Genomic DNA, 41,965 nt, shown 5'->3' on the forward strand with positions numbered 1-41,965 from the left:
GCAGCCCGGGAGCAGCTACGCGATACGCTGGTTACATTGGTGGGCGATGTGGCCTCCTATTATGTTCAAGCACGCGCATATCAGGAACTTATAGATTTAAGCGAGCGATCGGCTCGTTCGCAACGACAAACCGCAGCTTTGACACGGCAACAACGCCAGGCGGGCGAAGCTTCCGTCGTTGACGTCGTCAAGGCGGAGGCGCAAACGGCAGCGATTGAGGCGGACATCCCATCCTATCGTATCGAATATGCCAAGGCTGTGCATCGCCTTGGCGTTCTGCTTGGCCGCGCGCCCGATGTGCTCGAAGCCGTCTTGATCCGAAGCAAAAAAATACCCCTGCCACCTCAGGTCAAGTCGTTAGGCATCCCGGCCGACTTGCTTGTTAACAGGCCGGACATCAGAGTGGCGGAGCGCCAACTCGCGCAGTCCACTGCGGAAATCGGCCGAGCTGAGGCAAACCGGTACCCATCAATATCGCTCACGGGTTCCATCGATTCGTCAGCGACAAATTTTAGCGACCTGGGCAAGAATTCAACAATAAGCTGGTCATTCGGACCTAGCATCAATATTCCGATTTTCCAAGGTGGTCAGTTGCGAGCTGCGGTAGATGCGGCCAAAGCCCAACGTGATCAATCGTTGTTTGAGTATCAGAAGACAGTCCTTTCAGCGATGGAAGATGTCCGAAATGCAATCGTCTCTATGAATCAATCGCGGATAAGGCGCTCAAAGCTGGCGTTGTCTGTGTCGAAATACCGGGATTCGGTGAAATTCTCGCGCGAAATTCAGGACATAGGCGACGGCACCCCTTTCAATGTGTTAGATGCAGAAAAGAACCTTTACTCAGTCGAGGAAGACCTGATTGAGACCAAACTGGATGTTGCACTATATTACATCGCATTGAACAAGGCGTTGGGAGGCGGTTGGGACGGTGTCTTGAACGTGTCAGAACCTGCGGTGGTTGATGATCTCTCCGGACCACGTGTGGCAGTGCCAAAGCGCCGAAGCGGCTGACTTTCGTTTAAATACGGCACTGTTGACGCCAACGGATGATGTTCGTAGCGCACTATTCGTTGGACCGCGAAGTGAACGGTGAAAACTAGGCGTTGCAATGTACCCTGCACCTTCCTTTAGTGTGGCAGCAATGCGGGAAGCGAGGTGTAATGGTCGAATACAATCCGAGCGCATCTTCGATATTGTTTCAGGTTTGTATAGTTGGGGCAGGGCCGGTCGGGCTCGCCCTGGCCTTTGCCCTGGAAGGGCAGGGCGTAAACGTTCTGCTGGTGGAGGCGGGCCGTCACGGCCTTGATGGACGGTTTGCCAGCGTCACAAACCATCATCATGCACCTCTGGACTCTTCGACGGCGGGAGGGCTTGGAGGAACATCGTCGCTTTGGGGTGGGCGTTGCGTACCGTTCGATGACATTGATTTTCTGGAGCGTGCGCATGTTCCCAATTCGGGATGGCCGATCAGGCACGAGAGTGTCAGCCGTTATTATGCCGATGCCCTGCGCTTCCTGAACGTCACGCCTTCCACTCTGCCGCCGGGCGACGCTGCTTCGCCGGCCGGAGACGTGCACTTGGAGGCAATCGAGTGGTGGAGCAGCCAGCCGGACCTTGGCGTGACATGCCGGGAACGAATTGAAAAATCGCGGTTCATACATTTTCTTTCAGACACATCCGCAAAGGCAATCGAGGTCGACGCAACGGGGGCGATTACAGATGTTTGGCTCAGCAACGGGCATGGAGACATGCGTGTTCCGGTAAGGACCCTTGTGCTCGCCTGCGGCGGCGTGGGCAATGTCCGTTTGCTTCACGAGTTGCGAAGGAAACAGCCCGACCGTATTTCTCCGATGCTCGGGCACTATTATCAGGGGCATCTTACCGGTTATATTGCCGTGGTGGAGCTTGAAAAGGACGCCACCGTGGAAGAGCTTTCTTTTCAAAGAGCGCCTTCCGGGGGGATTTATCGTCGGAGGTTCCAGCTTTCCGATGATGTTCAGCAACGTCTGGGTCTGCTCAATTCGGTCTTCTGGCTCGATACGATCTCCATATCGAACGCACTCCACCATTCTGCCGGTCTTTCCGCCCTGTTTCTCGCGCTGCAGTTGACGGGGCTTTATGGTCTGCTGGCCAAAGGCAAGGCCGCAGGATCCTGCCTGCGCACGGGGTTTCGTTATCGCGAGCATTTCCGTAATCTCGTTCTCACATTGTCGGCCTTTCGCGATTTTCAACGCACCATCAGCCAACTCCTCCGCCACCGCGACCGTAGAACACCTCTTGTCAATCCTGCGCGGCGTTATCTTCTGCGTTATCACGCCGAGCAGATCCCTGATTACGCCAGCACCGTGCTGCCACGCCCCTCCGGAGCGGAGGATCGGTTCGCCGCTGTTGCGATAGACTATCGGGTCAGCGAGAAAGATCTGGAGTCAATCGAAAAATCCCACGTTTTTCTCGACCAGTGGCTGCGGGAGAATAGACTGGGAAAGCTCGACTTTCTGCACCCCCCTTCGGAGCGGCGGCAGGCTCTTCGTGATCAGGCCTATGACGGTTTCCATCAAATCGGCCTGACCCGGATGGCCGCGACAGCCGATCAGGGAGTGATCGACAGCAACTGCAAGGTCCATGGCATCTCCAATCTTTATGTCGCCGGGAGTTGCGTATTCCCGACGGGCGGGCACGCCAATCCCACCTTGCCCGCCGTGGCGCTGGCCATGCGCCTTGCCGGCCACATTGGCGAAAAGCTTAAGGGTCACGAGCCCGCGCTGCCCGCAGATATGTGAATTAACTTCACGTAAAATCAAATCAAAACTACAGGACTGTCGGTCTCCACGCGGCACCGGGCCGGTTTCGGCGTGAGCCCCTCGGGCTGGCACACGGCATACGGAAAAACTGATACACTCTGCAGGCCTTAATGGGGCAGAACAAGAGCGGTTCAAAATCGTACGCTAAGATCGAACGGACGGTGAACATTGAGGATTCACCGAACTGAGCCGCCCTCGGACGGCTTTCGCTCGACCATTGGGTTGGCTCGCGTGCACGCTGAATCATTCGTCATGTCAGCATCTTTTTATAATCCAGGCACTGTGTTTGGCGGCAGGTTTATCGGTTCGGCGGCGCGCTATTTCTCCACCGATCCGCGGATGCCCAGGTTCGCAACATCATCAGGCCCAAATGTGCTTACGGATAGCGGAGGTCTGGCGACAGACTTGCCGTATTCCAGCTTCTGCCAATATCCCGGAGGTGGGCGCGCGATCTCGTAGTCATCGCAGGCTTTGGCCAGTCGAATGGCGTTGAAACCATAGTCTTTGGCAATCTGTTTCAGTGGCCTCGACCAGACAAGCTCATAGAGTTTTCTCCGGGTTAAGTTTGACAAAGCGCACACCGCCTTTCCGCTGTCCCCTCAACAGGAATGAAGACCGGGGTTGATACCCCGCCGTCGCCAAACCGTCATAAAGGCAGGTCCACGGATCGACGTCAACCGCCAGAAATCACCGTCTGTGATGGCCGGCGGAATATTAGAAAAAGTTAAATCATACTATGTTTTAATGATATTCCGGAAATACTCGCCGACATTTGTCAGGTTTGAATAGGGAGGCGTAAATTGGGGGCCGCCATAAAACTATTTCTTTATTTTATCATCTGTATCCTCGTGAATTATCTTTCCCTTCGCTTGTCGAATTCTGCTGGCGTCGTCTTTTTCTGGCCCGGAAACGTACTTGCTGCCGTTCTTGCCATACGCTGGCGCAGCCGGTCGCGCTACGGTCGCCATATCCGACATGGTGGCTTTGTTCTCCTGCTCATTCTGGGGCAATTTCTGGTATCGGTGATCGAAAACAAGCCGCAAGATTTCTCAACACTATCTATTTCAGCATCGCAGACGCGGCATACATAGTGTTTTATGCGGGTTTCATGAGTCTGACGGTCAGACATCGCAACTGGTTCTCACCCTACAAGCGAAGTCTGTTACTGGTTGCGCCGGTGGTGCTGTCCGTCGCGACGCACGGTGTTCTTGTCGGCGCATGTATGGATGCCCCCGTTCATGCAATCTGTTTTAGGATTTCGGCATCATCACATTCATTTTTCCTGCCCTTGCAGACACTCTCGGGCCGCAAAAGTCGCCCACTTGTGGCGAACTTTTGTGACCGATATCTGCGACACGACCCTTGGCGCGAATACAGTTCGCGGTATTGCTAACGGACAGTCAGGCTTTCTGCGAAATCCTGATCTCTTCCAAGCTTCTTTTAGCAGCCCCATCCGGACCGAAATTCTCATCGGCAAGCCATGCTGAAAGCGGCCTTCCAGCCTGAATCCCAAGCGTAGAGCTGCACGTTCCGACTTGATATTCCGGCTATCACAGCGCCATTCGCAGCGGCGAAGTTTCATGGTTTCAAACACATGACGCATCAGCAGAAATAAGGCTTCTTTTCCTTCTCGCGTCCGCTGCAGTGAGGGGAGAAAGAGGACGTAGCCAATTTCAACTGAGCGATGTTCAGCGCTGAACTTGATTAAAGCAGCCTGCCCGAGCACGATGGATGCGCTCCGATCAACGATCGCATACGCTGAAAACTGACGGTCTTTACAAGGCCATCAGTCATCCATCGGCGCGGACCATGGCGCAACTTCGAAGCCGTGGAGTTCGCCACACTCGAATGGGTCGATTGGTTCAACAACCGGCGTTTTCTGGGACCCATCGGAAACATTCCGCCAGCAGAGGCCGAGGAACGATACTACGCCATGCTGGACGCGCCAGCCATGGCCGCATAACTTAAACGAAATGGCCTCCGGAAAATTCGGCGCGATTCAGTCCTTGGTAATTTTGCCATCGAAAGTATCACTAACGACGCTTCGATCCGAGCGCTTTTCTTCTTCTCGCCCCTCCGTAGATGGCGGCTTCAGCGAAGCAGCGGCGGAACAAGAGGAAGCTTCATCTGTCTTATAGGGATAGGAACAGATTCTGTACATAACATAAATGCAGACAGCGAATATCAATAAAACTACGATATTAGTTGTGGTCATGATATCACTTTCCCTTGATCCTACCCTATTGAGTATGAAAGAGGTATTCTTTAGGGGCAATGAGAATTTTGTAACCAAATGTTCATGCCTCGAGAACCGGATTATCGTCACGAGAATGTTGATCGAACGGCAAACTACGGCTATCCGACCTGAAGGCAACGATCGATCACAGTCCGCCTGCTTCCGGCTTTCCTCGCGCCAGTTGCTGCTTGAACACACCCAACGCCTAGATCGGCGTTGAGCTTCCCGTTGCCGAATTCGGCGGGTGTTTGTCTGAACGCCGTTACTCGGATGACAGCTTCGAGCTTCCGATCTGCCAGGATGCGGGCCATCAACTCACGCGGATTGAACGCCGACAGACCGAATTTCATCGGAAACAGCAGCAGCTGATAGAACAACGAGGGATCGGGATCGGTGTTTCCAATGGCGGCAGCGGCACGCTCGAATAACCGCGCTACGTCATATTTGAGATGGCTAGATTTTGGTCTCGGCGAACGTTGGACAGATTGGACGGCCTGACTGCTAACATTAGTTCTTTCCTTTTTGAGGCCCCGGCCGATTGGGAAGCGGTGGACAGGGACGGGTAGCCAATTCAATCGCGTCGTCGTTACCAACTCCAGTCGTGCGTAAGAGCCGTACGACTGCGTCATTGATCGTCGTTGGGTCAAGCACCTGCTTGGTGATGGCAAGCGCAAGGTCCACGATTGCATGGGATGTCATGCGTATAGCGCGGCAATCAGGATGATCTCATCGAGATCGCCGCTACGCAGTCTTGCGCCAGACCAGTGGGAAGCGGAAACTTGGAAACGCCCCGCATCCGTCGCGTTCTTCATGTCGCAGATTGGATGGAGGCCATGCATCTATAAGGAGCATCAACAATAACGTCCGAACGATATAGCAGCTGTTTCCGACGTTCGTCGACGGAGGCCGTTTCCAGGACCTGATGAAAGCCATATGGACTTGATCTCAGGCTTCTGGCAGACCGCGACGATAACCGGGTAGGGCTTGTCACGATAATCAAGCAAACGACTTTCTGAGACATCGTTGCACGCCAGCACAGTCTCCCATCGATGGTCGACGGTGGCGATATAGCGGCAGTTTATCCCGCCGTCGGCACATCCAAGAATTGTCATCACCACAACAGCGAGGTTCATGCCGGGGCCACTCCAGCGCGTCAATTCATCCTGCGCAGTTTAATGCGGACCAATGCATCAGGGAACAAGGGTCTCAGGTCACTTTCATTCCATCGAGACCTTACTCTCTGAATAGCCCCGAGATTTGTAGACGCCTTCTTTCCTAATTTTGAGGCAAGAAGAGCATCATGGGCAAATCGAATTTCAGCGAAGAGTTTAAGCGTGACGCGGTGCGGCAGATCACGGAGCGGGGCTATCCGGTGGCTGAGGTTTCGCAGCGTCTCGGCGTCAGCCAGCATTCGCTGTATGAATGGAAGAAGAAGTTTGCTGGGTCGGACTCCAAGGGCAACGACGAGGCCGAGGAGATCAGGCGGCTGAAGAAGGAACTGGCTCGCGTCACTGAGGAACGCGATATCCTAAAAAAAGCGGCCGCGTATTTCGCCAGGGATGCAAAGTGAAGTACGCGTTCATTGCTTTGCATCGCTTGCAGTTTTCGGTGCGGACGATGTGCCGCCTTCTGCGGGTTCACCCGAGTGGATTTTACACCTGGCTGAAGAACCCGCTGAGCAGGCGAGCCAATGAGGACAAGCGACAGACCGATCTGCTCCTGAAGGCATGGGAAGAGAGCGGCAAGGTCTACGGTTATCGCAAGCTGCACGACGACCTTCTCGATCAGGGAGAGATGTGCTGCCCGAACCGGGTCGCGCGCCTGACGCGTCTCGCCGGGATAAAGGCGCAGATCGGCTACAAACGCCGTCCCGGCATCTATGGCGGCAGACCGTCTGTCGTCGTCGATAATAAGCTCGACCGGCAATTCGACGTAGCAGCTCCGGACAAGGCCTGGGTCACGGACATCACTTACATTCGAACCTGCGAAGGTTTCGCTTACCTTGCGGTTGTCATCGACCTCTATTCTCGCCGGGTCATCGGCTGGGCGGTGCAGAGCCGACAGACCACGGACGTCGTATTGCGGGCTCTGCTCATGGCGGTGTGGCGACACAAACCGAAAGACAAGGTGCTGATCCACTCGGATCAGGGCTCGCAGTTTACCAGCATGGACTGGGCCTCGTTCCTCAGGCACCACAATCTGGTTCACTCGATGAGCCGACGCGGCAACTGCCATGACAATGCGGTGGCCGAGAGCTTCTTCAATCTTCTGAAACGAGAGAGGATACGTCGCAGGGTTTACCGTTCACGCGATGAAGCACGCCAGGACGTGTTCGACTACATCGAAATGTTCTACAACCCGAAACGCAAACACGTCAGGAACGGGATGCTGTCGCCCGTCGAGTTCGAGAAGCAGCAGAAAATCTAACCCGAGGGTGTCTACGAAACTCGGGGCTATTCACTGTCGTGCCGACCATTGCCGCCGAAAGATTTTCGCCGAGAGGTTCGGTGATGACGTGGTCCGTCCGATGGCTCGCCGGACAGCGCGTCTGGACTGCCTGGTTCGCCATCTTGCTCTCGCGTTGGGTGGTCGTCCGGCGGCGCGTTTTGCAGATCGTCTCGGGTTTCCGGTTAGCAATGACACGCTGCTGCGAACCGTTCGCCGATATGATCGGCCACCACCAACGCCACCGAAAGTCATCGGCATAGATGACTGGGCGTGGCGTCGAAATCATCGATACGGCACGATCATTTGCGATCTTGAACGCAGAAAGACGATCGCATTGTTGGCCGATCGGGAACCGGCGACTGCGAAGGCCTGGCTGGTCCAGCAGCCCCAGATTGAGATCGTCGCACAAGCCTTGCCGCACGCCGATCAAGTCGCGGACCGCTGGCATTTGATGGAGAATGCAAGCCACGCCTTCCTCGATGCAGTGCGCAAGTCGATGCGGCAGGTCCGTCTGGCGATTGGCACCGCAACCATCAATCCAAAGCTCCTAACTGCCGCCGAGCGTTTGCAATACGAGGGATACCTACGGCGTGAAGAGGCAAATGCTGTTATCCGCGGGTTCGTCAGCGAAGGCATCTCCATCAAGGAAATCGTGCGAAGAACCGGACACAGCAGAAAGCTTGTCCGGAGTGTTGTTCGTGGTCAGCGGACCGATATCTTCCGGGTCCGGCAAACTTCGCTCGAGCCGCATCTGCCCTGGCTTGAAGCGCAATGGGATGCCGGTCTACGAAATGGCGCTGAACTATGGCGGCAGCTACGGCTTGCCGGGTTTGGTGGCGGTCTCCGTGTTGTCACGGAATGGGCAACACGGCGAAGGCGTGCTGAAAAGGCCGAGAACGGGCTTGGCCACGCGCCCGCCGCACGTACCATCGTTCGTCTGATGACCCTGGAGCGCAACAATTTGACCAAGGCTCAAACGGTCACTGTGGCTGCAATCGAGGAGCGGCTACCCGACCTCGTCGAGGCCAGGGATGTTGTCGAAAATTTCCACGCTATGTTGCGCCATAAATCCTCGGATGACCTAGAGACCTGGATCAACCGCGCGACGCAGAGCTTGGTCGCGTCGTTTGCCAGCGGGGTGATCCGCGACAGAGCCGCGGTTCAGAACGCAATCACTTCGATTTGGTCGAACGGGCAGACCGAGGGACAGATCACCAAGCTTAAACTTATCAAACGGCAAATGTACGAGCGTGGGAAACTCGACCTGCTTGAAGCGCGTATCGTCGGAGCGCCCTAACATCATCGAAATTGATGGTGTGGAACGGCCCTTCGCACCGGCATCAAGGATGCTTATCGTGGTGACGCCAATCGCCACAAGAGAGAAGGAACCGCTCCGTGAAGAAGATTATCACAATCGGACTGGATTTGGCCAAGTCGGTCTTCCAGGTCCACGCCATCGTCGAAGACGGACATGTCGTCGTTCGACGTGCCTTGCGACGCTCACAGGTGTTGGAGTTCTTTCGTCAGATCGAACCGTGCCTCGTCGGTATCGAGGCTTGCGGAAGTGCCCACTACTGGGCCAACGCGATCGGCGAATTCGGCCATACGGTGCGGTTAATGCCGCCAGCCTATGTGAAGCCCTACGTCAAGCGGAACAAGACCGACGCGGCTGATGCGGAGGTAATCTGCGAGGCGGTCACGCGCCCTACAATGCGCTTTGTGCCTATCAAAACACCTGAGAAGCAGGCCGCAAGCATGGTCTTGAAGACCAGAGAGTTATTCGTGCGTCAGCGAAGCCAGACTGCAAACGCCATGCGTGCCCACATGGCTGAGCTTGGGATTATTGCTGCTACTGGAATGACGAGCATAGCCAAGCTCATTGCCGTTTTGCGCGATGATCGAGACGAACGTCTACCGAACTCGGCCAGGGCTGCCCTTCTGGAAATGGCCGAACAAATAGAAAAGCTGACGGCCAGGGTTGAGGCGCTCGATACCAAGATTGCCGCAGCTGTGAAAGCCGATGAGGCGGCTCGTCGACTGACGACCATTCCTGGCGTCGGGCCAATCATTGCTGCAACCGTCCGGACCGCCGTCCAAGATCCCGCGGCCTTTCGAACAGGACGAGATTTGGCGGCTTGGATAGGCATCACACCAAGGGCGAATTCCAGCGGAGGAAAGGAGAGGCTCGGCAAGATATCAAAGCAGGGCAATAAGCAGTTGCGAACTCTATTGATTGTCGGGGCGACTTCAATTCTTAAACAGGTGCGCCGAGGTGTGAAGTTGCCTGCCTGGGTGATCTCCCTGATTGCGCGTCGTCCCTACAAGGTCGCTGCAGTAGCGCTTGCGAACAAGATGGCGCGCACCATTTGGGCGCTGCTCGTCAAGGGCGGAACCTATCAACCACCGACGTCATTGGTGACCGCTTAGAGACGAAATTCCCAGCGCCATAGCGTTGGGATAAAATGGCAAGGTGCCAAAGCAGGATGAACTTGAGGGACGATACCTCGACGCCGATCAGACCGTCTGACGCAGTGCGCTTTTGAGCGCGAGAAATTGATTAGGCGATCGGCATCGCGGAAATCATCGTGGCCAGCGGTCGATGACCGCGCTAACAGGCCGGACATATGACCGCACCGTCCAATGGAGATTCATGCAACAAAAACCTTGCTAACCGGGCCGTTCCACATATGCGTCAGACCCCCGTTACGATGCCGATTGACACACGGACATTACCGAATTCCAGATCCCAGCCGGCAAAGTGTATCTCTCGCCCATCATAGATTGCTTCGACGGGATGGTGATCAGCTGGTCGATTGGAACGCAACCTGATGCGGGCCTGGTTAACACGATGCTGGACGCCGCCATTGAAACTGTCACCGACGGCGAAGGCGGGACAATTGTCCATTCCGATCGCGGAGCGCATTATCGTTGGCCCGGCTGGCTCTCTCGGATTAACGATGCGAAATTGGTTCGCTCGATGTCCCGCAAGGGCTGTTCCCAAGATAACGCCGCGTGCGAAGGCTTCTTTGGACGGTTGAAAACGGAACTCTTCTATCCACGAGACTGGAAGACCATCACAATCGAGCAATTTGTCCGCGAGGTTGATGGCTACATCCGATGGTACAATGAGAAGCGCATCAAAATATCATTGGGGTCGCTCAGCCCCATCGAGTATCGCAGAAGTCTCGGCCATAACGTCTAAATCAGTCCAAGTTTTTATCCGCATCCCCACCGGCTCAGTTCTGCGCGGAAACCAACATCGAGGACTTGAGCGACTTGAAAAAGGACTTCGAAAGAGGTCTCGCATCGATACGGGCCGCCTAGAAATAATAGTTGGCATTCAATTAGCGAAAAGCCAAGTTCCATAAGATAGATTATGCGATCTACATCGTCCATAAAACCGACGTAGGAGCTGCCTGCAATTTTTCACCAAATGGCGTCACGCGATCATGATCGTGCAACACCAGCCCCCTGACGAAGCGGTCACCAACAGCCTCCTGCAGTTGGCGCAATCCGCGGAAATCTTGCGCCCTCACCGTCGCCGATGCCTTAACCTCGATTCCGATAATACGACCACGCCGATCTTCGATAACGACATCGACTTCATCCTGATCCTTCGTCCTGTAGTGAGAGAATGAAACGCGCCGCTCGCTCCACGACGCCAATTTCATCAACTCCGACACAACAAAACTCTCCAACAGAGCGCCAAAGCGTAAGCGATCCTGCCGTAGCCGCTCGGCTTCGTCTTCTCGCATGCTGGCCAGCAATCCCGTGTCAATGAAGTGTAGCTTCGGCGTCTTGATTAAACGGCTAAGTCGATTGTTAGACCACGGAGGTAATGTCTTTATCAGGAACAAGCGTTCAAGGATCGCAACGTATTTCTGTGTTGTGACACTCGATAGCCCGAGAGCCGAACCAAAGCTGGAATGATTGACCAGTTGTCCGGCGTGCTCGGCCAATATGTTCAGAAGACGTGGCATCCGATCGAGTTGATCAATATTGGCGATGTCTCGCACGTCACGGTCCAGAATGAGCGCAACATAGTCCTCAAGCCAGGCAGTCCGTCGACCCGGTATCGATCTGCGTATTGCCTCAGGGTATCCGCCTCTTAAAACGATGTCGATCAGATCCATTCCAATGGTGGCGGCCGTCTCTACAACCGGCGCCTCTCCCGCAAACAGCCGATCCAGAAGGCGGCCCGGTGCAGATTGAATCTCCGCCTGCGCTAAAGGTAGCAGCGGAATGACTGCCATCCTACCCGCCAGGGAGTCGGCTATCGATGGGATGGCCGTTAGATTTGCAGAACCCGTCAGTAAGAAACGTCCTGGTGTTTCGTCACGATCAACACTTTCCTTGATCGCCAACATCAGTTCCGGAGCCCGCTGCACCTCGTCAATCACAACGCGGTCGACACCTCTTATGAAACCTACGGGATCGGCCCTTGCAGCCTGCAGCGTACCCGCGTCGTCCAAAGTGAGATAGGCCCGGTCAGGGCCTTCAAATTGCCGCGCAAGTGTCGTTTTCCCCGCCTGTCTCGGGCCGGCGACAAGAACGACGCGCGTATCCGATAGCGATGTTTCAACTAGGGAATACGCTTTGCGCTCGATAAGTGTTCGATTGGTTCGTAGTCGATCTATCATCCGTCTATCATTAAACTATCTTCCGTCCAATTTAAAGTAAAAATACGTCCAATATGCATTTGAAACGCATCCCGACGGGTGGGATCGTCTCCTCGCTTCAATAATCGATCACAGGTGCACCAGTTGACGAAAATTGGCTTCACCCTACCGGCAGATTGATCTATTCTTGCAACCGACATGACAGTCGATGTGCATCCGGACGGCGAAGGTCGCCAAGGCATTGTCCGGCCACAAACGACTTCCAAACTCGGCCGGACTCTCAATGGAGAGTCGTCATGTCGGAACAATCTGCTGCATTGCCATCCCTGCCCTTTGCACCCGTCGATGTTTGCGACGGAATACATGCTGCTGTCGCCTTTGAGGTGCTGCGCGATCTTTATGGCCTGCAGGCCGCGACAATTGCGGCATGGTGCGCCATAGAAGCACGTACTCAAGGTGATGAGGTCCGGTACCGTTTTTGGTTCGGCGTGTTTTGCGATCTTCGCAAGGCCTCGCCTGTCTTTTCTCTCCTGTTGCCCACAGTCTCAAAATCCGGGCCGTCTCTCCCTGGGGACACCGATCTTCCGTCCGCAGACGGCAGGCGCGGCGATGTTGATCGCCTGCTCCACTCCAATGATATCGGGAGTTTTATTATTCGTGAAATCCGATCAATAATTGAAAACTAATATTGGAGTTTGAACGCATTTCTTTCGCAAAGTCTTTCCGGAGCGTCAATCAATCAGACAAACGTGAGGGTGAACGATGAAATGGAAAATCCTGCTTGTTACATTAAGTGTAACAATGACTATGGCCGCCAAGGCGACCGCCGAGCAGTTGATCGTCAACAGCTACGGCGGACCGTACGAAGATATTATCCGCAGTCGGATCATTGAGCCCTTTGAAAAAGAGTTCAATGTGAAGGTTATTTATGACGCGGTCGGATCCGCATCGCAGGACTACGCGAAAATCAAGGCGACACGCGGCAGGCCAGGCTTTGACGTCGTCGTCATGACTGCGTCACAATCGCTCGATGGATGCCGGGATAACCTTCTCGAAAAATTTTCGCCGGAAACCGTACCGAACATCGCGGAACTAAACCCGGACATCAGCGGCATCGCCGGCGCCTGCGGAGCCGTCCACGAAGTCCAGTATCTTTCTCTTCTTTGGCGCAAGGACAAACTCGCAACGGCGCCGGTTTCCTGGTCCGCGTTGTTTGACGAGGAACTGAAGGGCAGGGTGATCCTTCCCACATTTCAGAATATCATGGCGGCATATCTCATGCAGATCATGTCCGTCACGAATGGTGGCGATCTCATGGACAACGTTGACCCAGGTTTCGAAGCCATGGGCAGACTCGCCAGGCAATCGATGGGCTTCGAGCAGTCCTCTTCGATCATGGAAAACTATTTGAAGGAGGGCGAGGTCTGGGCCATGCCGTTCTGGAACGGACGTGCACAACTCCTCGTCGATAGCGGTCTGCCGGTTGACTACGTGAGACCGAAGGAAGGCACCATCCCGCTCGTTGCGACCTTGAATGTGCCGATTGGCGCTCGCAACAAGGACATGGCGTACAGGTTCGTCAATTTCTTTCTCGAAAAATCCAGTCAGGAAGCATGGGTGACCGGCTATAACGTCGGCAGCGCCCGCACCGATATTGAAGTCCCCGATGCCGTCCGCGCACGTCAAATCACCACCGAAGCCGATCTGAAGACACTTCTTCTTCCCGATCTTTCAGGTCTCGCAGCCAAGTTGCCCGAATGGGGTGCGCGGTGGGAGCGTGAAGTGATCGCGGCAGCGCGATAAAGGGGGCGACCATGACAACAATCGAACTCCAGTCACCATTTGAACCCAAACGCCATCGGAGATTTACACTCAGGCCCTATGCCTCGCTGGTGCCGCCTTCAACGGTCCTTTTGCTCTTCTTCGCTCTGCCAATGGGCATGATGATTGGAATGAGTTTCCACGGAAGCGACGACCAGGCGTGGACCATCGCCAACTATCAGCGGTTCTTTACTGATGATCTGATGATGGCGGGTCTGGGGCGCACGATGCTGATGTCGGGCCTCGTCGCCATTTGCGTGACCGTCATGGCGTATCCGCTTGCTTATTATCTGGCTCGTTCGACGTCACGATGGCGCATGGTTGTGTTCGCACTTGCAATCGCACCGGAACTCGCCGGTGTGGTCCTGCGCACCTATGGCTGGCTCGTGATCCTCGAGGACCGGGGTTTTGTAAACTCGATGCTGCTGTGGGCGGGATTGATCTCCGAACCGCTGCCATTGTCGAGAAGCATGTTCGGCGTCGTCGCTGGCCTGACGCATGTTGTTCTGCCTTTCGGGGTTCTTTCCCTGATGACGAGCCTGCAAGGCATCAATCCCAATCTTGAAAAGGCTGCACAAGTCCTGGGGGCTTCCCGTCCAGCCGTGCTGCGCCACATTGTTCTACCACTTTCCGTTCCCGGGATCGTCAGCTCCCTGCTCATCGCTTTCACAATGGCGGCCAGCGCCTATGCGACACCAGCGCTGCTTGGCGGTGCGGGCTTCAAGGTGCTGGCAACAATGGTCTACGAGCAGGTGCTTTTTTACATCGACTGGCCGTTTGCCGCCGTGATGGCGAATGTGTTGCTCGTGGCAATGCTCGTTGCCGTCTTCATCGGCTCGCGCATTGAGGCGCGCCTCCACAACAAACTGCATCTGTAGGAGACCGTCGTGAACAGTTTTTTATCGGTGACGTTCAGGACCTCGCTTGGACTTATCCTCGCATTCATCACGCTCCCGCTGTTGGTCGTGCTTGTGGCCTCCGTCAGTCCGACGGCGAGGATTGTTTTTACGCCATCGCTCTGGACGACAAAATGGTACGGCGCCCTCATGTCCAGTCGCTGGATTGACCCGTTTTTGCTGAGCGTCGAACTGGCGTTGATTGTCACGGTTCTCAGCGGGCTGTTCGGGCTTCTGGCAGCTTTTGCCGTCGCCTACGAGAAGTGCCCGGGCCATGCCGCAATCATGTCCTTCCTGTTATCCCCCCTCTCCGTGCCGCAAATCGTCAAGGGGGTGGCGATCGTTTTGTTCCTGTCGTCGACCGGGTTTTACACTCTCCTTGGCACGCCGGGCCTGATCATGGCCCACGTCATCCTCACCCTGCCATTCGTCGTGAGGATGATCGCAGGAGCAATGTTCAATGTCGACAAAAGGCTTGATCTTGCCGCCCGTGTTCTTGGCGCAAACAGGTTGCAAAGGATCCGCTACATCCTCCTGCCCCTGATCAAACCCGGCCTGTTTTCAGGAATGACCTTCGCCTTCATTCTCTCCTTCAACAACATCCCCTTGTCGGTCTTCCTCGTCCGGCCTGGCGAAACGACACTGCCCATCACCGTCATCAATCACCTTGAATACAGCCTCGACCCGGTGTTGGCGGCGGTCAACGTCGCCTCCCTCCTATTCATTCTCGCAGCCGTTTTCCTGTTCGAGCGGATCGGCGGTTTTTCGACACAGATACATGGTGGAAGCAAATGAGCACAATCGACATAGAACTGATCGCGGTTTCCAAGAGCTATGGAGCCAATCGGGTCGTCGACAATATCGATCTTTCCATTCCGGCAGGAGAATTCGTCAGCATTCTGGGGCCGTCCGGGTGCGGCAAGACAACCACCCTGAACATGATCGCTGGCTTTTCCGATCCTTCCGGTGGAGACATCAGAATCAGGGGACGCAGCCAGTTGGGCGTTCCCCCGGAGAAGCGCGGGATCGGGCTGGTTTTCCAGAACTATGCGCTGTTCCCTCACATGACGGTCGCCGAAAATGTCGCCTTCGGCCTCAAGATGAAGGGAGTTTCGCGCACGAAAACCGAGACCGAGGTGCAATCAACACTCAGACGGGTGCATCTTGAGGGTTTTGAAGAGCGGTATCCGAAAGAACTGTCCGGCGGCCAACAGCAACGGACGGCGCTTGCCCGGGCGATCGCGCCGAAACCGTCCCTGCTTCTTCTCGATGAACCTCTGTCCAACCTCGACCTCAAACTGCGGGAGGCGATGCGTATCGAGCTCAAGGAGATACAGGAAGAACTCGGCATGACCTTCATCTATGTCACCCACGACCAGGACGAAGCGATGGCCATGTCCGACCGCATCGTGGTCATGCATGGAGGTCTCGTGGCCCAGCAAGGCAAGCCCGATGATATCTATGATAATCCCCGATCGCGTTTCGTTGCAGATTTTATCGGAAAGTCGAATCTTCTGCCGGTCGCGTCCATGAGACCGGAAAGGGAATCGACGATTGTCGTTCTCGAAGACGGACTTGCGCTGACGACCGCGTCGTCGAAAAATCCAGGTTCCATCCGCTACTGTTGCCTGCGCCCCGAGGCCGTCCGTCTCACGCTTGCGGGAGAGGACCTGCCCTCCCCGGTCAACAGGATCGGCGGAACCCTGACACGGATCGTCAATCTCGGCGCTTACCGGGAATGCTTTGTCACCCTGTCAAACAGGACCGTGCTCAAGTCGCTTGTGCGGTCGACGCGACTGCCTGACTTGCGCGTTGGGCAATCGGTCTTTCTGTCCATTGATCCCAACGCCGTGCAGCTTCTCGAAGGCTAGAATTGATCGCATTTCCATATCAATGAACTCAAATTGATATTGGAGACAGGGTGATCGGTCGCGTTACTCTTCCCTTGCAGAGACGAAATATCCAAGGAAGGAACAGACATATGCTCAATACTCGAAAAATTTCAGCGGTCCAGGACGGAAGCAACGTTTGTGCGGATATCGTTGGCTTCGACTTCAACGACTATGATGAACAGGACATTGCAGAGGTTCGCAAATACTGGCTCCACTATGGCGTGCTTCGCTTCCGGCGTGCCAATATCACGGACCAGCAGCAGGTCGACTTTTCCCGTCATTTCGGGGAGTTCGTGATCCACCCCAAGCAATTGCAGGAAGGTGGACACCCCACGCACAAGGAAATCCTGGTGATCGCCAACACCATGAAGGATGGCAAGCCGTCCGGCGCCATGGGCAACAGCGAGGCGACCTGGCACACGGACACATGGTTCTACGAACGTCCGCCAGCCGGCGCCATTTTGCGGGCGGTGGAGGTGCCGGCTGAAGGCGGTGACACCTATTTTCTCTCCACCTATCAGGCCTACGACACGTTGCCGGACGACGTGCGAAAGGAAATCGACGGCCGGCAGATATTCTTCCAGAATGTCTACGACAAGACCGGCAAGCTGCGGCTCGGCAAGGAGGAGCCGAGGACCAGCGATTTCCGCGAGTGGAGCGGTATCGTCCACCCGCTGGTGCGGACCCTGGCCGAAACCGGGCGCAAGGCGCTTTATCTTGGAGGAACGGCGGAGGGCGCCTGGATTGTCGGTATGCCACTTGATGAAAGCGACGATCTGCTGAAGCGCCTGTGGCGCCACACGACGGATACGAAAGAGGTTTTTGTTCAGAAATGGACGAAAGGCGACATCATGATGTGGGATAATCGCTGCACCATGCATCGTCGGGATTCCTTCGATCTCAACACGATTCGGATCATGCACCGGACCACGACCGTCGGCGAACGCCCGGTCTGATCATTTCAGACGCCAGCAAGAAGACCTCAATCCATGGAACAGTATCGGACAAAAAAGGGAGGGCCTCCTCTCCCCACGGATCTCTGCGCCCTGCTGCAGGATGTTGAGACGGCAACAATCGGACATACCGAACATCTCGGCTTTCTCAGCACGAGTCTCCGCCCGGTCTGCTCCGCAAAGGTCATCGGACAAGCCCTTACCGTCGCGGCTCCGGGCCGCGACGGCGTTGTGATCTACAAGGCGATCGACCTTCTCCAGCCGGGAGACGTTCTCGTCATCGCGAGGATCGACGGGGACGACATCGCTTGTGTCGGCGGCGGTGTCGCGACAGCGGCAAAGGCGCGCGGTGCCACTGCCATTATAGTGGACGGCCCGTGCACTGACGTTGAGGAAATTGTCGCATCGGGCCTGCCGGTCTGGTGCCGCGGAGTCTCGGCAAAAACCACGAACCGGACATTCCGGATTGGTGGATCCATCAATGTTCCCGTCGCCTGCGCAGGTACGGCGGTCCTTCCCGGTTTCGCGGTGCTCGCCGACAACTCCGGGATCTTCGTCGCAGACCGTTCACGGATGCACAGCCTGGGTGAGGCTGCGCTGAAGCGTCAAGAACGGTCCGCCCGGCTGCGTGCCCATGTTGCGGCAGGCCATTCAATCTTCGCGTATGATGAGGGGCAATCCCAATGAAAATATCGCTCATTCAAATGAACTCGCAGCCCGACCGCCGGGCAAATCTGCGTCAGGCGCAGGCTCTGATGCTCAAGGCCGTCAAGGAGGAGGTGCCGGATCTGATCGTCCTGCCGGAACATTTCGACTGGTCGGGCGGTACTGCCGCGGAAAAGCTCGCGGCGGCAGACTACATGCCGGGTGGTGCGGCTTACCGGATGGCACAGGAATTTGCTTGCCGGCACGGATTATGGCTCCACGCCGGCAGCATGCTCGAGCGCGTCCCCGGGGAAGAACGAATATACAACACCACCGTTGTGTTCGACCCCGACGGCAGGGAGGTCGGCCGCTACCGCAAAATTCATCTTTTCGACATCGTGGCTCCGGACGGCAAAGCCTATCGGGAGTCCGCCACAGTCGCGTCGGGGCACGACCTGCTCGTCTACGAGGCTGGCGGCTTCCGGATCGGAGCCGCTATCTGCTACGATCTCCGGTTCTCCCGCCTCTTTGATCAACTTGCGGAGAACAAGGTCGATCTTGTCATTCTGCCGGCTGCCTTCACGATGCAGACCGGAAAGGATCATTGGGAGGTCCTGTGCAGGGCCCGCGCCATCGAGTTCCAGGTCTATTTCGCCGCGTGCGGCCAGTGGGGCAGTTACCTTGCCGCCGGTGGCGAGACCCGACAGTGTTTCGGCAACTCATTGGTTTGCGATCCCTGGGGGCAAGTCATCGCCCGCGCTTCGGACGGAACGGGCATTGCGGCGGTACGGCTGGACAGCCAGCGAATACATGATGTGCGCCGGCTTATTCCGATGGCGCGCCATCGTCAGCAGTTTCCGAACGCAGCCTCCCGGGTAGGTCTCGCTGAAACGCCGGGGCCAACAGCTCAACATTTGGCAGTCGAACATGTTGCCTGCGATGGGCTATGTTCGACTTGCTGCAACAAGACAGATCTCCCTGCCTCCTTTTGATAGTCGAGAGGGTCCCATGACTACCCCCGCAACGCAGACCCTCGCCGGGTACATCGTGAATGCGAGTTTTGAGAACCTTCCATCGGACGTGGTAGAGAAAGCAAAGCTCTGCCTGATGGACTCCGTCGGATGCTTTTTCGGCGGTCATCAATCCCCGGTCGCTCCGGGTCTGGAACGGCTGTCGGCGGATATCGCCGGAGGGTCCGCCGAAGCGCCCTGTCAGGATCCCGCCTGGCAGGCATTTCATTACGCGACTTTGGCCAACGCCCTTGACCTTGATGACATCTACTGGAAGGGGCATCCCGGGGCAACAGTGGTTGCTGCCGCACTCGCGCTTGCCAACCGCTCGCGCTCCACAGGGCGCGACCTGATTGCTGCAATCGTCGCCGGGTATGAGGTGGGATGCCGCATCGGTATGTCGCTCGTCCACAACACGCCGCGCAAGACAGTCCATGGCCATGGCACCTGGCAAATATTCGGCGCGGCCGCCGCATCGGCGAAACTGCTGAAACTCGATCATCAGCAAACGGCCCATGCCCTGGCGATCGCGGCTGTCAATGCTCCTGTTGCGTCGGTCATGAAGACCGTTTACGGGGCCACACCGACAATGGCGAAGAACAATTTTGCGACCGCAGCAATGGGCGGCGTCAACGCAGCCTTTCTTGCTCGCGCCGGATTTGAGGGGCCGCTTGACGTTTTCGAAGGGGAAAGCGGTTTCTGGCGCATGGCGGGGGCGGACGGCGTCGACCTGTCGCGGCTGAACATCGGTCCCGATATGCGCTACGAAATACGAGACGTCGGCTTCAAGGCGTTCAGCTGCTGCAGGATCATCCAAAGCAGCGTCGAAGCTGCTGTTGAGGCGTTCGCCATCGGGGCTGTTGACGGGACCGGTCATGACGTCAGGGAGATCGAGGTCTTCGCTTCCGAGATCGTCTGCCGTGCCCCGTTCAATGATCCCGAACCTCGTGATATCTGGGCGGCCCAGTTCAGCGCACCTTTTGCAATCGCCATGGGCGTGCTCGGACACGCCGCTGGTCCGGAATGGTTTGCGCCTTCGCGTTTCCTGGATCAAACAGTGCGCAAGCTGACGGCAAAAATCCGGCTCTTTCCTCTGAGATCCACGGATCGATCACATCACCACCACGCGGCAAGGGTTCGTCTTCACCTGCTCGACGGCCGCGTCGTGGAGGCCACTGTCGAGGTTGCAAAGGGCGATGCTGCCAATCCGCTTGCGCCTTCGTTTCTGGAGGAGAAGTTTTTGCGCCTGTCTGCGGGGCGTTTGCACGGAAACGGAAGACTGGAAATGCTGCAGTTCCTCAAACAGCTTGAGTTGAAAGACGACTTGCGGTTTCTGCTGGATACGATCCGCGTATCAGGAGGCGCGCCTCAATATGGGGACAGTCCTATATAACCGGAATGAATAATGTTGCATAAAAGATAGCTAATCTTGGCTTTATTTCCCGCCAATTCCTGCTGAAATCGTCTCGCTCGATGTTCGAGGAGGGGCACGCATGAGTGGAGGAATTATCAGTCCAAGCCTGTCAGACATACCGTGTTACTCCGCGACAGAGATCGCCAGGGACGGGGCTCTGCTTGATGGAAAGATCGTCCATGAGGTCGCCGGCAAAGCATGGGACGACATTGCCCGCGGTTCCGCTTACGGCACGAAATCGGTGCTTTCCATCACGCCCGGGGAGATCGACAGGCATCCCTTGATCAAGGATGCAGGTTCGCTGGAGGAGCGCCTTGGATGGAAGTTATCCTGCCTTTCAAGCGTCAACAGCCGCTACGGGGCAGTGAAAATCGTTGGCGCAAACGCCCTCAATCGCCAGCTCGGTCTTCCACGGTCACGGTCCACGATTGTCCTCATGGACAAATTCACCCTTCTTCCTCTTTGCCTGCTCGATGGAACCGACATATCCGCCGCCCGGACGGCGAGTTATGCGACGCTTGTTCTTGAGCGATTGCTAGCGCCCCGTCGGGATGTGTCTGTCTTCCTGTTCGGCGCAGGACCAATTGCCGAGAAAATTATACTGGCGCTTGATCGATGCCATGGGGAGAGGGTTCGCGAGGTCCTTGTCCGTAGCCGGACAGTTGACTCAGCCATACGGCTCGCGAGATCGCTGGGAGAGACGGTAACCTTCGATATCATGCCTGTTCGAGACAACCTCGATCTCGGTCGATGCGATTTTGTGATTACTGCATCAAACGCGAAGGCTCCCGTTTTCGAGGCTAGTGAGATAGGCGACGCTGCCGTGCTTCATCTTGGTGGGGATGAAACACCCCCCGCACATCTGGAACGGGCGCTGCGGTGCGGTCGTGTTCTGTGTGACGACGTGGCGATGGTGTCGCGCCGTGGTTCGCAAAGCCTTGCGCTTCACTTCTCGCGAAAGGGGACGACGCTGGAGCAATTGGGATCCGTGCTGGGCATCCGTCCAATCACGGCGATCATGGATCCTTCGGAAATCGGACAGGAAAAACCTGTCCACATCACCTGTGTCGGTCTGCCTATGCTGGACCTTTATGTGGCCGCCCATGTCTATGAGACCTTGTCGGGCATCACAAACGATAGCGCCGGCGAAGCGACGGTTGCAGAAGCGACCCACTGAGAGATGCTCCCATGTATATGACGAAGCTTCTCGCCGAATGCATTGCTGACCGTGTTTTCGATGCCGTGCCTGTGGAGGTCAGGAACAAGGCGCTCTGCTGCCTCTTCGACGCCGCGACCTGCGCCCTCGCCGGCAAATTTGCCACCGGGTCGACCAGCGCCAGATTGGTTGCAACCCGAATTTTTGGTCCCGGAAACGCACCTCTCTGGTTTTCGGACCGTCGGTTATCGACCACCGGCGCCGCCTTTGCCAATTCGGCTTCTGTCTGCGCCCTTGATTTCGATGATGGTCATCGTGCCGCGCGCGGACATCCAGGTGCTGCGGTGATCCCCGCTGTTCTGGCCGCCTATACGGACAGTGCAATCGACCCGGACGAACTCGTCGCTGCGATCGTCGCCGGTTACGAGATCGCCGTCCGGATCGCCGCCGCACAAAACCCTGAAAACATAAAAAGTCGCCAAAGCGGTTTATGGGCCGGCTACGGCGCGGTCGCTGCAGCCGGCAGTATCCGTCGCACAGGCCGGGATCGTCTCGCCAATGCCTTGGCGATTAACGGTGTATGGGCCCCCAATCAGGCCGCAAACGGAAGTTCCGGCTATTCGAAGCTTACAGGAAATCATGCGAAAGAGGGTATCCCATGGAGCGTCGTTACTGGCCTCACCGCGCTCGAATTGGCCGAAGAGGGGTTTACGGGTCCGGCAGACATTCTCGATCACGCATCCTATTTCAAGGGGGAGCGTATCAGGAGCGGACTTGGTCTGACCTGGGAAATATTGGGAACCTATTTCAAGCCGTATTCCTGCTGTCGCTATATCCATCCGGCCATCGATGCAACGCTGAACCTCATGCAAAGCCGGAGACTCGAGCCGAAGGACGTGCTGTCAATTGAGGTCCACACGTTCCAATGGGCTCAGCGGCTGCAAAATAAGGTCATGCCTAAAACCCTCGTCGAGGCGCAATACAGTTTGCCGTTTTGTCTGGCCGCGGCCGTCCGTCACGGCGCCTCCGCGCTCGCGCCCATCGATGAGCAGCTTCTCGAAGACGGGGACATTTGCTCCCTTGCTGCTGCCGTCACCTTGACGGTCGACGATCAGATCGATCAAAAATTTCCGGCAGAAACCTTGGCGCGGGTGACGTTGACCACGCCTTCAGGCGATATATCGTCCACCACCGCCGCGCCGCGTGGGGATGTCGGCCGACCGATGCTCTGGGACGAACTCGAGAAGAAGTTTCATGAGGTCTGCAGCGGGAAAATGACTGCAGCGCGCGAGGAGGCTTTCGACAGGGCGATTGATCATCTCAAATCCGGCGATCCTCTGCCGTTCCTGCAAGAGATTTCGGCCGATCTGTGATTATCGAGCCGCTCGCTCGGCCCCCGAAGCGCCCCAACCCTTCCCACCAATCGCTCCATTCCAGACCACAACCTTGCCATGGATGATGACGTGGCGGACGCGGCCCAGATTAACATGATCGACGATCACGAGATCCGCGCGCCTGCCCTTCTCGATCAAACCGCGATCACCTGCCAGTTTAGGAAAGGCGCGTGCGACGTTGCCGGTGGCCAAAGCGACAGCTACAGCCGGTGACATCTGCTTTTTGCGAACAATGCGCTGGATTGCCACAAGGATGCTGTCCCAATGTCCGCCGGCATAGTCTGTCGAGATTGTATCAACGCATCCGGCGTCGATGAGGGCGTCGAAATTCGCCGGATTATTCCGCCAGCGGGTCTGAATGCTGTCGAGCGTTGAGACATCGATGGTGACGCCACGCTTTCGCAGCTCGCGCGCGAACGATACGGATTCATGCGGCAGAAACATCGGGTGGTTCGAATGACCTGCGACAATGTTTGCGTTCGGGTATTTTTCGGCGACGTCAATCAGGCGTTCAACCGACGGCGCCGAATTGTGAAAAATCGCCGGGTAGCCGACACGCGCGGCTTCTTGCGCCACTTCCTCAAAGCCTCTCAGCGCGAGATCGACCGGTGGCATTACGGACGCGAGAATGACCTGACGGACGGTTCGCGCACTGCAGACATCGGACAGACCGCATTCGTTGAGTATCGACTGCAGTTCGCGATCGGAAACTCCATCCTCGACTTTTAGGTATCGGCCGACCACGGCATTTCGCAACTGACGTGAAACCAGAGGCGACACTTCCCGTCCCGTCACCCGTTTCATCGCCTCGGGGATGAAACGGTACTCCTGCGCTCCGCCGCCCAGCGTCTGGCCCCCGCCAACCTCGCCAAGCGCTTTTGCTCCTTGCGACAAAGCTTCGTCGACGGATGCATGTCTATGCCGTTCGGATAGACCGGCGCCATCGATCGCCAGGGCCGCTTCGATATTGGAAGGGGTGTGAGCGGTAGAGATATGGACATCAAGCGGATGTGCATCGCCCGCAAACGCCTCATCAGACAACGCCAAACCGCATACATTCAATAACGTGGTCGTCCCCTCGAGGAGGTGTCTGTTCCTGTTCCAGACAATCACTTGCCCATCGACAGGGGACGACCCGCTCGGCATGGATGGTCCGCAAACGCAGCCATGGGCATGCGCGTTGATAACGCCCGGGATAACCGTGTGGCCGTGTGCGTCGATGACATCGACCTCGTCAGAATTGACGGATATATTTCCTGGCTGGACGAACGCAATTCTGCCCTCGCCGATACCGATGGAAGCGTTTTCATGAAATGTGGCGCCATCTCCCGTTATCACGCAAGCGCCGCGTATGATCCTGTCGAGCCGATTAGACATTGCGATCGTCTCCAAAAGCGGCTGGAGCTTCCGGCGAAGGGGATTCCAGAATGTAGCCGACTCCCCGGACGGTGCGGATAAGATCGGGTTGGCCGTTCCGGTTCAGTCTCTTTCGCAATCGGCCTATATGGACGTTCAGAGTGCGCTCTTCGACATGATGCAGGCCGGGCCACACTGCAGTTATCAGTTCTGCGCGCCGGCAAATCTCGGTCGGTCGCTCCATCAGGCAGGACAAGACAGAAAATTCCAGCGGTCCCAGGTGAATGTTCAGACCATTTCTTGAAACGCGATGATGCTCGAAATCAATCTCGATGCCGCCGTAGGATAGCTGACCTGATCGCGCTCGAGGCAGGGTCCGGCTGAGCGCGGTCTTGCGCAGGTATTCAAGCAGCTTGATCGGCGCAAAGGGCCGAACGAAACACTCTTCTGCGCCGGCCCGCTGCATATCGACATATTGCCCCTCGCCGCCCGCACCAATGATTGCGAGGACGGGAACGCTCGCCGTACGATGATTCCCCTTGATCCTGGCACACACCTCAACCGCCGGAAAGGGATCAGGCCGGCAGTCAAGCAGTACAGCCCTGACCTGGTGATCGTCGGTAAGATGGGACATCTCCTCGACGCCTCTGGCCATTCGAGCCTGATAACCCTCAACTTCCAGAATGTGTGAAAGGAGGAGAAAGAAGTCCGCATCAACCGAACCGATCAGGATCAATTTTTTCATGAAATGCCCTTTGCGTCGGCAGCAGCCCCTGAACGCAAGGCGGTTGTTCCCTGCGTTGAGCCATTTTCTCTACCATCGATATATCAATTTCCCTCAATTTGGCTATGAAATCGACTACTAGAAGTAGCAGTCGCCAAATATGACGTAATGTGACATGTTTTAAATTTGGCTTTGCCAACGGGGAGACGATGGCTACCAACACAGGTTGCCTGGAACCGGTCATTCCGCCAAAGTTGCGCGGATAGCCGAACAATAAGTTGAGACGCGCTAAAAGCCTGCCACGGCTTCGACCGAAAGGTGAGCGGCAAGAACATGAGACGCGGGTTGGTCGAAAAACGCCGGCACGTTGTCCGCTGAGCGCCTGTGGGGAGCGAGATGCTTCTCGTTCTGCGCCGTGACACCTCCCCCTCACATCGGAAAGGGTTCCCGCATGAAAACAGTATCTGCGAATCTCGCTGAAGCCATCGAGGCAATCACAGATGCCCCCACAGTCTATGAGGCCCTTTTTTCTGTTCAGGAAATTTACAACGTAGATTTCGTCACCTACCATTTGACCGCAACCGTGATCAGCGACCTTGATGCACCCTTTGTTCAGTCAACTTACAGTCCGGAATGGATCGCACGGTATTTCCTGAAGCGATATGTCCAGGTGGATCCTGTTGTGCAACAGGGCTTTTTACGGCAGCTTCCATTCGACTGGCGTGAATTCGAAATGACGCCCGAAATTGCAGCGTTCTTTGATGACGCCTGGCAACATGGCGTCGGAGAGTTCGGTTATTCGATCCCCATTACTGACAGGGTCGGCCGGCGCGCGATTTTCTCCGTCAATGCGGCACACGATCCGAAAAGCTGGGACAAACTCGTTGCAGGTAACCGGTCGGACTGGATCGAAATCGCATATCAGATTCATATGAAGGCGATCACGGAGATTCATGGAGGAGAAGACCCTGTTCCGGGCCTCAGCGCCCGTGAACGGGAGTGCCTGTCGTGGGTGGCACGCGGAAAAGACCACAAGGATATTGCACTCATTCTCGGTATTTCCGAGCATACAGCAAGGAGCTACCTCAAGTCTGGCCGGTTGAAGCTCGGATGCGCAACTATTTCATCGGCCGCCGTTCAGGCGATGAAGTTCAGGCTGATCACCATTTGATTCAGCAGCTCGAACCTGGCCTTCCACCCCGTGGCACAACAGCCATAGACCTTTAACTTTCGGCGCAATACCTCAATTGTTTGTGCCCATCCGTAGCAATGGGCAACCCGGGATTTACGTGCATTCTGTCCGACACATGATCGGAGGCTTGCTCGTGTTCCTTCTCATCCAACCCTATCAATATCACCGGTACGCGGGCCTGCTGGAGCAATCGTTCCGATTGCGGAAACGGGTTTTTCACGATTGTCTTGGCTGGCAGGTCGATGTGCATCGCGGCCTTGAACGGGACGCTTATGACGGTTTGGGCGCCGTCTACCTGGTCTGGTGTGACAAGGACGCGCGACATCTCTATGGCACGGTGCGGCTCATGCCGACGACAGGGCCGACATTGCTGCATGATGTGTTCAGGCGAACGTTGGCGGGAAAGAATCTGGTGTCTCCCGTCGCATGGGAGGGGACGCGAATGTGTCTCGATGTCGACCTCCTGAGAACGGCACAACCGAGGCTCGGCCCACCAAGGGCTTTCGGGCTCCTTTTGCTGGCCTTGTTCGAATGCGCCTTCGTGCATGGCATCAAGACACTTGTGTCGAATTACGAGCCGCCAATGAAAAGAGTATACCGGCGAGCGGGATTGATCGTGGAGGAGATTGGCCGTGCTGACGGTTACGGCCGGCTCCCGGTGTGTTGCGGCGTGTTCGACGTTTCAGACGAAACCCTTCAGCAAATGCGAACAGTCCTTCGAATTGCGCACCCCTTGTACACACCCTCTTTGCCCAAGGCTGCGGGAGCGGCCGCGGTACAAAGGTTCCAACGCCTGGACCCTGTCAAAAGGCCGGCAAAAATCGAGAATCTCGGGACCCTCCAATGGCGCTCAATGGCAAAAGCGCCGCTCGAGCCGGTGGGACAAGACGCGGGATGAACGCATGGCTACGCAAATTGATCGATATGACATCCATGATGAAAACTAGCCGCGCCACGGCCGAACTGCTTGATCATCTGACCCGGGAATTGGGATTTGACTTTTACCATGTGGTGACCGTCCGTCATCCCGGCTTGGGAAACTCCATCTTGTCCAGTGCCCCACAGCAGTGGCTGGACAAATATTGGCAGGAGCGTTTCGACAGGATCGATCCAGTCCTGACACGTGCCCGTGAAGTAATGGCACCATTTGTCTTTAACCTTGAGCATAAGGGGAAAGTCGCACGCGGCCCCCACCAGACATTCTATTCGAGTGCCGACGAGGCGGGCATCAGGGCCGGCATATGCATGCCCGTGATGGCGCCATTCAGCAATTTCTTCACCCTCTCACTTTTCTCCGGTGATGTGGCCTTGCCCAAAAAATACCAACTGCATCCTGTTTTGAGCGCAAACGCTGTGGGGTTACTCCACATGTGCGTGGAGGCAACCGAGGCGACATCGATCAGAGCACCGGCCATCGAACTGACGGCGCGGCAGTCAATGGTGATCAAGTGGGCCGCTGAAGGGAAAACGATCCAAGAGATAGCCCTCCTTGAGAACATGACACATCATACCGTCAATTTTCATATGAAGAACATTCGGCAGAAACTTAAGACCGTCACCCTTCCCCAGACGACTGCATTGGCCACAAAGCTGAAACTGATCTAAGGTACGTTGTGTTACTGTATCGGTCGTCGTCATCCGCAAAAAAAGTGTTCGTTATCCCGGATCGCTGATAGTTAGGTTTGCTCCCCGGCAGAACATGCAGATAAAGGGCTAGAACTCGATCGGCAAGAAGACCGGCAAATGCATTGCCGAAATGTTGCCCTATCGCTATGTTCCAAAACAGAATTATAGCGGCATAGAAAGCGGCAAAAATGATTACGCTCGCAAGCATAGAGCCCCTGCTTCCAGACAGCAGCCGGGAACTTGAAGATCTGGCGATCGAACTGACGTCAGTTGCCAGTCGGTTCGCAGCGCGACTTCATCCCATCATGCGAGCTTCCGTCGGTGATCTCGTGCGCTCGATGAACTGCTATTACTCAAATCTCATTGAGGGACACAACACGCTACCAATCGATATCGATCGGGCCATGGCGGGCGATTTCGCTCGAGAACCGGAGAAGCGCAACCTTCAGCTCGAGGCCCGGGCCCATATCGAAGTGCAGCAGCTTATCGATAGGGGCGAAATGCCCTTCCCTGTGCTGTCGCTCGACGGCATCTGCTGGTTGCACGGCGAGTTCTGCCGCCGGCTGCCAGATGACCTGCTTCTTGTTCGCAATCCCGATACCGACGAAGAAATCATTATGGTCCCGGGGCAGCTGAGAACGCGGCACGTCAAAGTCGGCGAACACATCGCTCCCGAACCGGAGATGATTGAACCGCTGCTCGCAAGGTTCGTTGAAGCCTACTCGTTCAAGATGCTGTCTAAACTCCAGAAGATCGTTGGGGTTGGGGCATCTCATCATCGTCTTGCGTGGATCCATCCATTTTTCGATGGCAACGGACGTGTCTCTCGCCTGTTCTCCCACGCGTTGCTGCGCGACCTTGGGATTGGCTCGGAGCTCTGGTCTGTGTCTCGCGGTCTTGCCAGAAACGTCTCCGACTATAAGCGTCTGCTCTCCCAAGCTGATCAGCCAAGACGCGGCGATCTGGATGGACGTGGCAACCTCACTGAGGCGGGCCTTGCCGAGTTCACGGCCTTCTTCCTCTCGTGCTGTCTCGATCAAGTCACGTTCATGGAAGAGCTCCTCAAACCTGAGGAGCTCTTGAACCGCGTCGAGGTGTGGTGCAATGAGGAGGTGCAGATGCAGCGCCTTCCCAAGGGCAGCTGGCCTCTGTTGCGCGAAGCCATACTGACGGGAGAGTTCGCACGCTCGCAAGCACAGGCTTTGACCGGATATCAAGAGCGCCAGGCCCGAACCGTGTTGTCCAGTTTGTTGGACTGCGGCGTGCTCATGTCCCCGAGTTCAAAGGGCAAGGTGCGTCTCGGTTTCCCGGTCGATATCATCGAGCGGTGGCTTCCGCGCCTGTATCCGGCCGTTCGCTAGCGTTGGCCACTGTGTACCACCGACGCGATCGATGTCATCCATGGCCTTGCCAAGCTCGCGAGAGATCATGGGATTGCTCTCGCTTCCCACGACGACGACTCGATTGAAAAGGTGAACTTCCTGAAAGACCTCGGTGCTGCCATCTGTGAGTTCCCGATCACCCAGGAAGTTGCAGCCGAAGCACGACGTCTCGGCATGGCTACGGCCATGGGTGCCCCGAATGCATTGCGTGGGCGCTTCTACGACGTCGTCGATCTCGCCAATCGGCTTGAGACGGAAGCACGCAATGGAAAACAGGGCCGGCTCGCCGACTTCATCACCAGGCTCGACTTCGTCATAATGGACGAGCTTGGCTATCTCTCGTTCGCGCAGGCAGGCCGTATTCGGCGATGTCAAAATGACCGCTGCCCTGCTCGACAGGCTCACACACCATTGCGAGATCGTGGAAACCGGGAACGAATCCTGGCGCTTTAAAAACCGCTCTCAAAGCTAAAGCCGAAAAGACAAACAACCCGCGCCCGCAGGCCCCTGCGCTAGATTGAAAGCGCCGGGCGTCGCCGAACGGCGCACCCATACCTATGATCCGCAACGGCACGGCATCCCTGTTCGCCGCGCTCGACGTTGCGACTGGCGCGGTGATCGGCCAGTGCTACAAACGTCACCGGGCGACCGAATTTCTCGACTTCCTGAAGCGGATTGACGCCGAGATGCCCAAGGGACCGGACGTGCATCTGGTGATGGACAATTACGCGACCCACAAGACGCCGAGGATCAAGGCCTGGCTCGCACGCCGCCCACACTGGCATGTTCACTTCACGCCAACGTCGGCTCCTGGATCAATCAGGTCGAGCAGTGGTTCGCAGAGCTGACACGAAAGCAGTTGCAGCGCGGCGTACACAGTTCCACTGCAAATTGGAAGCCGACATCGACGCCTTCATCGAAACCCATAACGAAAACCCCACCCCATACAAGTGAGTCAAATCCGCCGACCAAATACTCGCCTCGGTCAAGCGCTTCTGCCAAAAAACAATGAGCCGAACTTCAGATTCAGGTGACTAACCTCAACTACCGTTTTTCACGGCCTGCTGAAGCTTTTCGATGTGCTCCCGGCAGAGCGTCTCGACCAGAACATGAAGCTCGGCCGTCCGCTCCTGAAGCCAGGCAAGGGCTTCCTCGGAAATTTCAAAATGCTTCGAATAGCGCGCCTTGACATAGGCCTCGTTGAGAATGTTGTACCATGCGGTAAACCGCTGATGGTCGCGTGGCCAGATGTCGACCAGACGGCGGTCACGATCTTCTGAAAGCCCGCGCAGGAATTTCAGATTGTGCGAGGGCGGCGAATAATTAGTGAGAGTCAGGAGGTAGCAGGAATAGGCGGTTTCGACTGCCTGATGAAGCGTGAAAGCCGCATGATTTGGTTGACCATCGGCTATCGAGTAACGTGCCAGCTGGAGGAAATATTTCGCGCCATTGAACTGTTTTTCAAAATGCTCTTCCGCGACCCTGAGTGCATCGGCAGGGCTGAGCGGTTTCGGCTCAGCCAGCGGCCGATCATCGAATTCGTAGAGGATGACACCTTCGCGGGCGAGGTCGACGAAGAAGTACTGCCCGTCATGCAGGAAGTTGCTGATCTCGCGGGCGCCATGCACGATGAGACCGACCGGTGTCTCGATCTCCTTGTCCCACATCAGCCGATCGGTCGCCTTGTCCCAGTATTTGGGATCGGCCAATTCCTTGTTGCTGACAATGACGAGAATGTCGAAATCCGATTGATAGCCTTTCGACGTGTGCGGTTCATCCACCCATGTGCCGCGGGCGTAGGAGCCGAACAGGATGATTTTATAGATCCGCCCGTCCTTTTTGGCCTCCGACTTCGAACGCTCGACAATGCCGGCGAACTCTTCATGGATGATCCGGACGACCCTTTCCAGTTCGCGCTGCTTTGCCTGCGGAAGATGTCCGATATCCGTTTTCATGGCCTCACCATCGATTCTTCTGAACAACTATCCTAGCCGCTATCGGCCGGCTATTGCTACTCCACATTGTTGTAGTCCCAATCCACCTGCTTCGACATTATGCGGGGCTAAACCGCCCTCAGCAACCATTAATCGTGGCGTCCTATCAATGTTGCATCTGGACCAAGGCAACGGACCACTCTATCCTCTTGGAATTAGAGGCCTGCCTCGACCTTAATCGCGCGTCCGGCGGAAGGAACTGAAATGGATCTGCGCCAAATGAGCACATTCGTTGCCGTCGCGGAAGAACTGCATTTCGGGCGCGCCTCCATCCGGCTCAACCTCGCCCAGCCTGCAGTCACGGCCCAAGTCCAGGCGATCGAGAAGGAACTGGGCGTCCCCCTTCTCATTCGTTCCACACGCCGTGTTCAACTCACGCCGGCAGGTTCGGTTTTTTACGAGCGTTGCGTTCAACTGCTTCGCGATGTCGACGAAAGTTGTGCGATCACACAGGCGATTGCCGGCAAGGCTGCCAGCAAGATCACCATCGGCACAATCCACCCGGCAACCTTCGGTGTTCTGCCCGATTTTCTTGCGCGAATTGGCCGACGCTATCCGGATATCCGCATTCATATCCGCAACGGCACAACCGAATCCATCGTACGGGACATTGAGCGCGGACAGGTCAATATCGGTTTCGTCCGGCCGCTGGACAACAACGGCGCATTGCGATGGCAGGCGATAACAGAGGAACGGTATTTACTCGCCGTCTCCAAAGACAATGCTCTCGCTGAAGCCCAGACCGTCACGCTTGAGGACTTGCGCCGTCAGAAGATCATTTCCTTCTCGCGTTCGAACCTGTCTTACACGGAGCGGTACTTTCTGGAGACATTCCGCGAGCATCAACTTTCCGAGCGGATCGTCTACACCTGCGACGACACACTTTCACTGATCGCGCTCGTTTCCGCAGGTGTTGGTGTCGGCTTCGTTCCGGAATGGGCGGCAAACCTGCCGAACAGAAACTTCCGTTTAAAGGCGGTGGAGGAGATCGATCTGCGCATCGGCCTTGGACTGGCCTGGAGCAACCAGGACCCGACCGCCAATCGTGACGACATCATCGACATCGGCCGCCAGCTCGCATCCACTATTGCGAAAGCACGCGCTCGGAAATAGTACCGCAATTGAACGTCCGAAATAGCATGCTGCAGCCCCCCCCAGGTTTCCCGTTTGCCGGACAGTCTTGGACGCCCTGGCACATGCGCCCCTTTTTCCTGTGCAACATAGAAAGAAGGCAGACCTGTCGTCGTCACCCCATTGCGCGACATTGCAGGGATCGGTAACCTTCAGACCAGCAACTTCGAACGAGCCCGTGACGCGGGTGGAAGCCGTCATGTCACGTCTGACCACCGTAGCAGCGATGCTCTGCCAGCCTTGCAAAAGCCGGCAAGGCCTCCCATTTAAGAGATCCTTATAGATCCCACGCCGTCCGCCGCTCGGCGTAGTGGCCAGGCATGCCAACCGCGTGGTGATCCCTCATATGAGCGAGTACCGTTGTGGGTATTTCCCGTCATCAGGACCAACTGCATGCTGTCCTCCATCCCCCCGCTGGTCGTTCCGTATGTCGTGTATTGGACATATTGCCAAAGGGAGACACTTCTGACGGAGGATGAATGAGGTATCAAAACGTCTCGGAGGCCTTCATTGAGTTAGAGGCTGCGCCGGCCATAGCAAAGAAAATCTGCGTGCAGAGCGCAGATATCTGCTTGTCGATCATCGGCAGGGACAGCGGTAGACAACTCAACTTCGAGAACGGGTTTGCGATCATCAGAGTCGCTAACGATGGTCTCATCGTACGGGTCTCCGCCGGAGACCTGCTCACGTTCTATGGCATTCAAACGTTGATCGAGGGTCGCTTGTGGGAACTCGCGCCCGGCGCCGCAAGATCAGTGACATGGCTGCCAGCACCAGGGGGCCCGTCCGGGCAATTCCCGAGAGCGGCGACAACAGACATGAGAGAATGAAGTCCATTGGCTCCCTCGGATTAATATAGAAGATTTGCAGGGCGTAGCTGTCTAACCACCGAGTGGACCAGCGTCATGCAATATTGCGCTTGGCGCAGGCCTCGTCGCGAGCGGCTCGCCGGCTGCCTCAATTTGATGCAATCAATCCACTCAGCGACGTTTGTGATCTTCCACCAAACGTTTCGGTCCCGTCGTACCGATTCCTATCGAGTGAAAACACCGCCTCGTTCAATCGTGCGACGCTGGCGCTCGGCGATAATGTTCTGAGTGCTTTCTGCCCGCACCGCCTGCTGCAGCACCTGCAGACGCTCTCGCATCGCCTCGAAGGCTCGGCGTTGCGCCGGTGAGACGAGATTGCCGGTATCCTTCTCACCCCTCAGGATCGCATTCCGCCCGAAACGCTCGTCGAGCGCCCGGCTGACCTCTGCAAACTCCCGGACGACACGTGGCTCGAGTGAACCCGCAGCAACACCGCGTCTGGTGTTCTTTTCCTTGTCCTTGTTCTGCCTGTTCACATCTACCACCAGTTTCCGGAGGGCATCCTCGGCCGCCTGCGACAGCCCTGGGATGGCAACCGCCATGCGCCGACGCTCGTCGGTGACGGCTCGTGTCTCCGCATCAAGGGCTGTCGCCCACGACGCCCCGAGCGAACGCACGCGGCTGGCAACTTCCGGCACAGCCTGGAGCGCTTCCTTGCGCTCGCGACCGGGGGCGAGCAGCCTGTCCATCAGGCGGTCAGAACCACGCAACGCACCATAGGCAGAGGGATCGTTGCTGACCGCCGCGGCGATCCGCTCGCCGGCGAAGCTTTTTCCGACAAGCTCCTCGATCTTTCCGACCGCGCCTGCAGGCTCGCGCCAGATGAGCGTCGCGGTCTCGGCAAGGGCTGCGCGATAGTGACGATAGTGCGCGACCGCGCCAGCACGGTTGCGCGCTTCTTCTTCCACCGGCGTCTTGAACTCGGTCACAGCGGCGAACATCGGCAACATGGGCATCGCTTCCTTTCCGATCTCGATGCTCGCGCCGGCGACGATCTTCGAACGGTCCTGTTTTTCAGCCAAATGCTGCTCCTCGGAAAAACGCCTGACGGCGGCGAACAGGCGGAGGATTTTCTCCCAGCGCTCCGGCGCGAGATCTTCCGGCATGCGCTCGGCGATGTTACGCTGGGCAACCACATCGGCCTTCGCGGTGAAGGCGCTCCAGCCGAAGCGTGCGGTCAAGGCGTCGTTGACGGCCTTGACCTCCTGAACCAGTTGGCGGTCCTCGACGGCATAGGCGAAAGCGGTCTTGTAGGCATCGTCCCCGCCTCGTTCGCGGATTCTCTCGATTTCGATGAGGCGTGCCATTGCCGGCTTCGACAGCATCGGGATCGACAGGGACATATGGGCGCGTCGTTGCTGTTCGCGGATACCGAAGCGCTCGGCCTGCCGGCGGAATTCCGTGGCATGGGCGCGCGCCAGCGGCAGCAGTTCCGACAGCGCGGCGATGGCCGTATTGCGTTCGCCACGAGCAGCACGACCTTCGACAGTAAGGTCGGAGCCGCGAAGGCAGCCAAGCCTACCTGGTGCAGTGGCGAGATTATCCGCAAGCTCACGCGGCTCGTTCGTCACGTTCGATGCCAACGCATTCAAACGGGCAAGCGCGGTATCCGGATCGCGATAGATCCTCTCGAGAACCGGCGACAGGATCGCTTCCCGCTCTTTCCACCGGTCTGAGGCGATCTGCGCCCGCCGTGCATCCTCATCAACGCTGCGGGCAAAGTTGGTGCTGGGCGGGATCAGATATTTCCCTGTTGTCGGGATTTCCGTTGCCAGAGTTTCGGCTCCGTCTTCATTGTACGCAACACCCTGTTCGCGCTCGATCGCGAACCCGAGCGCAACACTCGCGCGCTCCCAGAGCTTCGCCACCAGCTCCCGCTTTTCCGCAACCCACGCCAGCCGCCGGGAAGCGTCCTCCTCCATTCCGGCCGCAGCCTGGGAGAGCGTGTCGAGCCCGCGCCGCCGCGCGAAATCATGCGCATGCGCCCCGTAACCTTCCTCGCTCTCGAAATCGAGTGTCGTGGTTTTCGCACCGGAGCGCGACAGGCGCGCGACCAGCTGATTGAAGAGGTCCGGGCGATGGCTTTCCCGCTCAAGGCGCTCTTCGCGCACCGCGGCCGCCTCCTTCAGTTCCGCTCTCCAGACATTTCGATCGACCTCGCGCTCCTCGGTCCGCTTCTCGCCGGTCTGCTCATCGACAACGGTCACCTTCACCCGTACCGTTTCAACGCCGTCCTTTCGCAGCGTGACAATATCGCCTTCAGCGACACTGCTCTCCTCCAGCGCCTTCAGCAGACCGACGCCCCAGAGACGGTGAACAACACCGTCGTCCGTCCTCACATCGACATAGGGGCTTTCCCTGGCTTGCCTGTCCTCAGGCCGGAACTTTGCCTCGCCGGTTTCGACCAGTTCACCGGTGACGCCGACGGCATGATCGGCGCGAGGCTTTCGTCCCCATTCCGATCTCGGTTCAAAATCCCCGCGCGCCGCATAGAGATCGGCGCGATCACGATGGCGTGTCATCGACACATAGGTCAGATGCTGGTCCATCATGCCGGTGGCGAGCACGAAGGTCCGGTCGACGGTCGCACCTTGTGACTTATGAATGGTGGCGGCATAGCCATGATCGACATTGCGATAACTGTTTTCGCTGATGACGACATCGCGGCCATTGTCGAGACGGACGGACAACAAGGCATCGCCCCGTTTGTCGCCGGTGGAAACGACCGTGCCAAGCATTCCGTTCTTCACATATTGCGGACCGAGGTTTTTGGCGCGCGGTTCCACGAAGCGGACATTTTCGAGGAAGATGATCCGGTCGCCGGCGGCGAACTCCCGCTCGCCGCGCTCCGTCTGGAACGAGCGACGATCACTGAGCGCGCCGGCGTCGATCATCACCGATCGCAGCGCCTCGTTCAGCCGCTTCACATCCTCGTTGGTGTGGGCGAGCACGAGCAGCTCGTCGCCGCAAAGGCGGCCTTCCTTACCTTCCGAGACGGAGGCCTCGATCGCCCGATTGCGCGCCTCCGTCCAGTCATCGACCATCCGGCCGACGATTTCATCGCGCGTGTCCGCCTCGACCAGATGACCATGTTGGGCATAGGCGTCGAGGCCTTTCTCGACCTCGCCGCGTGCAAAGAGCCGGGAGGCGTTGCGCGCCCACTGTTCTCGCTGACGACGAACGCCGGCGAGTTCGGCGAACCCGATCCGCTCCGATATGGCCCGGAACGCAGCACCGGCCTGGATCGGCTGCAACTGCATGGCATCACCGACCAGGACGACTTTTGCCTCAGCCTCCTCGGCGGCCTTCAGCACGCGCGCCATCTGCTGCGAGGATACCATGCCGGCCTCGTCGATGACCAGCACATTGCCGCGCTCGAGCAGATCGCGCCCGCTCGCCCAGGCCAGTTCCCATGACGCCAGCGTGCGCGACTTGATGCCGGAACTGTCTTCCAGTCCTTCCGCCGCCTTGCCGGCAAGTGCTGCTCCGGCGACACGGCGGCCGTCGCTTTCCCAGGCAACGCGTGCTGCCGCAAGGAGGGTCGACTTGCCCGCGCCGGCAAGACCGACCACCGCCGCGATACCGCTCTCGCCCGTGACATGACGGATAGCATCGACCTGCTCCGCGTCGAGCCGGAACCGCTTTTCCGGATCGGCGGTCTCAACGGTCTCGACGGCGGCAGCGACTGCCTGAGAGGAAACCGCGAAACCCTTGCGCTCCGAAAGAACGCGCGCCGATTGCCTCATGTCATATTCGATGCGCAGCATATCGCGCGTCGTGAAGACGGCCGGTTCCGCCGCCTTTCCGCTCTCAGGATCGATCACCTGCGGCTTCAGGGTCACGAGATCGTCCGACGCCATCAGACGCGCCCGGATGTTGGCAAAATCGATGGGATCATCGACATAGCGATGTAGCGCCTTGGCGATATCCTTTTCATCGAACGTCGAGCGTTCATTTCCGAGCCGCTTCAGCAGAAGCTCCGGTTCCGCCAGCAACCGATCCGCCATGTCCTGACGCCGGGCAAGATCGGCCGGCGCAAAATACATCTCGACGCCCTTGCGGGCGAGCGCCGCCTTTTCCGGACCGAGATGCTTTTGCGCGATCCCGTCGAGACCCTGTTCGGCATAGGAGCGCCCATCGAGACGGATCTCATGGCCGGCAAGCGCCAGATGTCGGTTGGCGGTCTCCGCCCAGGCAATTTTCCACGCCTTCATGGTTTCCTTGTCGCCGGCCCAGAGCTTGTAGACGATCTTGCCGTTCGGGCGGTCCGGTGTGACAACGCGCAGCGGATTGCCATCCTCTCCCAGAACGGCAACCTTTTTCGCTCCGAATCCCTCCTCCGTCAGCGGTCGCAGCGTTGTCATCAGATGGATGTGCGGATTTCCGTCCTTGTCGTGATAGACCCAATCCGCGACCATCCCCTTCGATGTAAAATTCTCCTGCACGAACTGGCGGACGAGAGCGATGTTTTCCGCCCGCGTCAGCTCTTCCGGCAGCGCGATGATGAGTTCCCGGGCAAGCTGCGCGTCCGCCCGCGTCTCGAAGGCGTCGACCGCATTCCACAATATCTCGCTGGCAGCGGCAACGGAGCGACCGTCGATGGCGGCCTTCAGCCAGGTGGGTATCTGATCGGGCAGCGCCAGTTCCTCATGCACGAGTTCCGACGCCCCTCCCCGATAGCTGAAGGACGTACCGGCCTGTTCGTCCATCATCCGGGCACGATGACGGTAGGCGGCTGCCGAGACGATGCTGCGCCCCGCTCCCCTTCCGATCACCTGCGCTCTGACGAACATGATCGCCACGACTGGCCTCCGAACCTCTCAGGCACGTCGCGTCAGCGACGTATATTGCGCCCTCAAACCGATCGGACCGCAGGGCCGATACCGCTTTTCCGGAAGACGGCCCAAGCCGGAACTCCGGCATCGACGTTTTGGGGACTTGCGCAAGGTAGCTTATTTTACTATCGTATTCTAGCTAGTTTAATCGACAGGTCGCAAGATCGTCATGACCGAGAGGGATGCAGATATGGCTGCAAAATTGTCAATCTTGGATATCGACGCCCAAATCGAGAGGCTGCGCGAACGCAGGCGTTCTCTGATAGTTAAATCCGCCGAGCGCTTTGCTCGCGCAGCGACAAAGGCGGGGCTGGCGGAAATGGAGATCACTGACGAGGAGGTCGACCGCCTCTTCGAGGAGATCGCCGCGCGATTTCGCAAGCAAGAGAAGAAGGGGGCTGCTGGCGCATCTGCTCCGGCGCGTCGACCAGCAGATGGTGGGGCTGGAACGCCGCAGGCGGTTTCAAATGACGGCTGACCGGAAACAAGAAGCCCGGGAAAAATTCCTGCTTGGCGGCATCGTCGTCAAGGCAGGCTTGGCGAAGGCCGACCGGGCGTTTCTGCTCGGCGGGTTTCTTGAACTCGCGCGCGTAACGGCGGGCTCGCCGGAACATCGGCGGTTGCGCGATATCGGCGAAGAAGCGTTCAAGGCCTCGGCACTCGAGGGAGAGGTCGCGCGCGCCGGGGAGATGCTGGAATGGCATTGAAGGGAAAGCTGCATCCGAGCCTGTTGCTCGTCTTCGTGCCGATCGTGGTCACGGCGGTCACCGTCCATATCGTCGGCTGGCGATGGACAGGACTGGCGACTTGCATGTCAGGCAAGACCGAATACTGGTTCCTCCGCGCGGCTCCGTTGCCGGCGCTTCTTTTCGGGCCGCTCGCCGGCCTGCTGACGGTTTGCATGCTACCCATGCATCGCCGGCGCCCGATCGCCATGGTGAGCCTCTTGTGCTTTGTTTGCGTCGTCGGCTTCTATGGCCTCAGGGAATACGGACGGCTTGCACCATCCGTCGAGCGCGGTCTCATCGGTTGGGACGACGCGCTTTCCTATCTCGACATGGTTGTCATGGTGGGGTCCCTGTGCGGCTTCATGGCGGTCGCGGCCTCGGCCCGCATCTCCACCGTCGTGCCCGAACAGGTCAAGCGCGCACGGCGCGCAACCTTCGGCGATGCCGACTGGCTTTCGATGTCGGCTGCCGGAAAGCTCTTTCCGCCGGATGGCGAAGTCGTCGTCGGCGAGCGTTACCGCGTCGACAAGGAAATCGTCCTTGAGTTGCCCTTCGATCCGAATGATCGTTCGACATGGGGACAGGGCGGTAAGGCCCCGCTCCTCACCTACAGCCAAGATTTCGATTCCACCCATATGCTGTTCTTCGCCGGATCTGGCGGATACAAGACAACCAGCAATGTCGTGCCGACGGCGCTGCGCTATACCGGACCACTGATCTGCCTCGATCCGTCGACCGAGGTTGCGCCCATGGTGGTCGAGCATCGCACCCGCGTCCTCGGCCGTGAAGTCATGGTGCTCGATCCGACGAACCCGATCATGGGCTTCAACGTACTCGACGGCATCGAGACGTCGAAGCACAAGGAAGAGGATATCGTCGGGGTGGCCCATATGCTCCTGTCGGAGAGCATGCGTTTCGAAAGCTCGAGCGGCGCCTACTTCCAGAGCCAGGCACACAATCTTCTGACCGGTCTGCTCGCCCATGTCATGTTGTCGCCGGACTATACCGGCAGACGAAACCTGCGCAGCCTCCGCCAGATCGTGTCCGAGCCCGAACCGTCGGTGCTGGCCATGCTGCGCGACATTCAGGAGAATTCGGCCTCAGTCTTCATCCGCGAAACCCTGGGCGTCTTCACCAACATGACCGAGCAGACATTCTCCGGCGTCTATTCGACGGCATCGAAGGATACACAATGGCTGTCGCTCGAAAGCTATGCCGCACTGGTGTGTGGCAATGCCTTCAAATCGAGCGATATCGTCAGCGGGAAGAAGGACGTCTTCCTGAATATCCCGGCGTCGATCCTGCGATCCTATCCGGGTATCGGCCGGGTGATCATCGGAGCGCTGATCAATGCGATGATTGAGGCCGACGGCGGATTCAAGCGGCGGGCGCTGTTCATGCTCGATGAGGTCGACCTGCTCGGCTACATGCGCGTTCTCGAAGAGGCCCGCGATCGCGGTCGTAAGTATGGGATTTCGATGATGTTGATGTACCAGTCGGTCGGTCAGCTTGAGCGGCATTTCGGGAAGGATGGCGCGACCTCATGGATCGATGGTTGCGCGTTCGCCTCCTATGCGGCGATCAAGGCGCTCGACACGGCTCGCAACGTCTCGGCGCAATGCGGCGAGATGACGGTCGAGGTGAAGGGGAGCTCCCGTAACATCGGCTGGGATACGAAGAACAACGCGTCGCGCAAATCGGAGAATGTGAATTTCCAGCGCCGGCCACTGATCATGCCGCACGAGATTACGCAGTCGATGCGCAAGGATGAGCAGATCATCATCGTGCAGGGGCACAGCCCGATCCGCTGCGGCCGCGCGATCTACTTTCGGCGAAAGGACATGGATGCGGCCGCAAAGGCCAATCGTTTCGTCAAGCTCGCCCCATAGAGCCGCACCCGAAGGGTGCCTTGCCCAACCCTTCTTTACGGAAGCGACGGGCAAGCCGCACCGGATCAGACCAATCAATCATCACCGCAATGAATCGGTCGGAGCAGATCGATTCAAAGAAGTCGTTGGACGGGTCTTCCAAAGGAAGCAAGACTCCGGCCATGGAAAATGAGGATACAGGAACAGTTCATCTTCGCCGCATCGACCCGTCGCAGAACATGCGACGTTTCTACGTGCTCGCGATCCAGCCAACGCTCTTTGGCGGCGCATCGGTCATCCGTCACTGAGGCCGGATCGGCACGAACGGCCAGTCGAAGATCGAAACATTCGATAACAACCATGATGCCGAAACGGCCGCGATGCGGCTTCAAAAGATAAAACGTCGAAGGGGATATCGCGACGACGGTACGACCTGAAGGCAGGTGACACGACGAAAAACGTCGATTTTCAGTGGATTCAGGGCGGCAGAGTATTATTTGCCCTACCATCGCCTCAGGCCCATTGCGATGCTGGATGGGATCATCAACCCGATAAGGAGATTCCTTCCATGACGACAGCAACCGAGATCGCGGACAAGATCGCCAGCGAACAGTGCCTGACCAAGGCACAAGCGAAAGCTGTCGTCGACAGCGTGTTTCGGCAGATCACCGAGGCGGCGAAAAACGGGGCAGAGACGAACGTGCCGGGCTTTGGCAAATTCAAGGTGAAAGAGACGCCGGCGCGTGAAGGCCGCAATCCGGCAACGGGGGCGACGATCAAGATCGCAGCGTCGAAGAAGCTGACCTTCACACTGGCAAAGGCCGTGAAGGACGCGCTCAACGGCTGAAGTCGCCGAGCGCGCCGGAAGCGTGACGCCGCCCTAGCACTACTTTGGCAGAATGCATTTTGGCGGTCTGAAGCGGATTCTGCAGTGCGGACATCGTTCTGGGGCTGACGCTGCCAGGAGGGTGTTTA

The 41,965-nt window shown here is 57.4% G+C and carries 34 protein-coding genes and 5 pseudogenes (1 of these 39 running past the window's edge); 31 read left to right on the forward strand and 8 right to left on the reverse strand.

Going from position 1 to position 41,965, the window contains the following annotated elements; genetic code table 11:
• On the forward strand, positions 1-1,011 hold the 3' portion of the coding sequence (locus tag ACQZ5N_RS21630; protein WP_448734103.1) for an efflux transporter outer membrane subunit. The gene continues 402 nt to the left of window position 1, outside the view; 1,011 of the gene's 1,413 nt are visible here — the last part of the coding sequence; the start codon falls outside the window, past its left edge; it ends in the stop codon at positions 1,009-1,011.
• A 149-nt stretch (positions 1,012-1,160) separates the two neighbouring features.
• Positions 1,161-2,780: a GMC oxidoreductase gene (locus ACQZ5N_RS21635; protein WP_448734070.1), complete on the forward strand. Its 1,620-nt coding sequence runs from the start codon at positions 1,161-1,163 to the stop codon at positions 2,778-2,780.
• 1,294 nt (positions 2,781-4,074) lie between these two features.
• Here the strand turns inward: ACQZ5N_RS21635 and ACQZ5N_RS21640 are convergent.
• Positions 4,075-4,527, reverse strand: a complete 453-nt coding sequence (locus ACQZ5N_RS21640; protein ID WP_448734071.1) for a GNAT family N-acetyltransferase — start codon at positions 4,525-4,527, stop codon at positions 4,075-4,077.
• A 41-nt stretch (positions 4,528-4,568) separates the two neighbouring features.
• Here ACQZ5N_RS21640 and ACQZ5N_RS21645 point away from each other — a divergent pair.
• A pseudogene (locus ACQZ5N_RS21645) lies at positions 4,569-4,764 on the forward strand (IS3 family transposase); the annotation flags it as partial.
• Positions 4,765-5,156: 392 nt separating this feature from the next.
• Here ACQZ5N_RS21645 and ACQZ5N_RS21650 read toward each other — a convergent pair.
• Together ACQZ5N_RS21650 and ACQZ5N_RS21655 are read right to left on the reverse strand one after the other, a co-directional pair.
• Entirely contained in the window at positions 5,157-5,414 is a 258-nt protein-coding gene (locus tag ACQZ5N_RS21650) for a hypothetical protein (RefSeq protein ID WP_448734072.1), read from the reverse strand.
• A gap of 474 nt (positions 5,415-5,888) precedes the next feature.
• Positions 5,889-6,170, reverse strand: a complete 282-nt coding sequence (locus tag ACQZ5N_RS21655; RefSeq protein ID WP_448734073.1) for a hypothetical protein — start codon at positions 6,168-6,170, stop codon at positions 5,889-5,891.
• A gap of 167 nt (positions 6,171-6,337) precedes the next feature.
• Between ACQZ5N_RS21655 and ACQZ5N_RS21660 the strand changes: the two genes are divergently transcribed.
• The 4 genes and pseudogenes from ACQZ5N_RS21660 to ACQZ5N_RS21675 all read left to right on the forward strand — a co-directional run.
• Positions 6,338-7,464 (forward strand): IS3 family transposase gene (locus tag ACQZ5N_RS21660; protein ID WP_448734074.1). Its coding sequence is split into 2 segments (ribosomal slippage): positions 6,338-6,566 and positions 6,566-7,464, totalling 1,128 coding nucleotides; the frame shifts between segments, so codons are not numbered across the junction.
• A complete protein-coding gene (locus tag ACQZ5N_RS21665) occupies positions 7,349-8,782 on the forward strand; it encodes an ISL3 family transposase (protein WP_448734075.1) in 1,434 nt (477 codons plus the stop codon). The genes ACQZ5N_RS21660 and ACQZ5N_RS21665 overlap by 116 nt, the downstream gene beginning before the upstream one ends.
• A gap of 98 nt (positions 8,783-8,880) precedes the next feature.
• A complete protein-coding gene (locus ACQZ5N_RS21670; protein WP_448734076.1) occupies positions 8,881-9,912 on the forward strand; it encodes an IS110 family RNA-guided transposase in 1,032 nt (343 codons plus the stop codon).
• A 295-nt stretch (positions 9,913-10,207) separates the two neighbouring features.
• A pseudogene (locus tag ACQZ5N_RS21675) lies at positions 10,208-10,687 on the forward strand (IS3 family transposase); the annotation flags it as partial.
• Positions 10,688-10,868: 181 nt separating this feature from the next.
• On the opposite strand, the gene ACQZ5N_RS21680 reads toward ACQZ5N_RS21675, so the two are convergent.
• Positions 10,869-12,125 carry an ATP-binding protein gene (locus ACQZ5N_RS21680; protein WP_448734077.1) on the reverse strand — a complete coding sequence of 419 codons (1,257 nt, stop codon included), beginning with the start codon at positions 12,123-12,125 and terminating at the stop codon, positions 10,869-10,871.
• A 275-nt stretch (positions 12,126-12,400) separates the two neighbouring features.
• Between ACQZ5N_RS21680 and ACQZ5N_RS21685 the strand changes: the two genes are divergently transcribed.
• The 11 genes from ACQZ5N_RS21685 to ACQZ5N_RS21735 all read left to right on the forward strand — a co-directional run bounded on the left by ACQZ5N_RS21685 (position 12,401) and on the right by ACQZ5N_RS21735 (position 23,264).
• Positions 12,401-12,790 carry a hypothetical protein gene (locus ACQZ5N_RS21685; RefSeq protein ID WP_448734078.1) on the forward strand — a complete coding sequence of 130 codons (390 nt, stop codon included), beginning with the start codon at positions 12,401-12,403 and terminating at the stop codon, positions 12,788-12,790.
• A gap of 76 nt (positions 12,791-12,866) precedes the next feature.
• On the forward strand, positions 12,867-13,907 hold the full coding sequence (locus ACQZ5N_RS21690; RefSeq protein ID WP_448734079.1) for an ABC transporter substrate-binding protein: 1,041 nt from the start codon (positions 12,867-12,869) through the stop codon (positions 13,905-13,907).
• A gap of 11 nt (positions 13,908-13,918) precedes the next feature.
• The gene (locus tag ACQZ5N_RS21695; RefSeq protein WP_448734080.1) at positions 13,919-14,803 is read left to right on the forward strand and encodes an ABC transporter permease; all 885 of its coding nucleotides are present in this window, start codon (positions 13,919-13,921) and stop codon (positions 14,801-14,803) included.
• A gap of 9 nt (positions 14,804-14,812) precedes the next feature.
• Positions 14,813-15,616 carry an ABC transporter permease gene (locus ACQZ5N_RS21700; RefSeq protein ID WP_448734081.1) on the forward strand — a complete coding sequence of 268 codons (804 nt, stop codon included), beginning with the start codon at positions 14,813-14,815 and terminating at the stop codon, positions 15,614-15,616.
• The gene (locus ACQZ5N_RS21705; RefSeq protein ID WP_448734082.1) at positions 15,613-16,692 is read left to right on the forward strand and encodes an ABC transporter ATP-binding protein; all 1,080 of its coding nucleotides are present in this window, start codon (positions 15,613-15,615) and stop codon (positions 16,690-16,692) included. Before ACQZ5N_RS21700 ends, ACQZ5N_RS21705 begins: the two co-directional genes overlap by 4 nt.
• A gap of 110 nt (positions 16,693-16,802) precedes the next feature.
• Complete coding sequence (locus tag ACQZ5N_RS21710) at positions 16,803-17,669, forward strand: TauD/TfdA dioxygenase family protein (protein ID WP_448734104.1); 867 nt, start codon at positions 16,803-16,805, stop codon at positions 17,667-17,669.
• A 33-nt stretch (positions 17,670-17,702) separates the two neighbouring features.
• Positions 17,703-18,353, forward strand: coding sequence for an RraA family protein (locus ACQZ5N_RS21715; protein ID WP_448734083.1), 651 nt, complete (start codon positions 17,703-17,705; stop codon positions 18,351-18,353).
• Positions 18,350-19,303: a carbon-nitrogen hydrolase family protein gene (locus ACQZ5N_RS21720; protein WP_448734084.1), complete on the forward strand. Its 954-nt coding sequence runs from the start codon at positions 18,350-18,352 to the stop codon at positions 19,301-19,303. Before ACQZ5N_RS21715 ends, ACQZ5N_RS21720 begins: the two co-directional genes overlap by 4 nt.
• Positions 19,304-19,319: 16 nt before the next feature.
• Positions 19,320-20,714: an MmgE/PrpD family protein gene (locus ACQZ5N_RS21725; RefSeq protein WP_448734085.1), complete on the forward strand. Its 1,395-nt coding sequence runs from the start codon at positions 19,320-19,322 to the stop codon at positions 20,712-20,714.
• 100 nt (positions 20,715-20,814) lie between these two features.
• Positions 20,815-21,912, forward strand: a complete 1,098-nt coding sequence (locus ACQZ5N_RS21730) for an ornithine cyclodeaminase (protein WP_448734086.1) — start codon at positions 20,815-20,817, stop codon at positions 21,910-21,912.
• Between the two features lie 11 nt (positions 21,913-21,923).
• Positions 21,924-23,264 carry an MmgE/PrpD family protein gene (locus ACQZ5N_RS21735; RefSeq protein ID WP_448734087.1) on the forward strand — a complete coding sequence of 447 codons (1,341 nt, stop codon included), beginning with the start codon at positions 21,924-21,926 and terminating at the stop codon, positions 23,262-23,264.
• On the opposite strand, the gene ACQZ5N_RS21740 is transcribed toward ACQZ5N_RS21735, so the two are convergent.
• On the reverse strand, positions 23,265-24,662 hold the full coding sequence (locus ACQZ5N_RS21740; protein WP_448734088.1) for an amidohydrolase family protein: 1,398 nt from the start codon (positions 24,660-24,662) through the stop codon (positions 23,265-23,267).
• A complete protein-coding gene (locus ACQZ5N_RS21745; protein WP_448734089.1) occupies positions 24,655-25,386 on the reverse strand; it encodes a response regulator transcription factor in 732 nt (243 codons plus the stop codon). Before ACQZ5N_RS21745 ends, ACQZ5N_RS21740 begins: the two co-directional genes overlap by 8 nt.
• A 430-nt stretch (positions 25,387-25,816) precedes the next feature.
• On the opposite strand from ACQZ5N_RS21745, the gene ACQZ5N_RS21750 reads away from it, so the two are divergent.
• From ACQZ5N_RS21750 to ACQZ5N_RS21775, 6 genes and pseudogenes are all read left to right on the forward strand, one after another.
• Complete coding sequence (locus tag ACQZ5N_RS21750) at positions 25,817-26,536, forward strand: helix-turn-helix transcriptional regulator (RefSeq protein WP_448734090.1); 720 nt, start codon at positions 25,817-25,819, stop codon at positions 26,534-26,536.
• A 154-nt stretch (positions 26,537-26,690) separates the two neighbouring features.
• Positions 26,691-27,455: an acyl-homoserine-lactone synthase gene (locus tag ACQZ5N_RS21755; protein ID WP_448734091.1), complete on the forward strand. Its 765-nt coding sequence runs from the start codon at positions 26,691-26,693 to the stop codon at positions 27,453-27,455.
• The gene (locus ACQZ5N_RS21760) at positions 27,452-28,162 is read left to right on the forward strand and encodes an autoinducer binding domain-containing protein (RefSeq protein WP_448734092.1); all 711 of its coding nucleotides are present in this window, start codon (positions 27,452-27,454) and stop codon (positions 28,160-28,162) included. Before ACQZ5N_RS21755 ends, ACQZ5N_RS21760 begins: the two co-directional genes overlap by 4 nt.
• A gap of 209 nt (positions 28,163-28,371) precedes the next feature.
• Positions 28,372-29,544: a Fic family protein gene (locus tag ACQZ5N_RS21765; RefSeq protein ID WP_448734093.1), complete on the forward strand. Its 1,173-nt coding sequence runs from the start codon at positions 28,372-28,374 to the stop codon at positions 29,542-29,544.
• 228 nt (positions 29,545-29,772) lie between these two features.
• A pseudogene (locus ACQZ5N_RS21770) lies at positions 29,773-30,037 on the forward strand (ATP-binding protein); the annotation flags it as partial.
• Between the two features lie 54 nt (positions 30,038-30,091).
• Positions 30,092-30,516 (forward strand): annotated as a pseudogene (locus ACQZ5N_RS21775) (IS630 family transposase); the annotation flags it as partial.
• Between the two features lie 89 nt (positions 30,517-30,605).
• Here ACQZ5N_RS21775 and ACQZ5N_RS21780 read toward each other — a convergent pair.
• On the reverse strand, positions 30,606-31,520 hold the full coding sequence (locus ACQZ5N_RS21780) for a nucleotidyltransferase and HEPN domain-containing protein (RefSeq protein ID WP_448734094.1): 915 nt from the start codon (positions 31,518-31,520) through the stop codon (positions 30,606-30,608).
• 243 nt (positions 31,521-31,763) lie between these two features.
• Here ACQZ5N_RS21780 and ACQZ5N_RS21785 point away from each other — a divergent pair, with 243 nt between their 5' ends.
• Together ACQZ5N_RS21785 and rctB are read left to right on the forward strand one after the other, a co-directional pair.
• Complete coding sequence (locus tag ACQZ5N_RS21785; protein ID WP_448734095.1) at positions 31,764-32,672, forward strand: LysR family transcriptional regulator; 909 nt, start codon at positions 31,764-31,766, stop codon at positions 32,670-32,672.
• Positions 32,673-33,169: 497 nt separating this feature from the next.
• Complete coding sequence (rctB, locus tag ACQZ5N_RS21790) at positions 33,170-33,520, forward strand: SMa0974 family conjugal transfer regulator (RefSeq protein WP_448734096.1); 351 nt, start codon at positions 33,170-33,172, stop codon at positions 33,518-33,520.
• 203 nt (positions 33,521-33,723) lie between these two features.
• Here the strand turns inward: rctB and traA are convergent, their stop codons facing one another.
• Positions 33,724-38,361: a Ti-type conjugative transfer relaxase TraA gene (gene traA, locus ACQZ5N_RS21795; RefSeq protein ID WP_448734097.1), complete on the reverse strand. Its 4,638-nt coding sequence runs from the start codon at positions 38,359-38,361 to the stop codon at positions 33,724-33,726.
• Positions 38,362-38,584: 223 nt separating this feature from the next.
• On the opposite strand from traA, the gene ACQZ5N_RS21800 reads away from it, so the two are divergent.
• The 5 genes and pseudogenes from ACQZ5N_RS21800 to ACQZ5N_RS21820 all read left to right on the forward strand — a co-directional run bounded on the left by ACQZ5N_RS21800 (position 38,585) and on the right by ACQZ5N_RS21820 (position 41,837).
• Positions 38,585-38,872: a TraC family protein gene (locus ACQZ5N_RS21800; protein ID WP_448734098.1), complete on the forward strand. Its 288-nt coding sequence runs from the start codon at positions 38,585-38,587 to the stop codon at positions 38,870-38,872.
• Positions 38,862-39,101 (forward strand): conjugal transfer protein TraD, encoded by a 240-nt coding sequence (locus tag ACQZ5N_RS21805; protein WP_448734099.1) that lies wholly within the window; start codon positions 38,862-38,864, stop codon positions 39,099-39,101. Before ACQZ5N_RS21800 ends, ACQZ5N_RS21805 begins: the two co-directional genes overlap by 11 nt.
• Positions 39,092-41,011: a Ti-type conjugative transfer system protein TraG gene (gene traG, locus ACQZ5N_RS21810; RefSeq protein WP_448734100.1), complete on the forward strand. Its 1,920-nt coding sequence runs from the start codon at positions 39,092-39,094 to the stop codon at positions 41,009-41,011. The genes ACQZ5N_RS21805 and traG overlap by 10 nt, the downstream gene beginning before the upstream one ends.
• A 161-nt stretch (positions 41,012-41,172) precedes the next feature.
• Positions 41,173-41,427, forward strand: a pseudogene (locus ACQZ5N_RS21815) (WGR domain-containing protein).
• Between the two features lie 131 nt (positions 41,428-41,558).
• On the forward strand, positions 41,559-41,837 hold the full coding sequence (locus ACQZ5N_RS21820) for an HU family DNA-binding protein (protein ID WP_448734101.1): 279 nt from the start codon (positions 41,559-41,561) through the stop codon (positions 41,835-41,837).
• Positions 41,838-41,965: the final 128 nt, after the last annotated feature.

This window comes from Agrobacterium sp. 22-221-1 (assembly GCF_053522445.1).

What these genes read in the sequence shown, in the direction of transcription:
- ACQZ5N_RS21635 (WP_448734070.1), top strand. Translation starts at nt 1,161, where the DNA reads ATGGTCGAATACAATCCGAGCGCATCTTCGATATTGTTTCAGGTTTGT.
- ACQZ5N_RS21655 (WP_448734073.1), bottom strand. Translation starts at nt 6,170, where the DNA reads ATGAACCTCGCTGTTGTGGTGATGACAATTCTTGGATGTGCCGACGGC.
- ACQZ5N_RS21665 (WP_448734075.1), top strand. Translation starts at nt 7,349, where the DNA reads ATGAAGCACGCCAGGACGTGTTCGACTACATCGAAATGTTCTACAACC.
- ACQZ5N_RS21680 (WP_448734077.1), bottom strand. Translation starts at nt 12,125, where the DNA reads ATGATAGATCGACTACGAACCAATCGAACACTTATCGAGCGCAAAGCG.
- ACQZ5N_RS21685 (WP_448734078.1), top strand. Translation starts at nt 12,401, where the DNA reads ATGTCGGAACAATCTGCTGCATTGCCATCCCTGCCCTTTGCACCCGTC.
- ACQZ5N_RS21690 (WP_448734079.1), top strand. Translation starts at nt 12,867, where the DNA reads ATGAAATGGAAAATCCTGCTTGTTACATTAAGTGTAACAATGACTATG.
- ACQZ5N_RS21695 (WP_448734080.1), top strand. Translation starts at nt 13,919, where the DNA reads ATGACAACAATCGAACTCCAGTCACCATTTGAACCCAAACGCCATCGG.
- ACQZ5N_RS21705 (WP_448734082.1), top strand. Translation starts at nt 15,613, where the DNA reads ATGAGCACAATCGACATAGAACTGATCGCGGTTTCCAAGAGCTATGGA.
- ACQZ5N_RS21710 (WP_448734104.1), top strand. Translation starts at nt 16,803, where the DNA reads ATGCTCAATACTCGAAAAATTTCAGCGGTCCAGGACGGAAGCAACGTT.
- ACQZ5N_RS21715 (WP_448734083.1), top strand. Translation starts at nt 17,703, where the DNA reads ATGGAACAGTATCGGACAAAAAAGGGAGGGCCTCCTCTCCCCACGGAT.
- ACQZ5N_RS21720 (WP_448734084.1), top strand. Translation starts at nt 18,350, where the DNA reads ATGAAAATATCGCTCATTCAAATGAACTCGCAGCCCGACCGCCGGGCA.
- ACQZ5N_RS21725 (WP_448734085.1), top strand. Translation starts at nt 19,320, where the DNA reads ATGACTACCCCCGCAACGCAGACCCTCGCCGGGTACATCGTGAATGCG.
- ACQZ5N_RS21730 (WP_448734086.1), top strand. Translation starts at nt 20,815, where the DNA reads ATGAGTGGAGGAATTATCAGTCCAAGCCTGTCAGACATACCGTGTTAC.
- ACQZ5N_RS21735 (WP_448734087.1), top strand. Translation starts at nt 21,924, where the DNA reads ATGTATATGACGAAGCTTCTCGCCGAATGCATTGCTGACCGTGTTTTC.
- ACQZ5N_RS21740 (WP_448734088.1), bottom strand. Translation starts at nt 24,662, where the DNA reads ATGTCTAATCGGCTCGACAGGATCATACGCGGCGCTTGCGTGATAACG.
- ACQZ5N_RS21745 (WP_448734089.1), bottom strand. Translation starts at nt 25,386, where the DNA reads ATGAAAAAATTGATCCTGATCGGTTCGGTTGATGCGGACTTCTTTCTC.
- ACQZ5N_RS21750 (WP_448734090.1), top strand. Translation starts at nt 25,817, where the DNA reads ATGAAAACAGTATCTGCGAATCTCGCTGAAGCCATCGAGGCAATCACA.
- ACQZ5N_RS21760 (WP_448734092.1), top strand. Translation starts at nt 27,452, where the DNA reads ATGAACGCATGGCTACGCAAATTGATCGATATGACATCCATGATGAAA.
- ACQZ5N_RS21765 (WP_448734093.1), top strand. Translation starts at nt 28,372, where the DNA reads ATGATTACGCTCGCAAGCATAGAGCCCCTGCTTCCAGACAGCAGCCGG.
- ACQZ5N_RS21780 (WP_448734094.1), bottom strand. Translation starts at nt 31,520, where the DNA reads ATGAAAACGGATATCGGACATCTTCCGCAGGCAAAGCAGCGCGAACTG.
- ACQZ5N_RS21785 (WP_448734095.1), top strand. Translation starts at nt 31,764, where the DNA reads ATGGATCTGCGCCAAATGAGCACATTCGTTGCCGTCGCGGAAGAACTG.
- rctB (WP_448734096.1), top strand. Translation starts at nt 33,170, where the DNA reads ATGAGGTATCAAAACGTCTCGGAGGCCTTCATTGAGTTAGAGGCTGCG.
- ACQZ5N_RS21800 (WP_448734098.1), top strand. Translation starts at nt 38,585, where the DNA reads ATGGCTGCAAAATTGTCAATCTTGGATATCGACGCCCAAATCGAGAGG.
- ACQZ5N_RS21805 (WP_448734099.1), top strand. Translation starts at nt 38,862, where the DNA reads ATGACGGCTGACCGGAAACAAGAAGCCCGGGAAAAATTCCTGCTTGGC.
- traG (WP_448734100.1), top strand. Translation starts at nt 39,092, where the DNA reads ATGGCATTGAAGGGAAAGCTGCATCCGAGCCTGTTGCTCGTCTTCGTG.
- ACQZ5N_RS21820 (WP_448734101.1), top strand. Translation starts at nt 41,559, where the DNA reads ATGACGACAGCAACCGAGATCGCGGACAAGATCGCCAGCGAACAGTGC.